This window comes from Streptomyces sp. NPDC002536 (assembly GCF_053594995.1).
The window spans coordinates 56924-113653 of record NZ_JBSFWU010000005.1 but is presented as its reverse complement, the minus strand read 5'-3'; the positions used below and the strand labels follow the sequence as shown (position 1 = coordinate 113653).

Below are 56730 nucleotides of genomic sequence, written 5' to 3'. Positions count from 1 at the left end.
TGCTGGGCGTGGCCGGGCCGCTGCTCGCCGAGCGCGGTGCCGTCGACGCCGAGGTGGCCCGCCAGATGGCCTGCGGTGTACGGGCGTTGCTGGGTGCCGACTGGGGCGTGGCGACCACCGGCGTCGCCGGGCCCGAACCGCAGGACGGCAAGTCCGTCGGCACGGTCTTCGTGGCCGTCGCCGGCCCGGGGGGCTCCGGGGCCGTCCGGGAGCTCTCGCTGGACGGCGACCGTGCCTGGATCCGGGCCGGAAGCGTCCGGGAAGTCCTCGCGCTGCTGCTGCACGAACTGACGGGGAACGCGGGGGCAAAGGATACGGAACACAACGGGGGGAATTGATGTTTGCAGCCCTGAGTGAACACGACATAGCTCCCCGCACGGCCGCACCCCGAGGCGGTACGGTGGGGCGTGAAGGAACCGGATTCGCGGTCCAAGGAGGGAGCCACCGATGATTCTGCTCCGTCGCCTGCTGGGTGACGTGCTGCGTCGGCAGCGCCAACGCCAGGGCCGCACTCTGCGCGAGGTCTCCTCGTCCGCCCGGGTCTCGCTCGGATATCTCTCCGAGGTCGAGCGCGGGCAGAAAGAGGCGTCCTCCGAGCTTCTCTCCGCAATCTGCGACGCTCTGGACGTCAGGATGTCCGAGGTCATGCGCGAGGTGAGTGACGAACTGTCGCTCGCCGAGCTGGCGCAGTCGGCGGCGGCGAGCGAGCCGGTACCCGCGCCGATGCGGCCCATGTTCAATTCGGTGTCCGTGACGTCCGTGACGGGCGTTCCGGGGGAGCGCGTGACCATCAAGGCCCCTGCGGAGGCAGTGGACGTGGTCGCAGCCTGACGGCAGAGCCGTTTCGTGTTCCGGATCCCGGTCGGTACTCCGACCGGGATCCCGGCGTTTCCGGCCGGTTTCCCGCCGTTGTGCCATGGTGGAGAAACGGGGAGTGAACGGAAAAGACGGTTTCAACCGCCCTAAAGGGAGGATGCGAATGTCCGTCGTCAAGAGCCCGCTGTCCGAGCAGGACCGCAAAATCGTGGGGGACGCGCTCCAGGGCGCGCTCGTCGACCTGGTGGACCTCTCCCTGGTGGCCAAGCAGGCCCACTGGACCGTGGTGGGCCCGCGCTTCCGCTCCGTCCATCTCCAGCTCGACGAGGTCGTCGCGAGCGCCCGCACGCACGCCGACACCGTGGCCGAGCGGGCCTCGGCGCTCGGCATCGCGCCGGACGGGCGCGCCGAGACCGTCGCCAGGACCAGCGGCATCGAGGCGGTCGGCGGCGGCTGGCACCAGGACACCGACGCGGTGCGCCTCCTCGTCGCCGGGCTCGGTGCCGTGATCACGCGGATGCGCGAGCGCATCCGGGCGACGGCCGATCCGGACCCCGTCACCCAGGACATCCTCATCGGCCTCACGGGAGACCTGGAGAAGCACCACTGGATGTTCCAGGCGGAGAACGCCTGAGGTTCCCGCCGCCGTCCGCCGGGGCGCCCGGGTGGCGGCCGCGGCCCGGCCACGGTCTCCTGAGGGCATGGACGAGCATCCGGTCATCCGCTTCACGCGCGAGCTGATGGTGGTCTCGGACCTCGATCAGGCGACGGCCGGTGCGTTCGTCCGGACCGTCTACCAGGAGGGCATGCACGACGGGGAGCAGCGGGTGATCGTCGAACTGCACCGGCGGGACCGGACGATCGAGGAACTGGAGCGGGAACTCGCACGGCTGCGCGCGGAGGAGCCCGGAGGGGGCTGACAAGGACCCGCGCGGTGCACCGCGGCCGAAGGGGGAAGGGGCCGAAGGAGGCAGCCATGATCCGGCGGCAGCACGCCCGGCGTCGCAGCCGGCCCCGTGGGGCGGCCGGGCGGGCGGTCCTGTTCGTGCTGGGATGCGTGTGGTGGTGGGCCGCGGTGCGGCTGGCCGTCCAGCCCGGGCGGCTCGGAGCCGTGGACGGACTGGTGGGCGCCGGGGGGTGGGGGCTGAGCCTGCTGCCGGTGCACTGTGTGCCGCGGAACGGCCGGGAGAGCCGGATCGCCGTGGCGTGGCGCCGGCGCCGGTCCGCCGTGCGGCGACGCCCGTGATCCTTCCTTCTGCCGGGCCCGCCTGCCCCCGCCTGCACGTTCACCTGTTCGGCCCATCCGGGGCGGGGCCTTCCTGGCAGCGGGGGCACCAGTACGTGGGCCGCTCCTGCCCCGCTCTTCCCTGCACCGCGCTGCGGACCGGGGTGCCGCAGCGGCGGCAGGGGTGCCCCACGCGCCCGTACACCCAGAGCCGGTGGTCCGGACGGGGATCGGCGGTGGTGATGCGGGTGGTGCGGGGCTTGTTGACCTCCAGGAGCTTCTTGGCGAGGCCTGTCAGACGCTCGGGGGACGGCAGTTGCGCGACGGGCAGCCATGGGGAGATGCGTAGCAGGAAGCAGAGCTCGGACTTGTAGACATTGCCGATCCCGGCGAGGTTGCGCTGGTCGAGCACGGCGTCGCCGACGGCCCGGGCGGGGTCGGCGAGCAGGCGGCGGACGGCCTCCGCCGCATCCCAGCCGGGGCCGAGCAGATCGGGGCCCAGGTGGCCGACGACCGTGGCCTCGTCGGCGGTGCGCAGCAGGTCCAGGGCGGGCAGGCGGTAGCCGACGGCGACAGCGGACGCGGTGCCGAGGACCGCGCGGACCTGGTGCTCCGGTCCGCCGCGCCGGCGCTCCCCGGGGGCGTGGATCCGCCAGGAACCGTCCATGCCGAGATGCGAGTGCAGCGTGAGGCCGTCCTCGGTGCGAGCGAGCAGGTGCTTGCCGCGCGGCACCACCTCGGTGATGCGACGGCCGGTCAGGTCGGCCGTCGCCAGGGCGGGGACGCGCAGGTCGCACCGGGTCAACAGCTGTCCCGCCAGGGCGCGGTGGAGGTCCCGGGCGGTGCGCCAGACGGTGTCTCCTTCGGGCATGCGGCTTCTCCTCCGCGGTCAGGGCGCGCGCAGGCGCAGGCCCTTGGGGGTGGCGTGGAAGCCCGCGGACTCCAGCAGGGCGCCCAGCGGGGACGTCAGCGCCGGGGCGCCGTTGATGCGCTCCACCGTCACCGTGCCCAGCGCGCCCGCCCGGGCCGCCTCGGCCAGGGCGGCGGCCGCTTCGCGCAGACCGGGGTCCTCGCCGTGCGCCTCCTCGGCGCCCTCCTCCTGGGGCCAGGCGAGCACGGTCCTGCCGCCGCGCTCGACGTAGAGGGCGAGGGCTCCGTCGAGGAGGACGACCAGGGAACCCGCCTTGCGGCCCGGCTTGTGGGAGGCGCCGGCGGGCGGATCGGGCCACGGCAGCGCCGCGCCATAGGCGTTGGCCGGGTCGGCCGCGGCGAGCACGACGGCCCGGCGACGGGCCGGCCGCGCAGGATCCGGGCCGCTCTCCGGGTACGCGGCGCCGCCGCGCTCGCGGGCCGTGCCGACGGCGCGCAGCCGGTCCACCGCGCCGTCCATCGCGAACTGGGCCGCCCCCAGGCCCTCGACGACGTATCCGCGGCGGGCCTGGCCGCTCTCCTCGAACGCGGCCAGCACCCGGTACGCGGCGGAGAACCCGCCCTCGACGCCCTCGGCGGCGACCGCGCCGCGCGTCACCACGCCGTGCCGGTCGAGGAGCGTGCGGGCCAGGGCGTGGGCCCGGTGGGTGGGGTCGGGCTCGCGCTCGGGGAGCAGTGACCAGCGGCCCGCGACCGTCGGCGGTCCGCCGCGGGAGGCGGTGGGCCGGGGGACCGCGCCTGTACGGCCGAGGAAGGCGCCGTACCGGCCCCGGGGGACGGAGCGCCGCGCGCGGTGCGCCGTGGCACCGGCCGTGCGGCCCGAGCCGAGGAGGGCGCGGAGCGGGGCCAGCGTGTCGTTGGTGAGCCGGCCGGACCAGGCGAGATCCCAGACGGCCTCGGCGATCCGGGCGTCGCTGCCGGAGGCGTCCCCGCTGTCGGCGCCCGCGGCGCGGACCCGCTCGGCGATCTGCCGGAAGAACAGGCCGTAGCCGCCGGAGAGGGCGTCGAGGACGGCCTCGTGCAGCGGCGAGAGCTCCAGCGGGTGCGGTGGGGGGAGCAGCAGGGGCGCGGTGTCGGCCGGCAGCAGTGCGACCCAGCCGTCCTTGCCGGGGAGGGCGCCGGCCCCGGCCCAGACGACCTCGCCCGCCGCAGTGAGCTCGTCGAGCAGTGCCGGGGCGTAGTCCGCGACCCGGGCGGGCAGGACGAGCTTCTCCAGTGCCGAGGCGGGGACCGGAGCGCCCTGCAACTGCTCGACGGCGCGCAGCAGTCCGTCGATGCCGCGCAGGCTGCTGCTCCCGACGTGCTGCCACTGGGGGAGGAAGGCGGCGAGCGCGGCGGGCGGCACCGGCTCCATCTCCTGCCGGAGCGCCGCCAGGGAGCGGCGGCGCAGCCGGCGCAGCACGGCGGCGTCGCACCACTCCTGGCCGATGCCCGCGGGGTGGAACTCCCCTTGGACGACCCGGCCGTTCGCCGCCAGGCGGTGCAGCGCGCCGTCGGTCACGGCCGTGCCGAGGCCGAACCGGGCGGCGGCCCCGGCCGAGGTGAACGGGCCGTGGGTGCGGGCGAAGCGGGCCAGGAGGTCCCCGAGCGGATCCTTGACCGGCTCCGTGAAGGCCTCGGGGACGCCGACGGGCAGGGCGGTGCCGAGGGCGTCGCGCAGCCGTCCCGCGTCCTCGACGGCCGACCAGTGCTCCTGCCCGGCGATGCGGACGCGCAGGGCGCGGCGGGCGTCGGACAGCTCCTGCACCCAGGCCGGCTCGGCGCCCCGCGCGGCCAGTTCGGCGTCGGTGAGGGGGCCGAGGAGGCGCAGCAGATCGGCGACGCCCTCGGCGTCCTTGGCCCTGCGGTCCTCGGTGAGCCACTGCAGCTCGCGCTCCAGCTCGGCGAGGACCTCGGGGTCGAGCAGCTCGCGGAGCTCGGCCTGGCCCAGGAGTTCGGCCAGCAGGCGCGAGTCGAGGGACAGGGCGGCGGCGCGCCGCTCGGCCAGGGGGGAGTCGCCCTCGTAGAGGTACTGGGCGACGTAGCCGAAGAGCAGTGAGCGGGCGAAGGGGGAGGGCTCGGGGGTGGTGACCTCGACCAGCCGGACGCGGCGGGCCTCGACATCCCCCATGAGCTCGGCCAGTCCGGGGACGTCGAAGACGTCCTGGAGGCATTCGCGGACGGCTTCCAGGACGATGGGGAACGAGCCGAACTCGCTCGCGACCTGCAGCAGTTGGGCGGCGCGCTGGCGCTGCTGCCACAGCGGCGTGCGCCGCCCGGGGCTGCGGCGCGGCAGCAGCAGGGCGCGGGCGGCGCACTCGCGGAAGCGGGAGGCGAACAGGGCCGAGCCGCCCACCTGTTCGGTGACGATCCGGTCGACCTCGGCCTTGTCGAAAGTGACGTCGGCGGCGCCGACGGGGGACTGCTCCGCGTCGTACTCCGTGCCCTGGCGGGCCGGGTCCGCGTCCAGCAGGTCCAGGCCCATCAGGTCGGCGTCGGGCAGGCGCAGCACGATGCCGTCGTCGGCGTGCATCACCTGGGTGTCCATGCCGAAGCGCTCGGCGAGCCGGGCCCCCAGGGCCAGGGCCCAGGGGGCGTGCACCTGGGCGCCGAAGGGGGAGTGGACGACGACGCGCCAGTCGCCCAGCTCGTCGCGGAACCGCTCGACGACGATGGTCCGGTCGTCCGGCACGTGGCCGCAGGCGCGGCGCTGCTCGTCGAGGTACGACAGGACGTTGTCCGCCGCCCAGGTGTCGAGCCCGGCGGCGGTGAGGCGCTCGCGGGCCGCCCCGGGCGCGTGGCCGCCGATCTCGCGCAGGAACGCGCCGAGCGCGCGGCCGAGTTCGAGCGGGCGGCCCAGCTGGTCGCCCTTCCAGAACGGCAGCCGGCCCGGGGTGCCGGGGGCGGGGGTGACCAGGACCCGGTCGCGGGTGATGTCCTCGATGCGCCAGGAGGTGGTGCCCAGGGTGAAGACATCGCCGACGCGGGACTCGTAGACCATCTCCTCGTCCAGCTCGCCGACGCGCCCGCCGCCCTTCTTGGGGTCGGCGCCCGCCAGGAAGACCCCGAAGAGGCCGCGGTCGGGGATGGTGCCGCCGGAGGTGACGGCGAGCCGCTGGGCCCCGGGCCTGCCGGTGACCGTGTTCGCCACCCGGTCCCACACCAGGCGCGGGCGCAGCTCCGCGAAGGCGTCGGACGGATAGCGCCCCGCGAGCATGTCGAGCACGCCGGTGAACGCGGACTCGGGCAGTGCGGCGAAGGGGGCTGCGCGGCGCACCACGGCCAGCAGCTCCTCCACGTCCCACACGTCCATGGCGGACATGGCCACGATCTGCTGGGCGAGCACGTCCAGCGGATTGGCCGGGACGCGCAGGGCTTCGATGGACCCCTGGCGCATCCGCTCGGTCACCACGGCGGCCTGCACCAGGTCGCCGCGGTACTTGGGGAAGACGACGCCGGTGGAGACCGCGCCGACCTGGTGGCCCGCGCGGCCGACGCGCTGCAGCCCGGAGGCGACGGAGGGGGGCGATTCGACCTGGACGACCAGATCCACCGCGCCCATGTCGATGCCCAGTTCCAGGCTGGAGGTGGCCACCACGGCGGGCAGCCGGCCGGCCTTCAGATCCTCCTCGACCAGCGCCCGCTGCTCCTTGGACACCGAGCCGTGGTGCGCGCGGGCGAGCAGCGCGGGCGCTCCCTTGGCGGCGCCGGACTCGGCCATCAGCTCGGCGGGGGAGTGGTGCTCGGGAAGGGGCTCGCCCGTCGTCCGCTCGTAGGCGATCTCGTTGAGCCGGTTGCACAGGCGCTCGGCGAGGCGGCGGGAGTTGGCGAAGACGATCGTGGAGCGGTGGGCCTGGACGAGGTCGGCGATGCGCTCCTCGACGTGGGGCCACACCGACGGCTTCTCCTTGCCGTCACCGCCGTCCTGCACCGGCGAGCCGCCGAGCTCGCCGAGATCCTCGACCGGCACCACGACGGAGAGGTCGAACTCCTTGCCGGACGGCGGCTGGACGACCTCCACCCGGCGCTGCGGGGACAGGAAGCGGGCCACCTCGTCCACCGGGCGCACCGTCGCGGACAGGCCGATCCGGCGGGCGGGCCGGGGCAGCAGGAGGTCCAGGCGCTCCAGGGACAGGGCGAGATGGGCGCCGCGCTTGGTCCCGGCGACGGCGTGCACCTCGTCGAGGATCACGGTCTCCACGCCCTTGAGCGCCTCCCGGGCCGCGGAGGTGAGCATCAGGAACAGCGACTCGGGCGTGGTGATCAGGATGTCCGGCGGCCGGGTGACCAGCGCGCGGCGTTCGGCGGCCGGGGTGTCGCCGGAGCGGATGCCGACGCGGATCTCCGGCTCCGGCAGATCCAGGCGCACCGACTCCTGGCGGATGCCGGTGAGGGGGCTGCGCAGATTGCGCTCGACGTCCACCGCGAGCGCCTTGAGCGGGGAGACGTACAGCACGCGGCAGCGCTTGCCGCGCTCGGCGGGCGGCGGCGTGCTCGCCAGCCGGTCCAGGGAGGCGAGGAAGGCGGCCAGCGTCTTGCCGGAGCCCGTGGGCGCGACGACCAGGACGTCCGAGCCCTCCCCGATCGCGCGCCAGGCGCCGGCCTGGGCGGCCGTGGGCGCGGTGAAGGCTCCCGTGAACCATGCGCGGGTCGCGGGGGAGAAGCCTGAAAGCGCCGAGGACGGGTCCCCCGCAGTCGCCGACGCCGTGTCGTTCGCCATGCACCCCATCGTGCACCGGGCCACTGACAATGCCCCGTCCGCGCAGGCCGGAGGCGGTTTCCGGGGTGGCGCCCGGGGCCGGGAGGCCGCGTCGTGTCACACGGGGCGGCCGTGGGCGCGCAGGGTGAGGAGGGCGTCGATGGTCGCCCTCGGGCGGCACTCCAGGGCCGTGCCGGGCGCCCACGCGCGCCAGTTGACGGGCCAGCCGCCGTCGGTCTCCTGCGCGGCGGCCAGGAAGTCGAGAGAACGTTCCATCTCGGCGTCGGTGAACCAGGACCGGGCCACCGAGCCGGGGGTCCGTGCGAAGTCGTGCGGGTAGTGGTGCTCGCCCGGCGCATAGCCCTCGGGGAGGGGGTACTCGGCCGCCCGGTCCGGTTCCAGGACGGCCAGTCGCCGCTCCCGGACGGTGCGGCCCAGCCGCTCGGCGGCGGCCCGGGCGCGGTCCCGGTCGGGGACCCCGTCGAGGAAGGCCACGGCCGCCTCGACCTCGTACGGATGGGTCCTGGCGCCGCGCGTGATGGCCTCGACCGCGGCCCAGCAGAAGTCCGTGGCCCGGAACAGCCAGGCGTGCCACACCTCGTTGCGGTGCAGGAGGCCGACCACCGGACCGGTGGCCAGCAGGTCGCTGGGAGGGTCGTCGATCACGGGGATCCAGGGGGCCGCGGGGTAGCCGCGCAGCGACGGGTGGAGTGCGGGCAGCGCACCGTCCTGCGTGGAGACCGCCGTCAGATAGCGGCACACGCGCTCGACCCGCCGGTCGCCGCAGCGGCCGATCTCGTCCAGCACGCGCAGCGCGTGCGCGGTGTGCAGCGGCTGGCTCACCGGGCCGCGCAGGTCGGGTTCCAGGGCGTGCCCGTAGCCGCCGTCGTCGCCGAGGTAGGCCGACAGGGCCGCTTCGACCGCGTCCGCACCGCCGTCGAGGAAGTGGAACGCGAATCTGCGCTGTTCCAGGACGCGGGCGGTGAGCCAGACGAACTGCTCGGCACGGGCTGCGGCGGATGCTCCGGAGGGGGCCATGGACAAGACCGTAGGGGGCGCGGCGGCGCCCGGCAGCGGCTCGTGCCCGGCTGCACTCTCAGGGGCGGGATACTGGGTCCATGCGGTTGACGGTCTTCTGGCAGCGGATGGCGGATCATTTCGGCGCGGTGTACGCCGACTCCTTCGCGCGCGATCACGTGATGTCCGAGCTCGGCGGGAGGACCGTGCACCAGGCGCTGGACGCCGGCTGGAACGCCAAGGACGTGTGGCGCGCGGTGTGCAGGACGATGGAGATCCCCGAGCACTGACACCGGCCGGAGGGGCGGCGGCTCGGGGTGTTCGGGGGTATTTCGCCCTGTAGGTCAGACTTGCTCCGTGGCAGCCACCGACGACACCTCCCCGGACGACTCCCGACCGACCCGGCCCGGCGACGGCGCGCGCATGCCGCGCTGGCTGCCCCGGGCGGTCGTGGTGACGCTCGCCCTGTTCGCCTGCTTCCAGCTGGGCGTCTGGGCCTTCCACCAGCTCCTCGGGCTGCTGGTCGACATCCTGATCGCGTTCTTCCTGGCGCTCGCCGTCGAGCCCGCAGTGGACCGGATGGCCGCGCGCGGCATGCGGCGCGGTGCGGCGACCGGACTGGTCTTCCTCGGGATCGCCCTGGTGTTCACCGCGTTCTTCGCCATGCTGGGCTCGATGCTCGCCGGGCAGATCCAGAACATCGTGGAGAACTTCCCCGCCTATCTGGACGCGGTGATCGGCTGGCTCAACCGGACGTTCCACACCAGGCTCTCCCGCGTCGAGATCCAGTCGAGCCTGCTGCACTCCGACTGGCTGCAGAAGTACCTGCGCAACAGCGCCGGCGGGGTGCTCGACGTCTCGGCCACCGTCCTCGGCGGACTCTTCCAGCTGCTGTCCGTGGCGCTGTTCTCGTTCTACTTCGCGGCCGACGGCCCCCGGCTGCGCCGTGCTCTGTGCTCCGTCCTCCCGCCGCACCGGCAGACCGAGGTGCTGCGCGCCTGGGAGCTCGCGGTGGCCAAGACGGGCGGCTACATCTACTCGCGCGCCCTGATGGCGCTCGTCTCCGGCATCGCGCACTACGTCCTGTTCGTGGTCCTGGGCGTGCCCTACGCCCCGGCGCTCGCGATCTGGGTCGGACTGGTGTCGCAGTTCATCCCGACCATCGGCACCTATCTCGCGGGAGCACTGCCGATGCTGCTCGCCTTCACCGTCGACCCCTGGTACGCGGTGTGGGTGCTCGCCTTCGTCGTGGTCTACCAGCAGTTCGAGAACTACGTGCTGCAGCCGCGCATCACCGCCAGGACCGTGGACATCCACCCGGCCGTCGCCTTCGGCTCGGTGATCGCGGGTACGGCGCTGCTCGGTGCGGTGGGCGCGCTCGTCGCGATCCCCGCGACGGCGACGCTGCAGGCGTTCCTCGGGGCGTACGTGAAGCGGTACGAACTCGTCGACGGAGCGGCCGCGGCGGCCGGGGACGGGCCGCGGCGGCCCGGCGGACCGGGGGACGAGGGCCGTCCGCCGGCCCTCGTACGGATGTTCAGGGCGCTCCGGAGGCGGTGATTCCGGGCCCGGCGAGGCGCGCTTGACAGCAAAATCGAACATCCATTCTCATGGACTTCCCTGAGCCGCGGAACCGAGTTTTCCACAGGCCGGGGCGACGCCCGGGCCCGTTGTCAGTGGCAGGCGCTAGCGTCGTGGACGTGAAGCGATCGACTCAAGCAAACCGGGTGGAACCCATGGCAGGCACGGACCGCGAGAAGGCGCTGGACGCCGCGCTCGCACAGATTGAACGGCAATTCGGCAAGGGCGCGGTCATGCGCCTGGGCGAGCGGCCGAACGAGCCGATCGAGGTCATCCCCACGGGCTCGACGGCCCTCGACGTCGCCCTCGGCGTCGGCGGACTGCCGCGCGGCCGCGTGGTGGAGGTCTACGGGCCGGAGTCCTCCGGCAAGACCACCCTCACCCTGCACGCGGTGGCCAACGCCCAGCGCGCAGGCGGCACGGTGGCCTTCGTGGACGCCGAGCACGCTCTCGACCCCGAGTACGCCAAGAAGCTCGGGGTGGACATCGACAACCTGATCCTGTCCCAGCCGGACAACGGCGAGCAGGCTCTGGAGATCGTCGACATGCTGGTCCGCTCCGGCGCGCTCGATCTGATCGTCATCGACTCCGTGGCGGCCCTGGTGCCGCGCGCGGAGATCGAGGGCGAGATGGGCGACTCGCACGTGGGTCTCCAGGCCCGGCTGATGAGCCAGGCGCTCCGGAAGATCACCAGCGCGCTGAACCAGTCCAAGACCACCGCCATCTTCATCAACCAGCTCCGCGAGAAGATCGGCGTGATGTTCGGCTCCCCGGAGACCACGACCGGTGGCCGCGCGCTCAAGTTCTACGCCTCGGTGCGTATCGACATCCGCCGCATTGAGACCCTGAAGGACGGCACGGAGGCGGTCGGCAACCGCACCCGCTGCAAGGTCGTCAAGAACAAGGTCGCGCCCCCCTTCAAGCAGGCCGAGTTCGACATCCTCTACGGCCAGGGCATCAGCCGCGAGGGCGGCCTGATCGACATGGGCGTGGAGCACGGCTTCATCCGCAAGGCCGGTGCCTGGTACACCTACGAGGGCGACCAGCTCGGCCAGGGCAAGGAGAACGCCCGCAACTTCCTCAAGGACAACCCCGACCTCGCCAACGAGATCGAGAAGAAGATCAAGGAGAAGCTCGGCGTGGGCATCCGGCCCGAGGCGCCGGAGGCCGAGCCCGGCGCGGACGCCGCCGCGAGCGAGCCCGCCAAGTCCGTCCCGGCCCCGGCCAAGGCCACGGGCAAGGCCGCCAAGGCCACGGCCAAGAGCTAGCCCGCCATGTCCGGAACGAGGACGTGGCGAGCCGGCCGGCCGGAGCCGCATGCGGGCGACCGTACGGACGGCGGCGCCCCCGACCCGTCGAGGGCCGGGGACGGGGCGCCCCCGTCACCGGAGGAGCAGGCGCGGGCGATCTGCCTGCGCCTGCTCACCGGATCCCCCCGCACCCGCAGACAGCTCGCTGACGCCCTGGCCAAGCGCGGCATACCGGCCGAGGCGGCCGAGGAGGTGCTCTCCCGGTTCGAGGACGTCGGGCTGATCGACGACGCGGCCTTCGCCGGGGCCTGGGTGGAGTCCCGGCACCGCGGCCGCGGGCTGGCCCGCCGTGCCCTGGCGCGCGAACTGCGCACCAAGGGCGTGGACTCCGCGCTGATCGACGAGGCGGTGGGGCAGCTCGACCCCGAGCAGGAGGAGCACACGGCCCGCGAGCTGGTCGAGCGCAAGCTGCGCGGCACCCGCGGCATGGACCGCGAGAAGCGGCTCCGTCGTCTCGTCGGAATGCTGGCCCGCAAGGGGTACTCCGAGGGCCTCGCCCTGCGCGTGGTGCGCCGGGCCCTCGAAGAGGAGGGCGAGGACCCCGAGCTGCTCGAGCACTACCTGCCCGGCGACTGACCCCTGCCCGGAATCCGGCCACCCTCCGGCGGCGTCCCGTCCCCGGAGGGCCGGGGCGGCTGCACCGGCAGTCCCGCCGCACGCCACGCCCGGAAGCCTCCGGTCACGTCCGTGGCGTGCCGCAGCCCGAGCCGGTGCAGGGAGACCGCCGCCAGGCTGGAGGCGTACCCCTCGTCGCAGATGACGACCACGCGCAGATCATGGCCGGTGGCCTCGGCCGCACGGTGGGCGCAGGCCGGGTCCAGCCGCCACTCCAGCTCGTTGCGCTCCACCACCAGCGCCCCCGGGATCGTGCCGTCCCGTTCCCGCAGTGCCGCATAGCGGATGTCGACCAGCAGCCCGCCCCCGGCCTGGACGGCAGCCGCTTCCGCCGGTTCGAGCCGGTCGAGCCCCGCCCGGGCCTCGGCCAGCAGTTCCTCCACCCTCATGCCCACTCCTGTGCCCACTCGACCTGCTCCAGCCTGAGCACCTGCCCACTGCGGTGATAACGCCGCATCATCGGCAGCGGCGGGTAATAGGCGTGCACGGACACCGCGTGCTCCGCCGAGGCGTTGAACACCTGGTGCACGTGGTGCGGCCCGAAGGCCCGCCCGCTGCCGCCCTCCAACTGCTGCTCACGGTCGATGCCGTCGGCGAGTTCCAGCAGCTTCCAGCCCTCGGTGGGCAGCCGGGCGGCGAGCGACTGCTCGGTCAGCCGGCCCGCCGCCGTGGCGAAGGCGCCGTACGAACCGCCGTGGTCGTGCCAGCCGGTGCCCGCACCGGGCGGCCAGCCGATGAGCCACGCCTCGCTGCCGCCCGGCCCCTCCAGGCGGATCCAGGTGCGCCCCTGAAGATCGAGCGGCAGCGAGGCGACGAGCTCCGCGTCGGCTGCGACGCGGCGCGCGAAGGTGAGAAGTTCCTTGGCCCGAGGCCGACTTGTCGGTGCTTCGGGTGCGGCGGGCACGGTGGAAGAAGGGAAGGGAGAAGACACAGGGACCGTCCTGGGTGATCGCGAGGGAAACGCGCAGCACCCGGCACCCGCAGGGGCGGACGTGCCGGCAGGGCGCGCAGGGAAGCGGATCAGCAGGACGGACGACAGACGCAGCCCGCATAGCGGACGAGGTCCAGATGGACCCTCCGCCAGAAGAGCATGCTGCCGCTGTCGGTCACACTCCGGACTCAACCATGACGGAACGGGCGGGTCAACGGTTGGCCGTAGCCTCACTGGCCGCCCCGCCGGCCGCCTCCTCGTGCTCCTCGGGCACGGAAGTCGCCGGACCGCCCGCTGCTCCGCCCCTGGCGGCGTCCGCGCACGCGTACAGCTCCGCGGGCCGCACCCCGGCCAGCGCCGCCACCAGATGCCCGTCCGGGCGCACCACCAGCACGGTGTGCGCGGCAGCTCCCGGATAGCCTTCGGCGACCAGCAGTTCGGCCCGCATGGGCAGCGCGGAGACCGCCGCCGCGAGCCGCGGCATCAGCCCCGCCCCGAGCCAGTGCCGCCGCTCCCACACCCCCGTCCCCGGGGCCACCAGAACCACCAGCAGATCGCCGCCGAGCCGCTCGTGCAGCAGGACTTCCGCCCCTTCCGGATCCGTCACCGGCACGTCGGCGACCCGCGCGCCCACCTCCGTCCCGACCGGCACGGCCCCCGCGGGCGGTGCGGCCGGCGTCAGGGGCGTACGGGCGTACACCGGCAGCGCGCCGAGCGCCCCGCGCCCCAAGTGGCCCTCGGTGAGAAGGAGATCGTGGGTGCGTGCGGCGCCCGGCACCATCGCGCGCCGCACGGTGCGCCATCCGCCCTCGGCGCGCACCGACGGCAGTGCGCGGTCGGCGGCGCGCAGCCGGGCCACGATCGTCGCCCGCCGCTCCGCCTGGTAGCTGTCGAGCAGCGCGTCCGAGGCGCCGTGGTGCCAGGCGAGTGCCAGCTTCCAGGCGAGGTTGCCGGCGTCCTGCAGCCCCTCGTCCAGGCCCTGGGTGCCCAGGGCTCCCAACAGGTGCGCGGCGTCCCCGGCGAGGAAGGTACGCCCGCTGCGCCAGCGGCGCGCGAGGCGGTGGTGCACGGCGTGCACCCCGGTGTCCAGCAGTTCGTATCCCGGCGTCTCGCCGCACCACAGCGCCAGCGAGTCGTCGATGTGGGCCAACAGGGCGTCGGGGGTGACCAGTCCGCCGTCCGGCGGCAACAGCCAGTCGAGCCGCCACACCCCGCCCGGCAGCGGGCGGGCGGTCACTTCGCAACCGCGCGGAGGCGCACGGTGCAGCACCGCCTCGCCCGGCCAGGGCAGTTCGGTACGCAGGGCCGCGACCGCGAACCGCTCCACGGCCGTGCGCCCGGGGAAGCGGGCACCGGTGAGCTTGCGGACCACCGAGCGGGCGCCGTCGCAGCCGATCAGGTAACTCGCCCGCCATGCCGTGCTGTTGTCGCTCCGGGTGCGTGCGGTGATGCCGGAGGCGTCCTGCGTCAGAATGGTCAGACGATGACCGCGGGCGATCGTCACGCCGTCGGCTCCGGCGAGCGCGGCCCGCAGCTCCCGCATGAGCGCGTGCTGGGGCAGGTGCAGCGGAGACGGTTCTTCCGGGGCCGGGCCGGCCGCCTCGTCCTCCTGCTCGGCATCTCCGGAGGCTCCGAACGGCATCTGCAGTGCCACGGTCCTGCGGTGCAGGGTCCGCCAGCCCGTCCACCGGGCGCCCTCCGTCGTGGCGCAGCCGAGCCGTTCCAGCAGGGAGGCGGTCTCCGGCCGCAGCACGACCGTACGGGCCGGGCGCCGCTCCTCGCGGTCCTCCTCCGCGGTCTCGTCCAGGACGACCACGGGGACCTCGTACCGGGCGAGAGCCAGGGCCAGGGTGAGACCGACCGGCCCGGCGCCGACGACGATCACCGGGTCCACGGCGCAGCCCCCTGACGTGCGCGGCGGCGGCCGACGGTCCCTGCACCGGCGTGGTGCGTACGGGACGTACAGGGACTGCCAGGGGGAAAACGGTGCGCGATCACAGAACGTATGCAACCCATTGCTGCTGCTTGCGTCAAGTGATCAACGGCTTTGCCGCGGCGCGCCGTACGCGTGCGCCCCGCCGGTCCGGATGAACCGACGGGGCGTCAGTGGCGGCCGGGTCAGTCGGCCTTGGGGACGTCCGCGCCGGAGGCGCCCGGGCCGCCTCCGGCGGCGCTGTGCCCGGGATCGGCCATGACGGTCGCACCGGTGGCGGCCAGGGGAGGCGGAGTTCCCTTGCGCGAGCGCTTCGTGCGCCGTTCGACCCATGTGGCGACGGACGACAGTGCCAGGCACAGCAGTACGTAGATCGAGCCGAAGACGATGACCATGGGGATGAAGGCGTAGACGCCGTTCACCGGGGGTGTCTGCTGGGCGAAGGACTTGCCGACGAACAGCAGTTCCTCGTAGAGGATGATGAAGCCGAGCGAGGTGTCCTTGAGGGTGACCACGAGCTGGCTGATGATCGAGGGCAGCATGGTGCGCACGGCCTGCGGGACGAGCACGTTCGTCATCACCTGGGTCTTGCGCAGCCCGAGCGCGGAGGCCGCCTCGCTCTGGCCCCTGGGCACGGCGTTGATGCCGGACCGGAAGATCTCCGCCTGCACCGAGCCGTTGTAGAGCGTGAGGCCGATGACCAGGGCCCACATCGGGTCGGAGGTGAAGACCGCTGCATACAGCAGGAAGATCATGATGAGCAGCGGCATGGCCCGGAAGAATTCCACGAGCACGGTGGCCGCCCAGCGCACCGGTTTGTGGTCCGACAGCCGGGCGGTGGCCAGCACAGCACCCAGCACGAGCGACAGGACGGCGGCGATGGCGAACGTCTTGAGCGTGGTCAGCAGGCCGTCGACGATCCGCTGCTGGGTGTCGGTGTACTCGTAGGCGCTCCACAGCCCGCTCTGGAACTGCCCCGTGGCGTCCAGCCGGTAGACGACGAAGGCGATGAGGCCGAGCAGCACGGCAGTGGCCAGGACACCGTAGATCCGGTTGCGCGCCCGCGCCCTGGGGCCGGGGACGTCGTAGAGGACGCTGGTGCTCATCGGGCCACCGCCAGCCGGTTCTCCAGCAGCCGGAAGAGGCCGCTGATGGTGAATGTGATGATGATGTAGCAGAGCGCGATCCACAGGAAGATCACGTAAATGTTGTAGCCCGCCGCGGCGTTGAGGGTCTTCTGCACGGAGCCGAGTTCGCTGACGTTGAAGCCGGAGGCGATGGCGGTGTTCTTGGCGAGGGCGATCAGCAGGCTGCCGATGGGAGGTATCGCGGTGCGGGTGGCCTGGGGGAGCACGATCTGCGTCAGCGTCTGGCCGAAGGTCATCCCGATCGAGCGGGCGGCCTCCGCCTGGCCCACCGGCACGGCGTTGATACCGGAGCGGACGGCCTCGCAGATGAACGCCGAGGTGTAACACCCCAGAGCCAGCACGGCCAGCCAGAAGGAATCCCACCCCTTCAGGCCGAGCGCCGGCAGCCCCAGGGTGACGGCGAGGAAGAGCAGCACCAGCGGGGTGTTGCGCAGGAGCGTCACCCACGCCGTGCCGAACGCGCGCAGTGCCGGCACCGGAGAGACGCGGAACGCCGCGACGAGGGTGCCCAGCACCAGGGCGAGCAGCGCGCTGAGCGCCGTCAGTTCGACGGTGCCGAGAAACCCTTCGCGGAACATCGCGAAGTTGTCCGACAGAACGTTCACATCAACTCTCCGGGAATCGCGTGCTGCCGGTCAGTACCGCTCGATCGCGGGCGGCGTGGGCGCCGGAGTGCCGGAGAGCCCCAGCGTGGCGTCGTACGCCTTCTTCCAGTCGCCGTTCTTCTCGTGCGCCTCGATGGCCTTGTCCACCGCCTCGCGCAGCGCCGTGTCGCTCTTCTTCAGGCCGACGCCGTAGGGCTCCTTGGAGAAGGGCTCGCCGACGACCTTCAGTGCGCCCTTGTTCTCGGCGGCGTAGCCCTTGAGGATCGCGTCGTCCGTCGTGACCGCGTCCACCGTGCCGTTGACGAGGTCCTGGACGCACAGCTGGTAGCCCTGCTGCGCCTTGGCCTCGGCCACGCCGTACTTGGGCTCCTTGATGCGCTGGAGCGGCGTCGAACCGGTCGCCGAGCAGACCTTCTTGCCCTTCAGGTCCTCCGGTCCCTTGACGGAGCTGTCGGCCTTCACCAGCAGGGCCTGGCCGGCGATGTAGTACGGACCGGCGAAGCCGACCTGCTTCTTGCGCTCGTCGTTGATGGTGTACGTGCCGACGTACAGATCGACGCCGCCGCTCGCGATCTGCGTCTCACGGGCCTCCGAGGGCACCGTCTTGAACGTGATGTGCTTCTCGTCGAACCCCAGATCGGCCGCGATCATCCGGGCGATCTCCACGTCGAAGCCGGTGCGCTTCTTGGTGCCCGGGTTCTCGTAACCCAGGCCGGGCTGGTCGGCCTTGGTGCCGATCGTGATGGTCTTGCCCTTGATCTTCTCGAAGACCGACGACCCCTTGACATCGGCCGAGGTGTTCACCGGATACGTCGGCACCGCCGGGGCCGACGCGCCGCCGGACGCCTTGTCGGTCTTGTCGTCGTTCGGGCTGCCCGACTTGCCGCACGCGGTCGCGGACGCGGCGAGCGCCAGCACCACGACGGCCGCTGCGGCGGTATTGCGGAGCTTCATGAAGAACTTCCTTTGCGTCTGCGGGCGTTGCCCGGCCTTCGGTGCGGCGGGGAGTGGCACAGCGAGGAGAAGCACAAGGGAGGTTTGGAACGGACCGTCCGCAGAAGGGCGGAGGGCTCGGACGGAGCGGTCAGTGGTGCAGGATCTTCGACAGGAAGTCCTTGGCGCGGTCGCTGCGGGGGTTGCTGAAGAACCGGTCCGGGCGTGCTTCCTCGACGATCCGGCCGTCCGCCATGAACACCACCCGGTGTGCGGCGGAGCGTGCGAAGCCCATCTCGTGGGTGACGACGACCATCGTCATGCCGTCCCGGGCGAGCTGCTGCATGACCTCCAGGACCTCGTTGATCATCTCCGGGTCCAGCGCCGAGGTCGGCTCGTCGAAGAGCATCACCTTGGGGTCCATGGCCAGCGCCCGGGCGATCGCGACCCGTTGCTGCTGTCCGCCGGAGAGCTGCGCGGGGTACTTGTCCGCCTGGCCGCCCACGCCGACCCGCTCCAGCAGGGTGCGGGCGGTGGCCTCGGCCTCCTTGCGGTCTTTCCTGCGGACCTTGGTCTGCCCCAGCGTCACGTTCTCCAGAACGGTCTTGTGGGCGAAGAGGTTGAACGACTGGAAGACCATCCCCACGTCCGCCCGCAGCCGCGCCAGTTCCTTCCCCTCCTGGGGCAGCGGCCGGCCGTCGACCGTGATGGAGCCGGAGTCCGTGGTCTCCAGCCGGTTGATCGTCCGGCACAGCGTCGACTTGCCGGACCCCGAGGGGCCGATGACCACCACGACCTCACCGCGCGCGATGGTCAGATCGATGTCCTGGAGCACATGCAGCGCGCCGAAGTGTTTGTTGACCTTGCTCAGGACGACCAGTGCATCCGCGGCAGGAGCCGCGTCCTTGGTCACCGATACCTCGCTCATCGGCGTTCCTCGCTCCGTCCTCCTCGGTTGGGGAGGACCCTAATGAGCCGCAACGACCAGCGTCATTACATCTGAGCTGAAATTGAGCATAACGATCCGGCTTCGAGCGGACGTCATGTGGACACAGGGTCTCCTGTCGTACAGGGGTACCGGCTGCATAACGGAAGGCCCCCGGCGGGCAGAACCCTCTTGACGCACCGGGCATCCATCGGCGTGGATGCGGTGTTGCCGCACCAGCCGCGCGGAGGGCCGATGAGACTGCTGCTCGTGGAGGACGACGATCATGTCGCCGCTGCCCTGTCGGCCGTCCTCGCCCGGCACGGCTTCGACGTCACCCATGCCCGCAGCGGCGAGGAGGCGCTCCAGGCCCTGCTGCCCGCGACGGGCGTGCCGTTCGGGGTCGTCCTGCTCGACCTCGGGCTGCCCGGACAGGACGGCTTCGAGGTCTGCGACAGGATCCGCAAGCGCACGGCCACGCCCGTCATCATGGTCACGGCCCGGGCGGACACCCGCTCGAAGATCCACGGCCTGAACCTCGGAGCCGACGACTACGTGGTCAAGCCCTACGACACCGGGGAGTTGCTCGCGCGCATCCACGCCGTCGCCCGGCGCACACCGCCTGCCGAGAGCCCCCCGGCCGGGCAGCACGACTCCGGCGGGCCGAATGCGCTGCGACTGGGGCCCGTCACCATCGAGGTGCCCACCCGCCGTGTCGCCGTGAACGGCACCGCCGTCCCGCTCACCCGCAAGGAGTTCGATCTGCTGGCGCTGCTCGCCCAGCGCCCCGGAGTGGTCTTCCGGCGCGAGCAGATCATCAGCGAGGTGTGGCGCACCAGTTGGGAGGGGACCGGACGCACGCTCGAGGTGCACGTGGCTTCGCTCCGCTCCAAGCTGCAGATGCCCGCGCTCATCGAGACGGTCCGGGGCGTCGGCTACCGGCTCGTCGTCCCGGCGTGAGGGCCGTACCCACCCGTGCGCACCCGACTGCTGCCGCTGCTCATCGTCCTCATGGCAGGCGTGCTGCTCGCCCTCGGCCTGCCGCTCGGCGCCGGCATGGCCGCCGTGCAGCAGCAGCGCGTGGTCGTCGACCGGATCGACGACACCGCCCGCTTCGCCGCGCTCGCACAGTTCGTCACCACCAGTGCCGTCGAACCCGCTGCGGCGGCGGACGAACGGCTGCGCACCCTGCAGGCCGAACTCGCCCGCTACCAAGACCTCTACGGCATACGGGCCGGTGTCTTCTACCGCAACAGCAAGGCCATGGCCGTCGCCCCCGCCGACTGGTCCGTACCGCCCACCGGGGAGGGCGGCCAGGCCTTCCAGGAGGCCCTCGCGGGCCGTCGCAGCCACGACCCCCAGCAGGTCTGGCCCTGGCGGCCCAGTCGGCTCACCGTCGCGTCGCCCGTCATCCGGGACGGCGACGTCGTCGCGGTCGTCGTCACCGACTCGCCCACCGGGAGGCTGCGTTCACGGATCCTGCATCGCTGGCTGGTGCTCGCAGCCGGCGAGACCGCGGCCATGCTGGTGGCGGTCGGGGCCGCCTTCCGGCTCACCGGATGGGTGCTGCGCCCGGTCCGTACCCTCGACGCGGCCGCCCACGGCATAGCCACGGGCCGGATGAACTCCCGGGTGGCCGCCGACTCCGGACCGCCCGAACTGCGCCGCCTGGCCCGGTCGTTCAACGAGATGGCCGACAACGTCGAGAACGTCCTGGAACAGCAACGGGCGTTCGTCGCCGATGCCTCGCACCAGCTCCGCAACCCGCTCGCCGCACTGCTGCTGCGCATCGACCTGCTGGCGCTGGACCTCCCCGAGAGCCACGACGAGGTGGTCTCCGTGCGGACGGAGGGGCAGCGGTTGGCACACGTCCTGGACGGCCTGCTGGACCTTGCGCTGGCCGAGCACGCCGACGCGGATCTGCAGGTGACCGACATCGCCGAGCTCGTCCACGACCGGCTGGACGCCTGGACCCCCGTCGCCGTCCGGGAGGGCGTCGCGCTCGCCTATCGCGGGCCCGCCGCCGTGACCGGCTGGGCCGATCCGATCGCCCTCTCCAGTGCGCTCGACGCGGTCGTCGACAACGCCCTCAAGTTCACGCCTGCGGAGGCCCGCGTCGAAGTCGTCGTCGAGGCCGCGACCGACCGCATCACCGTCACCGTCGCCGACGAGGGGCCCGGCCTGGCCGACGACGAACTCGCCCGCATCGGCGACCGCTTCTGGCGCAGCAGCCGGCACCAGAACGTCTCCGGATCCGGTCTCGGCCTGTCCATCTCGCGCGCCCTTCTGGCCGCAGGCGGTGCCACCCTCTCGTACACCCGGAACGATCCCCGCGGACTGCGGGCGACCATCACGGTGCCGCGCACGGCGGGGGAGGACGTCAGGGCTTGACCGACACGTAATAGCGCCGCGCACCCGCGTGCAGCTGCACCGGGTCGGTGAAGACGGCCGTCCGGAGGTCCACTTTCTGTGCTGCGTGGACGTACATGCCGATGCGGTCGCGGCTTCGGATGACGGTCCGGGTGATGCCCTCGGTGAGCTCCGGGTCGGCGCTGTCCAGGGTCAGCAGGAGGTTCGCCACCGCGATGGTGTTCACCGCCCCGGCGGCGTGCAGCTCCGGATAGGCGTCCACCGGCATCACAGCGGCCCGGTAGAAACGCATCTGAGGGCCCTGAGCGTGCAGCGGGCCGATCAGGTCGCCGAGCTGGACCAGCCGGACGGGCGTTCTCTTGCCGAGCGATCCGATGGTGGTGGTGGGCAGCCCGCCGGACCAGAAGAACGCATCCAGCTCGCCGCTCTCCAGCAGCGCGGATGCCTTGTCGAGGCCGACCCGTACAGGCCTGATGTCCTTGTCGAAGTCGAGCCGCGCAGCGGCCAGCAGTCGTCGGCTGATCAGCTGGACGCCCGACTCGTCGGCGCCCACTCCGATGCGCAGCCCCTTCAGGTCCCGCGCGGACTGCACCGGCGAGTCCTTGCGGACCACGAGGTGTATGTAGTCGTCGTACAGCCGCGCACATGCGCGCAGCCGGCCGGCACCTGGCTGCTGCTCGTCCTGGTAGGCGGCCACCGCGTCGGAGGCGGCCAGGACGAAGTCGGCCCTGCCCGACGTGAGCAGCCGGATGTTGTCGGGCGAGCCCCGGCTGTAGCGGATGGTGACGTCCAGATCGGGCAGGTCCCGGGCCAGGTCCTCCTTCAGGAGCGCGCCGTACTTCGCGTACACGCCGCTCGGGGCGCCCGTCGCAACGGAGATCCGCCCGCCCGGCACCGGCCGCCGGTCCGACGGCAGCAGCCACCACACCAGCAGCACGAGCACCGCAGCGGCCACCGCGCCCGTCCTCAGGGGGCAGCGCCTGGCCGGATGCGGCGGTCGGGGAGCCATGGGCGGATCCTGCCAGTCCGCCCGGCGACCGGGAAGAGCGGCGAAGAAGCGGGGAGAGGCGGGGAGGGGCCGGGCAGACGGAAGAGGCGAGCTGTCCGGACGACCACGTACCCTGGTCGATTGAGATGAGTGCGAAGACATACGAGGTGCGCACCTACGGGTGCCAGATGAACGTCCATGACTCCGAGCGGCTGTCCGGCCTGCTGGAGGATGCGGGCTACGTCCGCGCGCCCGAGGGCACCGCCGAGGGTGACGCCGACGTCGTCGTCTTCAACACCTGCGCGGTGCGGGAGAACGCCGACAACAAGCTGTACGGCAATCTCGGCCGACTGGCCCCGATGAAGACGAAGCGGCCCGGCATGCAGATCGCCGTCGGCGGCTGCCTCGCCCAGAAGGACCGCGACACCATCGTCAAGCGGGCCCCCTGGGTCGACGTGGTCTTCGGCACGCACAACATCGGCAAGCTGCCCGTCCTGCTGGAGCGTGCCCGCGTCCAGGAAGAGGCGCAGGTCGAGATCGCCGAGTCGCTGGAGGCGTTCCCCTCGACGCTGCCGACGCGGCGCGAGAGCGCGTACGCGGCCTGGGTGTCCATCTCCGTCGGCTGCAACAACACCTGCACGTTCTGCATCGTCCCGGCGCTGCGCGGCAAGGAGAAGGACCGCCGCCCCGGCGACATCCTCGCCGAGGTCGAGGCGCTCGTCGCCGAGGGCGTCAGCGAGATCACCCTGCTCGGCCAGAACGTCAACGCCTACGGCTCCGACATCGGCGACCGCGAGGCGTTCTCCAAGCTGCTGCGCGCCTGCGGGAGGATCGAGGGCCTGGAGCGCGTCCGCTTCACCTCGCCGCACCCGCGCGACTTCACCGACGACGTGATCGCCGCCATGGCCGAGACGCCGAACGTGATGCCGCAGCTGCACATGCCGCTGCAGTCCGGCTCGGACACCGTGCTCAAGGCGATGCGCCGCTCGTACCGCCAGGACCGCTTCCTCGGCATCATCGAGAAGGTGCGCGCCGCCATGCCGGACGCCGCCATCTCCACCGACATCATCGTGGGCTTCCCCGGCGAGACCGAGGAGGACTTCGAGCAGACCATGCACGTCGTGCGCGAGGCACGCTTCGCGCAGGCCTTCACCTTCCAGTACTCCAAGCGCCCCGGCACGCCGGCCGCCGAGATGGACGGGCAGATCCCCAAGGAGGTCGTGCAGGCGCGCTACGAGCGTCTGGTGGCCCTCCAGGAGGAGATCTCCTGGGAGGAGAACAAGAAGCAGGTCGGCCGCACGCTGGAGGTCATGGTCGCCGAGGGCGAGGGCCGCAAGGACGATGCCACGCAGCGGCTGTCCGGCCGGGCCGCCGACAACCGCCTGGTGCACTTCGCCAAGCCCGACGAGCCGGTCCGCCCCGGTGACGTCGTCACCGTCGAGATCACCTACGCCGCACCGCACCACCTGCTCGCCGAAGGCCCCACCAAGGCCGTACGCCGCACGCGCGCGGGCGACGCGTGGGAGAAGCGCAACGCCGCGGAGGCGGCCAAGCCGCAGGGCGTGATGCTGGGCATCCCGACCATCGGCGCCCCCGCTCCCTCCCCGGCCCCGGCCTCCGCCGGCTGCGGCTGCGACTGATCCGCTCAGGCCGATTCCGCCCCGTCACCCGGCCCGCCACGGCGGAGCCCGGGCGGCGGGGCGTATCGTTCGCGGCATGCTCGTCGCCGCTGCCGTATGCCCCTGTCCGCCGCTGCTCGTCCCGGAGGTGGCCGCCGGTGCCGCGGCCGAGCTGGACGGGCTGCGGGCCGCCTGTCTCGACGCCGTGGCCGTGCTCGCCGCTGCCCGTCCCGACCGGCTGATCGTCGTCGGGCCCGCCGGACCGGAGGGCCGCAGCACGCACCCGCAGGGCTCAGTCGGTTCGTTCCGCGGCTTCGGCGTGGACATGCAGGTGCAGCTCGGGACCGGCGGACCCGCCGGCGAGCGCGAGCTGCCGACGTCCCTGGCCGTGGCCGCCTGGCTGCTGGGGCGCACGGGCTGGTCGGCCGCGCCCGTGGAGGGCCTGGCGGTCGAGGAGCCGCTGGAGCCCGGGCGCTGTCTGGAGCTGGGCCGGGAGCTGGCCGACGGCGCGGCGCGCACGGCACTGCTGGTGATGGGCGACGGCAGCGCCTGCCGGAGCCTGAAGGCCCCCGGCTATCTCGACGAGCGCGCCCAGCCCTTCGACGCGGAGGCGGCACGCGCCCTGGGAGCCGCCGACACCGCCGCACTGGCCGCGCTGGACGCACGGCTGGCCGCCGAGCTCCAGGCCGCCGGACGCGCCCCCTGGCAGGTGCTCGCGGGCGCGGCCGAGGGCACCGGGCTGAGCGGCGCGCTGCTCCACGACGAGGCGCCGTACGGCGTGGGCTACCTGGTGGCCGCCTGGTCCTGAGGGCGGACATGGCGACGGCCGCGGAGCACCTGCTCCACGGCCGTCCGCCTACGAGGTCTCAGGAGGTTCCGGAGCCCGTACCGCTGCCCTTCTCGCCGCTCTCGGCGAGCTTGCCGAGAGCGTCCTTGGCCTTGCCCGTGCCGGTCTCGATCTGGCTGCTGTACTTGCCCTTGGTCTTCTCGTCGACCGCCTTGGCAGCCTTCTCCAGCCCCTGCTCGATCTTGCCCCCGTGCTGCTGCGCGAGGTCTGCCGCCTTGTCCTTGAGCGGGTCGAGCTTCGCCTTGAGGTTGTCCAACAGACCCATGGGAACCGCCTTCGTCTTTCCTCGTTCAAGCCGTCATTTGCGGGCGCTCTCCCCGGCTTCGCTGTCGGCCGCCTGGTCCGCGGACTGCTGCTTGGGGATGTCCACTCCCTCGGCAGCCTCGTCCTCGGCGCCACCCTCGGCTTCGGCCGCCTGCTCCGGGGCTGCCTCCTCCGGCTTCGCTTCGGCCGTCTCGGCGGCGTCGGCGGATTCCGCCGTCAGAGTGGCAGCCGCGGCCTCTTCCGTTGACGCCGAGGACGACTTGCGGCGAAACCTTGAAAACACGCCCATATCTACTCCATAACCTTACTGGTGTGAGCGAAATCCCGCGCCGTCCGGAGCGCCTCATTGCGCCGCTCCTGGACACCGGTCCGTGAACCGGCTCTCGAAACCTCGCAACAGGCAACGAGGCCGTCGGCGTCGCGTCACGTCGCTCGTTCGTGGGGCACTCCCGATGTTTGGGACACTGAACCGGTGAAAAACGCAGTTCGCGCACCCCGGGTCATCGCCGTCGTCGGTCCCACGGCGGCCGGCAAGTCCGATCTGGGCGTGGCCCTGGCCCAGCACCTCGGCGGCGAGGTCGTCAACGCCGACTCCATGCAGCTCTACCGCGGCATGGACATCGGCACCGCCAAACTCACCGAGGCCGAGCGGCAGGGGGTGCCGCACCGCCTGCTCGACATCTGGGACGTCACGGAAACGGCCAGCGTCGCCGAGTACCAGCGCCTGGCCCGCGCGGAGATCGACCGGCTGCTCGCCGAAGGACGCACCCCCGTGCTCGTCGGCGGCTCGGGTCTCTACATCAAGGGCACCATCGACGCCCTCGAGTTCCCCGGCACCGACCCGGCCGTCCGGGCCAGACTGGAGGGCGAGCTGGCGGAGCTCGGCCCCGGCGCCCTGCACACCCGGCTGGCCGCCGCCGACCCGGACGCCGCCCGCGCGATCCTGCCCGGCAACGGCCGGCGCATCGTGCGCGCCCTGGAGGTCATCGAGATCACCGGCCGGCCCTTCACCGCGAACCTGCCGGGCGAGCGCCCCGTGTACGACGCCGTGCAGATCGGTGTCGACGTCGAGCGGCCCGAGCTGGACGAGCGGATCACCCTGCGGGTGGACCGCATGTGGGAGGCCGGGCTCGTGGACGAGGTGCGGGCGCTGGAGCGCGAGGGGCTCCGCGAGGGGCTCACGGCCTCCCGCGCGCTCGGCTACCAGCAGGTGCTCGCGTTCCTCGCGGGGGAGTGCACCGAGGACGAGGCGCGCGCCGAGACCGTACGCGCCACCAAGAGGTTCGCGCGCCGCCAGGACTCGTGGTTCCGCAGGGACAGCCGGGTCCAGTGGCTGAGCGGTGCCGCGGACCGGCGTGCGGAACTCCCGCGGGAAGCGCTGGCGTTGGTCGAACGGGCGATTACAGCCTGATCACGTGATGGCATCGGGACGCTCCGGGCGACATGACGGACCGTCCGGGCGTGCCATCATCAAGCTTCGATCGAGCCGTGAAGTCCGAGTCTGGGAGGGCGCGTGGCGATGGAGGCCGGCCCTCGCGACAGACCGCAGCAACCGCAGCGCGGGGGGCACCCCCCGGTGGCCGGGGGAGAGCCGGAAGCGCTGACACCGGACGGCCCCGAGGACGTGCCCGGGAGCGTGCCGGAGAGCACGGTGCCCGCGTCGTTCCGCGAGTTGCGCCCGCAGCGCAGGCTGCGTCTGTGGCAGCTCGCACCGATCGTCGTGCTCGCCGCCGTCGGCTCGCTGATGTTCGCCTTCCCGCTGGCCTTCGAGTTCGGCGACGGCGGCCCCGTCGTCGCCATGCTGGGCCTGCTCCTCAGCTGCTGCGCCGCGGGCTGGGGCGTGATGGCCGCGCGCCGCGTGGGCTACACCTGGCCGGGCCTGCCGCCGCGCGGCTCCGGCCGTCGGCCGGACTGGCGGTACGTGGCCATGTACACCGTCATGGTGGCCGTCATGGTCGTGCTCGCCGTCTGGCGGGTGGCCCGCCTGCGCTGACCGCCCGGCTGCGGGAGCTGTCACAGGCGCCTCGTACCATCTAAGGGTGAGCACTGCGCAGATCGCCTTCCTCAAGGGCCACGGCACCGAGAACGACTTCGTGATCGTCCCCGACCACGAAGGCCGCATCGAGCTGTCCCCGGCCGACGTCGCCCGGCTGTGCGACCGCCGTGCCGGCATCGGCGCCGACGGCGTCCTGCGGGTCGTCCGGTCCGCCGCGCACCCCGAGGCGCACGCGATGGCCGGCGAGGCCGAGTGGTTCATGGACTACCGCAACAGCGACGGCAGCATCGCCGAGATGTGCGGCAACGGCGTCCGCGTCTTCGCCCGCTACCTCGAGCAGGCCGGCCTCGCGGAGGCCGGCGACCTCGCGATCGCGACCCGTGCCGGCATCCGGCAGGCCCACATAGCCAAGCCGGGCCCCTCCGGCGAGCCGGGCGGGATCACCGTCACCATGGGCCGCGCCCTGCTGCCCGAGGGCGAGGTCACGGTCACCGTCGGCGAGCGCAGCTGGCCCGCGCGCAACGTCAACATGGGCAATCCGCACGCCGTCGCCTTCGTCGGCGATCTCGCGGACGCGGGAAACCTGTTCACTGCCCCCCTCGTCGCTCCGGCCGCCGCCTACCCGGACGGCACCAACGTGGAGTTCGTCGTCGACCGCGGCCCGCGCCACGTCGCCCTGCGCGTCCACGAGCGCGGCTCCGGCGAGACGCGCTCCTGCGGCACCGGCGCCTGCGCGGTGATGGTCGCGGCCGCCCGCAGGGACGGTGCCGATCCGGCGGTCACCGGCACCCCGGTGACGTACACCGTGGACGTGCCCGGCGGACGCCTGGTCATCAGCGAGAGCCCGGACGGGACGGTCGAGATGACGGGTCCCGCAGTGATCGTCGCGGAGGGCGTGTTCGACGCCTCCTGGCTGTCGGCCGCCGGCTGACGCCCCTGCACGAACGGCGCCCAGGCACCGGGTTCCGGTGCCGAGCTCCCTCGAATGGGTGATCCGTTTCACTCTGGGCGAGAGCGGGTCAGCGGTGCGTGATGGGCTCGGTAGCATCAAGCACCGGTCCGGAGGCGCGAGCCGACCGCCGGTCGACGCTGCCGGAGGTGCCCATGAGCGCAGAGGCCACGAACGCAGGTGCTCCCGGCCGCAGGCGCGGCCGTCGCATCGACCTGAGACGGCTCGGGCGCGCCGCGCTGAGCGGCTCCGGGGCCCGCGGCCGCCTCCCGGACGCCATCGACCACGTCGCCAAGGTCCACCGCAGCCACCACCCCGGCGCCGACCTCGACATCCTGCGGCGCGCGTACGTCCTGGCAGAGTCCTCCCACCGCGGCCAGACCCGCAAGAGCGGCGAGCCGTACATCACCCACCCCCTCGCGGTCACCCTGATCCTGGCCGAACTGGGTGCCGAGACGACGACGTTGACGGCCTCCCTCCTGCACGACACCGTCGAGGACACCGAGGTGACGCTCGATCAGGTGCGTGAGCACTTCGGCGAGGAGGTCCGCTTCCTGGTCGACGGCGTCACCAAGCTGGAGAAGGTCGACTACGGCGCCGCCGCCGAGCCCGAGACCTTCCGCAAGATGCTCGTCGCCACCGGCAACGACGTCCGCGTGATGTCCATCAAGCTCGCCGACCGGCTGCACAACATGCGCACCCTCGGCGTGATGCGCCCCGAGAAGCAGGCCCGTATCGCCAAGGTCACCCGCGACGTACTGATCCCGCTGGCCGAGCGACTGGGCGTGCAGGCGCTCAAGACGGAACTGGAGGACCTGGTCTTCGCGATCCTGCACCCCGAGGAGTACGCCCGCACCCGCGAGCTCGTCCTCGCCCATGCGGGCCGCCCGGACCCCCTGGAGGCGACCGCCGGGAGCGTACGGGCCGTCCTGCGCGAGGCGGGCATCAGCGCCGAAGTCGTCGTCCGGCGCCGCCATTTCGTCTCCGTGCACCGGGTGCGTCTGAAGCGGGGCGGGCTGAACGGTTCCGATCTGGGGCGGCTGCTCGTCCTCGTCGCCGAGGACGCCGACTGCTATGCCGTCCTCGGCGAACTGCACACCTGCTTCACGCCGTTCATCTCGGAGTTCAAGGACTTCATCGCCGCGCCCAAGTTCAACCTCTACCAGTCGCTGCACACGGCGGTGGCGGGCGACGGCGGCCAGGCGGCCGAAGTGCTCATCCGCACGCACCAGATGCACCGCGTCGCCGAGGCCGGCGTCGTCGCCCTGGGCAATCCCTACGCGGCCCCGGAGGCACCCGACGCGGCCGACGGCGAGCGCGCCGACCCGACCCGTCCGGGCTGGCTGTCCCGCCTGCTGGAGTGGCAGCGTGCCACCCCCGACCCCGACACCTTCTGGTCCTCCCTGCGCGACGAGCTGGCCCAGGACCGCGAGATCACCGTCTTCCGCGCCGACGGCGGCACGATCGGCCTCCCGGCCGGCGCGAGCTGCATCGACGCGGCCTATGCGCAGCACGGCGCCGATGCGCACGGCTGCATCGGCGCCCGCGTCAACGGCCGCCTGGCGACGCTGAGCACGGTCCTGCACGACGGCGACACCCTGCACCTGCTGATGTCCCGGGACACTTCCTCCGGCCCCGCTCCCGACTGGCTCGACCACGCCCGCACCCCGGCGGCCCGCATCGCCATCGGATGCTGGCTCGCCACCCACCCGCTGCCGGACCCTGCAGCCCCCCCGGCCCCGCCCGTGCCCCCGAAGCCTGCTCCGCGCGCCGCCGCACCCGCGGCCCGCAGGCCGGTCGCCGTCGTCGCCGAGGGCGCGGCGCTGGCGGCCGCGAGTGTGCGCCTCGCGGGCTGCTGTACGCCTGTGCCGCCGGACGAGGTGACCGGCTTCGCCGTGCGCGGCGGGGCGGTGACCGTGCACCGTGCGGAGTGCCCTGCAGTGGCCCGGATGGTCACCGCGGGGCGTGAACGGGTGACCGTGCAGTGGCGCACTCCGGACGGTGAGGGAGGCGGCGACTACCGGGTCACTCTGCGGGCCGAATCGTTCAGCAGGCCGCATCTGCTCGCCGATCTGACCGAGGTGATTGCGGCTGAGGGTGCAGCCGTCATCTCGGCCGCCGTCGAGCCGCCGCACGAGCAGCGCGTGCGGCACACCTACACCCTCCAGCTGCCGGACGCAGCACAACTGCCCGAGCTGATGCGTGCCATGAAGCGGGTGCCGGGGGTCTACGACGTGGAACGGGCCGGACGGACGGTGGCCACGGCGCAGTTGTGACCCGGAACGGAGCCCGGAGCCCGGGGTCGGCGGCCCTCCGGGCGTCTTCTCGCGAGTCAACAAATCGTCATACGACCATTTGAGACGCTCATATGGGTGTGGCGGCGTCGTGGCGCCACGGTGCGGTGTCCGCCCGCTGGTAGCCGTGGATGCATGCCGCACTCACCCGGGACGCCCTCCCGGCGGCGCCGGTGGTTGCGCCGCCGTTCCGCCGCCCTTGTCGTCGCTGCCGCCTTCCTGATCGGGGCGACCGACCCGCCGTCCGTGGCAGCGGTGGGAGTGGACGACCGGCTGTTCCCGAACCTCGGCAACCCCGGCTACGACGTCACCTCGTACGACCTCTCCTTCGACTACCGGGCCAAGGACCAGCCGCTCGACGCCGTCACGACGATCGTCGCCAAGGCCACCGCACCGCTGGGCCGCTTCAACCTCGACTTCACCCACGGCACGGTCCGTTCGATCCAGGTCGACGGCGCGCCCGCGACCTTCGCCCCCGTCCAGGAGGACGTGGTCGTCGCCCCGGCCCAAGCGGTCCCGCAGGGTGCGACGTTCACCGTCACCGTGCATCACACCAGTGATCCGCGCGGCAACACCGAGGCGGGGTGGGTGCCCACGACCGACGGGCTGGTCATGGCGAATCAGCCCGACGGCGCCCACCGGGTCTTCCCCGGCAACGACCACCCGTCCGACAAGGCACTGTTCACCTTTCACGTCACCGCCCCGAAGGACCTGACCGTGGTGGCCAACGGGCTGGCCGCCGGCCGCACCACACAGGGCGACCGCACGACATGGACGTACCGCACCGTCCACCCCATGGCCACCGAGCTCGCGCAGATCTCCATCGGGCACTACGCCGTCCCCCAGCGCACCGGCCCGCACGGGCTGCCCGTCCGGGACGTCGTGCCGGCCGAGGGCGCCGGGACGCTGGAGCCCTGGCTGGCCAAGACGCCGGACCAGATCGTCTGGATGGAGCGCAAGACGGGCCCGTACCCCTTCGAGAACTACGGGCTGCTCGTCGCCGACGCCTCCACCGGATTCGAGCTGGAGACGCAGACCCTCTCCCTCTTCGAGAGCGGCATGTTCAGCAGGGCCGGCGTCCCGCCCTGGTACATCGAATCGATCATGGTGCACGAGCTGGCCCACCACTGGTTCGGCGACAGCGTCAGCCCGCGCACCTGGTCCGACCTCTGGCTGAACGAGGGCCACGCCACCTGGTACGAGGCGCTGTACGCCGAGGAGCGGGGCGGCACGAAGCTGGACGACCGGATGCGGGTCGCCTACCAGCTCTCCGATCAGTGGCGGGTCGAAGGCGGGCCGGTTGCCGTTCCCAGGCCGCCCGTCCCGGGCAACAAGGAGGGCATCTTCCGGCCCAACGTCTACGACGGCGGTGCGCTGGTGCTCTACGCCCTCCGCCAGCGCATCGGCGCCCCCGCCTTCGACCGGCTGGAGCGCGAGTGGGTCACCCGGCACGCCGACGGCACGGCCTCGACCGCCGACTTCGCCGCCCTCGCCACCGAGGTCTCCGGGCACGACCAGGCGGCCTTCCTGAACACCTGGCTGTACGGCGAGCGGACTCCGCCCATGCCCGGCCACCCAGACTGGAAGGCGGCCACGCCGAAACTCGCGTGACGGTCCGGCGGCGACCGTGGGACCATCGACGGGTCGGCGAGGCCGCCGGCCCCGGGAATCTCCGGGGGTCACCGGGCGTTGTCGACGCTGAGAGCTCCCGTCCGGGGGCAGTCACCGATCATCACGTAAGGATCAAATGACCTCCTCTTCTTCCCTTCCCCAGGACCGGCAGGACCGGCAGAGCCTCCCGGAGAGCCTTCGGGCCGACGCCCTGATGGAAGAGGACGTCGCCTGGAGCCACGAGATCGACGGGGAGCGCGACGGCGACCAGTACGACCGCTCCGAGCGTGCGGCGCTGCGCCGCGTCGCGGGGCTCTCCACCGAGCTGGAGGACGTCACAGAGGTCGAGTACCGGCAGCTGCGCCTGGAGCGCGTGGTGCTGGTCGGCGTCTGGACGTCGGGCACGGTCCAGGACGCCGAGAACTCCCTCGCCGAGCTCGCCGCCCTCGCCGAGACCGCGGGCGCTCTCGTCCTGGACGGTGTCGTCCAGCGCCGCGACAAGCCGGACCCGGCCACGTACATCGGCTCCGGCAAGGCGCAGGAGCTGCGGGACATCGTCCTCGAGTCGGGCGCCGACACCGTCGTCTGCGACGGTGAGCTCAGTCCCGGCCAGCTCATCCACCTCGAGGACGTCGTCAAGGTCAAGGTCGTCGACCGCACCGCCCTGATCCTCGACATCTTCGCCCAGCACGCCAAGTCCCGTGAGGGCAAGGCGCAGGTCTCCCTGGCGCAGATGCAGTACATGCTGCCGCGGCTGCGCGGCTGGGGTCAGTCGCTCTCCCGGCAGATGGGTGGTGGCGGTTCCGGTTCGTCCGGGGGCGGCATGGCCACCCGTGGTCCCGGTGAGACCAAGATCGAGACGGACCGGCGGCGGATCCGCGAGAAGATGGCGAAGATGCGCCGGGAGATCGCGGAGATGAAGACCGGCCGCGACATCAAGCGCCAGGAGCGCCGGCGGAACAAGATCCCGTCCGTCGCCATCGCCGGTTACACCAACGCCGGCAAGTCCTCGCTGCTCAACCGGCTCACCGGTGCGGGCGTGCTGGTGGAGAACGCCCTGTTCGCCACCCTGGACCCGACCGTGCGCCGGGCCGAGACGCCCAGTGGGCGGCTGTACACCCTCGCGGACACCGTCGGGTTCGTCCGGCACCTGCCGCACCACCTCGTCGAGGCGTTCCGTTCCACCATGGAGGAGGTCGGCGACTCCGACCTGATCCTGCACGTGGTGGACGGCTCGCACCCTGCGCCGGAGGAGCAGCTGGCCGCCGTGCGCGAGGTCATCCGCGACGTCGGCGCGGTCGACGTGCCCGAGATCGTCGTGATCAACAAGGCGGATGCGGCCGACCCGCTCGTCCTGCAGCGGCTGCTGCGCATCGAGAAGCACTCGATCGCGGTGTCGGCGCGGACGGGCGAGGGCATGCAGGAGCTGCTCGCGCTGATCGACTCCGAGCTGCCCCGACCCGCCGTCGAGATCGAGGCGCTCGTGCCGTACACCCACGGCGCCCTGGTCGCGCGTGCCCATGCCGACGGCGAGGTGCTCTCCGAGGAGCACACTCCGGAGGGCACCCTGCTCAGGGCACGGGTGCACGAGGAGCTCGCGGCCGAGCTCCAGCGGTACGTCCCGGCGGCCCGTTCCTGAGCGGACCGACGGAAAAGGAGGGGCTCCCCGACGCGGTCGGGGAGCCCCTCCTTCATGTCACCTGCAGGTGACTACTGGTTGACGAACTTCTGGCTGATGGCGTCGTAGACGCCCTTCGCCTCGGGGCCCAGGTGCGGACCCGCCAGCCAGGTGCTGTTGGCCGGGCCGATCGAGGTGTTGGAGACCAGCACCGCCTTGCCGTCCGGGCCCTGGGTGAACCAGCCGCCGCCGGACGAACCGCCGGTCATCGTGCAGCCGATGCGGTACATCGTCGGCTGCGCCGAGTCGAGGCTCAGCCGGCCCGGGCGGTCGACGCAGTCGTACATCTTCTGACCGTCGAAGGGCGGGGCGGCCGGGTAGCCCCAGGCGCCCATGCTCTGGACCGACTTCACCTGCGGGACGTCGAAGTCGACGGTCAGGGCGTTGCCGACCGTCTCCTCAAGGGACTTGCCGGATCCGGCCTCGGGCTTCACGTGCAGCACGGAGAAGTCGTACGGGGCGCCCGCGCCGCCGGTCTCGGCGCCCTGGCTGATCCACTGCGAGGAGGTCTGGGCCCAGTCCGCCCAGTACACGCCGTACGGGGCGACGTCCTGCACCGGGGCGCTGTTGACCTGTGCGCCCGGGAGGCCCTTGTCGTTGTAGGACGGCACGAAGGCGATGTTGCGGTACCAGCCGCCCTTCTGGCCGGCGTGCACGCAGTGGCCCGCGGTCCACACCAGGTTGGACTTGCCGGGGTGTGCCGGGTCCTTGACGACCGTGCCCGAGCAGACCATGTGGCCCTCGGGGCTGTCGAAGAAGACCTTGCCGACCGGTGCCGCGTTGTTGTGGTACGGCAGGTCGACGGACTTGGCCTGGACCGGGGGCGGCTCGGGGTCGGTGACGCCCTGGTCGCCGGAGGACCCGGGGACGGTGCCCGGAGCGCTCTGCTTGGCCAGCGTCTTGTCGCTGGAACGGGCGTCCTTCATCGTGTCGGGCTTCCAGTGGCCCTTGATGACGGGGTTGATGAAGTCCCGGGCCTCACGCAGCCACTGGTCCTTGTCCCAGTTCTTCCAGGCCCCGTCCTGCCACTTCTTCTTCCACTTCTGGATGTCTGCGGCGGAGGTGGGGAGACCCTTGGGCAACTGGACGCTGTCGTCACCCTTCTGACTCGCTGCCGCACTGGAGCTGTCGCTGCCCGCGGCCTTGTCGTCGGACGGGCCGCATGCGGTGGCGGTCAGCGCCAGCGCTGCGGTGAGCGCGGCCGCGGCCAAGGCCGACCTGCGGTTCGATGGCATGGAGTGGGTCCCCCTGAGTCATCTGTACGTGTTGTTGCGAATGACCGCCGAATGCGGGCATTTGATGTGAACTTGTCATGCAAAACCCGGTGAAGGGCAGGGCCCTACTATGCCGGTGCCGTGGGAGACGGGTGCTGCCGGGTCCTCGGTTCCGGTTCGAAGGATCTTGTGCCCGAGCCGTGATCCGCAGCGCGCGGCGTCGTTGGTACGCACGGGGGACAGTCGGCCGGAGACCAGCGGCGGAAGAGAGGACCCGGAGCCGTGGCCTTGACCCAGCTACCGTCTGCGGTGCCTTCCGAGGCGTCGTCGTCCGCGCCGTCCGCCGCTCGTACGTATGCCCGCTCGCTGCCCGTCGTCCCGGTGCGGGCCCGTGGACTGACGATCGAAGGGGCGGACGGACGCCGATACCTCGACTGCCTCTCGGGAGCGGGCGCCCTCGCGCTCGGCCACAACCATCCCGTCGTGCTCGAGGCCATCCGCTCCGTGCTCGACTCGGGCGCCCCGCTCCACGCTCCCGGACTCGCCACTCCCGTCCAGGACGCCTTCACCGGCGAGCTGTTCGCCACCCTGCCGCGCGGTCTGGCGGAGTCGGGCAGGATCCTGTTCTGCGCGCCGGGCGGCAGCGACGCCCTCGACACCGCGGCCCGGCTCGTGCGGTCCGCGACCGGGCGGGACGGGCCCCTCCTGGCCCGCCGGCCGGAGAGCCCGTGCGACGCACCCGGCGCAGCGGAACCCTCGGGGATCCTCGTCGAGGCCGTCCAGGGCCGGGACGGCGTACAGCCCGCACCGGACGCCTGGCTGCGCCGGGTACGGGCGGACGCCACAGCCTGCGCCCTCCCGCTCGTCGCCGACGAGACCGAGACCGGAGTGGGCCGCACCGGAGCCTTCTGGGCAGTCGGGCACAGCGGGATCGTCCCCGACGTGATGGTGCTGTCCAAGGCCATCGGCGGCAGCCTCCCGCTCGCCGTCGTCGTCCACCACGACAGTCTCGGCTCCGGACAACCCGCCGATGCCGCGGGCCTCTTCCGAGGCAACCAGCTGGCCATGGCCGCGGGCGCGGCCACCTTGCGGTACGTCAGGGAGCACGGTCTGGCGGAGCGGGCGGCGGTGCTCGGCGAGCGCCTGCTGAACGGACTGCGCCCGCTGGCCCACGCGTACGGATGCGTGCAGGGCGTCCGCGGGCGAGGACTCATGATCGGCGTCGTCTGTGCGGACCCGGACGCGCCGGACGATGCAACCGGCCGCTCAGCCGCACTCGCACAGGCCGCCACCGTGCAACAGGAGTGCCTGCGCCGCGGGTTGATCGTCGAACTGACCGGCCGGTGCCCCTCCGAGATCCGCCTCATGCCGCCCCTCACCATCACCGACGAACAGGCGGACGCCGTGCTCGACCGGCTGTCCGACGCCATCGCCACGGTCTCCCGCACAAGCCGCCGCATCCCCACCCCCCGAACGCCGAAGGAGGCAGGCGCCGCATCCCCGGCCCGCAGGCCGTGACCCATGCACGCCGCACACCCATGAGCGCATCTCCGTACGCCGATGCGGCCACCGTCGGCCGGGACCTCGCACCGGACGCACAGCCGCCGGCCCCGGTGACGACCGTGCCCCGCCCCGCAGCCCCCCACGATCCTCCGCCGCACGGTGCGCCCGACCCTCTGGACCACCCCGACCCGGCCACCGCGGCGGACGCCGCCGCCACCGAGAACCTGCTGCGCTGCTGGGTGCGCGAGAACGGGGTCGCCCAGCCGCACGGCGACACCCTGTACGTACCGCTCACCGCCGGCGGAACCGTGCTCCAGGTGCCGGTGCACTACTGGTCCGTCACCGGATGGCACCGCTTCGGCGCACCCGTGCTCGGCGGGTGCCCCGACGACGCCCCGCCCCTCGACGCCGTCACACTGGCCGCCCTGCTCGGCCGGGAGGCCGCGCACCACGCGGCACGGAAGGACGAGCCCCCCGTGCAGGACGGCGCCGGACTCGTCGGCCGCGTCGTCGACTCGATGCACCGCACCGCCGGATTCCTCGCCTCCCGGCGCGCCCGGCCGGCCGACCCGGACACCGGCCACCTCTTCCTGCACGGCGAGCAGGCCCTGATCCTCGGTCACCCGCTGCACCCCGCACCCAAGAGCCGCGAAGGGCTCGCCGAGTCCGAGGCGGACGACTTCTCACCGGAGTCGAGAGGGTCGTTCCCACTGCACTGGTTCGCCGTCCACCGCTCCGCGCTGGCCGCCGAGTCGGCCTGGACCGAACGGGGCCGCGGCGTCGATGCCCCCACCCTGACGGCCCGTCTCGCCGGACCGGCCCTGGAGGCCGAACTCCCGCCCGACACGGCCGCCCTGCCGCTCCACCCCTGGCAGGCCCGCACCCTGCGCCGCCGCCACGACGTGGCCCGGCTCTTCGCCGAGGGCCTGCTCCACGACCTCGGGGCGAGCGGCGAGCCGTGGTTCCCCACCTCCTCCGTGCGCACCGTGCACCGGCCCGGCGCCCCCGCGATGCTGAAGCTCTCCCTCGGCCTGCGCATCACCAACTCGCGCCGGGAGCACCTCCGCAAGGAGCTGCGGCGCGGCGTCGAGGTGCACCGGCTGCTGCGCAGCGGACTCGCCGAGCGGTGGCGCACGGCCTGCACGGGCGGGCTCGGCTTCGACATCGTGCGGGACCCCGCCTGGCTCGCGGTGGACACTCCCGACGGGACGCCGGTGCGCGGGCTGGACGTGGTCGTCCGGCACAACCCCTTCGGGCCCGGGGACGACGCCGCGTGCGTCGCAGGTCTTGTCTCGCCCCGCCCGTGGCCCGGCCGGACGACGCCCTCCGGGCAGCCTGCGGTCTGCTCGCGGCTCGCCCACATCGTCGCCGGACTGGCCCACCGGACCGGGCGGCCGGCGGGTGCCGTCTCCGCGGAGTGGTTTCTCCGCTATCTGGACGCGATCGTGCGGCCGCTCCTGTGGCTCGACGGCGAGGCGGGCATCGCCCTGGAGGCGCACCAGCAGAACACCCTGGTGCTCCTGGACCGCGACGGCTGGCCCGTCGGCGGACGCTACCGCGACAATCAGGGCTACTACTTCCGTGCCTCCCGGCGGGCGGAGCTGGAGGAACGGCTCCCCGGCATCGGCCGCGACAGCGACACGTTCGTCCCCGACGAGGTGGCCGACGAGCGCTTCGCGTACTACCTGGGCGTCAACAACATCCTCGGTGTGGTCGGGGCGTTCGGCTCCCAGCACCTCGCCGACGAACGGATCCTGCTCGCCGCCCTCCGCCGTTTCCTGCAGGACACCTGCACCGGGCCCGCCCCCACCCGGTCCTCCCTCCCCGGGCACCTGCTCGGCTCCGCCGCACTGCGCTGCAAGGCCAACATGCTCACCCAGCTGCGCGGGCTGGACGAGCTCGTCGGCCCGGTCGAGACGCAGTCGGCGTACGTGACGATCGCCAACCCCCTCGCCGTTCCCGCCGGATGAGCGCCGCGACGCCCGGCCCCGGGGCGAACGGGGCGGAAGGCACCGCAGGAACCGTCGGCGAGGGCGACACGATCGAACTGCGCACGGCCGACGCGTTCACCGACGAGCTGGTCCACGTTCTGACACAGGAATTGCAGCAGGGACCGACGCCGCAACAGGACGAGGCGCAGGGCGGTGACTTCATCGAACTCATCGCCTGCGACCGCCCGGACACCCCGGCCGCCGGCCGCGGGCCGGACCTCCTGGACGGTCTGGCCGACTGGGGCCCCGTGAGCACCCGGGAGGGGCCCTTCCAGCTCGTCCCCGTGCGCATCGAGCGCGACCTGCCTCTCGTCGCACAGTGGATGAACGATCCGGCCGTCGCCGCCTTCTGGGAGCTGGCGGGGCCCGAGAGTGCCACCGCGGACCACCTCCGGGCGCAGCTCGACGGCGACGGGCGGAGCTTCCCCTGCCTCGGCGTGCTGGGCGGCGTCCCCATGAGCTACTGGGAGGTCTACCGCGCGGACCTGGATCCCGTCGCCCGGCACTACCCGGCGCGCCCGCACGACACCGGACTGCACCTGCTGATCGGCAGGGTGGCCGACCGGGGCCGGGGCATCGGCACCGATCTGCTGCGCAGGGTCGCCGACCACGTCCTGGACCACCGGCCCTCGTGCACCCGGGTGGTCGCGGAGCCCGACCTGCGCAACACCGCCTCCGTCGCCGCCTTCCTCGGCGCGGGTTTCCGGCTCACCCGGGAGATCGAGCTGCCGGGCAAACGCGCGGGGCTGATGATCCGCGACCGTGCCCTGCGGGGTCTGCTCTGACCTCGGCGTTCTCCGTTCGGCAGCCCGATGTCACTGCGGCCCCTTAGGCTGGCTGCGCTATGACTTCCTCCTCCTCGCCCTCCCTCACCGACCTGCTGCACGCCGCCGTCTCCGCCGTCGGCGGCACCGAGCGGCCCGGCCAGGTCGCCATGGCCGAATCCGTGGCGGAAGCCATTGCGGACGGTTCCCACCTGCTCGTCCAGGCCGGCACCGGCACCGGCAAGTCGCTCGGCTATCTCGTGCCCGCCCTGGCCCACGGCGAGCGCGTCGTGGTCGCGACGGCGACGCTCGCGCTCCAGCGCCAGCTCGTCGAGCGCGACCTCCCGAGGACGGTCGACGCGCTGCACCCGCTGATGCGCCGCCGCCCGGAGTTCGCCATGCTCAAGGGCCGGTCCAACTACCTGTGCCTGCACCGGCTGCACGAGGGCGCACCCCAGGACGAGGAGGACGGCCTCTTCGACGTCTTCGAGTCCGCCGCGCCGACGAGCAAGCTCGGCAAGGACCTGCTGCGGCTGCGTGACTGGTCGGACGACACCGAGACCGGCGACCGCGACGACCTGACCCCGGGTGTCTCCGACCGCGCCTGGTCGCAGGTCTCCGTCACGTCCCGGGAGTGCCTGGGGGCCTCGAAGTGCGCCTACGGCGCCGAGTGCTTCGCCGAGGCGGCCCGCGAGCGGGCCAAGCTCGCCGACGTCGTCGTCACCAACCATGCGCTGCTGGCCATCGACGCCATCGAGGGCGCCCCGGTGCTGCCGGGCCACGAGGTGCTGATCGTCGACGAGGCCCACGAGCTGGTCTCCCGCGTCACCGGCGTCGCCACCGGCGAGCTCACCCCCGGCCAGGTCAACCGCGCCGTGCGCCGGGCGGCGAAGCTGGTCGACGAGAAGGCCGCGGACGCCCTGCAGACCGCGTCCGAGAGCTTCGAGCGGCTGATGGAACTGGCCCTGCCCGGCCGCCTGGAACAGCTCCCCGAGGATCTCGCCCACTGCCTGATGGCCCTGCGCGACGCCGCGCGCACGGTCATCACCGCCATCGGCAACACCCGGGACAAGTCCGTCCAGGACGAGGACGCCGTCCGCAAGCAGGCCCTCGGCGCCGTGGAGAACGTCCACGCGGTCGCCGAGCGCATCGTGCAGGGCTCCGAGTACGACGTCGTCTGGTACGAGCGGCACGACCGTTTCGGGGCCTCGCTGCGTGTGGCGCCGCTCTCGGTCTCCGGTCTGCTGCGCGAGAAGCTCTTCAGCGAGCGCTCGGTGGTCCTCACCTCGGCCACGCTCAAGCTCGGCGGTGACTTCAACGGGGTGGGGGCCTCGCTGGGCCTGGCCCCCGAGGGGGTCGCGGGCGAGGACCAGCCGCAGTGGAAGGGCGTGGACGTCGGCTCTCCGTTCGACTACCCCAAGCAGGGCATCCTCTACGTCGCCCGGCACCTGTCCCAGCCGGGCCGCGAGGGCAGCCGTACCGACATGCTCGACGAGCTGGCCGAACTGATCGAGGCCGCCGGCGGGCGGACGCTGGGCCTGTTCTCCTCGATGCGGGCGGCGCAGGCCGCTGCGGAGGCGCTGCGCGGGCGGCTGGACATGCCGATCCTGCTGCAGGGCGAGGAGACGCTCGGCGAGCTCATCCGCACCTTTGCCGGGGACGCCCGGACGTGCCTGTTCGGCACGCTGTCGCTCTGGCAGGGCGTCGACGTCCCCGGGGTGAACTGCCAGCTGGTGGTGATGGACCGGGTGCCTTTCCCGCGCCCCGACGATCCGCTGATGAGCGCCCGGCAGCGGGCGGTGGAGGAGGCCGGCGGCAACGGCTTCATGGCCGTGGCCGCGACGCACGCGGCGCTGCTGATGGCGCAGGGCGCGGGCCGTCTGGTGCGGGCGGCGGGGGACCGGGGGGTGGTCGCGGTGCTGGACCCGCGCCTGGCGACGGCCCGCTACGGATCCTTCCTCCGGGCCTCGATGCCCGATTTCTGGTACACCACGGACCGCAATCAGGTGCGCCGCTCGCTGGCGGCCATCGACACGGCGGCGAAGGCCGCGGAAAGCCAGGGCCCGTCCTAGGGCGTGTCCGGTGGGTCAGCACGGGCCCCGCGACGCCTGACGCGGCACCTCGCCGCGTTGTCGCATCACCCGAGTACGCCCAGTACGCGGGTGATGCTCCGCCTTGCGATGCACCACGCCAGACGCCGCGGGGCCCGCACTGACCCACCGGACACGCCCTAGGGCCTGCTCCGGGCCGCCGAGCGGCCCCGGGCGCGGCCTCCCGGGCGCACGAGCGAGCCCCGGAACCGGCGCAGTGGTTCCGGGGCCCGGTCTCTCGGGGCTTTCACACCCGGCGCAGTACGGCCACGACCTTGCCGAGGATGGTCGCCTCGTCGCCGGGGATGGGCTGGTAGGAAGCGTTGTGCGGCAGCAGCCAGACGTGCCCGTCCTCGCGCTTGAAGCGCTTGACGGTGGCTTCGCCGTCGAGCATGGCCGCCACGATGTCGCCGTTCTCCGCGACGGGCTGACGGCGCACCGTCACCCAGTCGCCGTCGCAGATCGCGGCCTCGATCATGGAGTCGCCGACGACCTTCAGGACGAACAGCTCGCCGTCGCCCACGAGTTGGCGGGGGAGGGGGAAGACGTCCTCGACGGATTCCTCGGCCAGGATGGGGCCGCCGGCGGCGATCCGGCCGACGAGAGGGACATAGGAGGCGGCGGGCTTGCCGGTGGTGTCGGTCGGCTGGGTGCTCGGCTGATCGGAGCCGCGCACTTCGTAGGCGCGGGGGCGGTGCGGATCCCTGCGCAGGAAGCCCTTGCGTTCCAGGGCCATCAGCTGGTGGGCCACGGAGGAGGTGCTGGAGAGCCCCACCGCCTGGCCGATCTCGCGCATGGAGGGCGGATACCCGCGGCGCTGGACGGAGTCCCGGATGACCTCGATGACACGGCGCTGCCGGTCCGTGAGGCCCGAGCTGTCCGCCCGGATTCCTGGTGGGCGTCCGGGGAGCGAGCGGGCCGGCTTCTGCCCCTCGGGGTTCATGGCTGCGTCATTCATCGGGTGCGTCTGGTCGAGTCGGTTCTGGGAGCGGTCCTGGGCGGTGATGGTGGCGCTGTCTGCGGTGGTGGTCACGTCGGCCCCTCTCGAAATGTTCTCCCTAGCTGGACAACGGTAGTTGCTTTCGAAAGGTTGCGCCAAACACACGTTCGAGTGAAATATCGCGGATCGGCTGACGCGATCAGGTGGCAGGGTGTACGGGCGGAGATCGATTCCACCCATTACGGTACTCTTCGGTCCGAAGTCCACCGGTTCGCGGAGGATCGCCGACCGGGTGGCTCCGACCGCGGACCGATCCGTTCCGGCCGGGTCGCGGCCGGGTCCGTCCGGGCCTCGCGGCGGTGCGCGCGGGGCGCCGCGCCGCTGGGTCCAGTGTGGCATCCGAAGCTCCCCGGGCATGCCCCGAGGGCCCCTCGCGTAGGCTCGTGTCCTGCCTCCACGGCGCGACACGCGCTGAGGGTCATTGGCCGCCCGGCACCAGATCTAGTGGTTTGATTGCGGCGGCTACCCACAAGTTGTGGTCGACGGCCCTCCCCCGGTCAATTCCGGTCGCGGCCATCGCCTATGCTGGGGGCTGCTTCGCGGGGCCTCTCACAGGGTCCGCCGAAGCGGAGATCGTGCACAGTTTTCTCGAGGTTTCTCGGGGTTACCCAGAGGGTGAAGGAGGGTGGAGAGCCATGCACTGCCCCTTCTGCAGGCACCCCGACAGCCGCGTCGTCGACAGCCGGACCACTGATGACGGCTGTTCGATCCGCAGGCGCCGCCAGTGCCCCGACTGCTCCCGCCGGTTCACCACCGTCGAGACCGCGTCGCTGATGGTGATCAAGCGGAGCGGGGTCACCGAGCCCTTCAGCCGCAACAAGGTCATCTCCGGCGTGCGCAAGGCGTGCCAGGGCCGCCCGGTCACCGAGGACGCACTGGCCCAGCTCGGCCAGCGGGTCGAGGAGGCGGTGCGGGCCACGGGCAGCGCCGAACTCTCCACGCACGACGTCGGGCTCGCCATACTCGGTCCGCTCAAGGACCTCGACCTCGTCGCGTATCTGCGGTTCGCGTCCGTCTATCAGGCCTTCGACTCGCTCGAGGACTTCGAGGCGGCCGTCGCGGAACTCCGCGCAGGCGCCCCCGGCCCCGCGTCGGCCGAAGGTGCCGAAGGGTCCGCAACCGATGCCGGCGGCCGCGGCGGGGACACCCCCGGAGTCCCCGCGCCCGCCGTCGCCGCCGACTGAGGCGGCGACACACCAGACCTGCCCGGAGCGCTCGGCGCTCCTGGACGACAGACACACATCGCGCCACGGAAGAAATGGGCGCATGAGGGCGTTTTGCCCGTAGAGGGAGGCGGCATGACCGAGACGACGAGCGGCCCGGCACGAGGTTCCCGCTCCAAGGGAAACAAGGGCGGCAAGGGTCTGCGCATCGAACGCATCCACACGACCCCCGGCGTGCACCCGTACGACGAGGTGGTCTGGGAGCGTCGTGACGTCGTCATGACCAACTGGCGCGACGGCTCGATCAACTTCGAGCAGCGCGGCGTCGAGTTCCCCGACTCCTGGTCGGTGAACGCGGTCAACATCGTCACGAGCAAGTACTTCCGCGGCGCCGTCGGTTCGCCCGACCGCGAGTCCAGCCTCCGGCAGCTCATCGACCGCGTGGTGCTCACCTACCGCAAGGCCGGTGAGGAGCACGGCTACTTCGCCTCCCCCGCGGACGCCGAGATCTTCGAGCACGAGCTCACCTACGCCCTGCTGCACCAGGTCTTCAGCTTCAACTCCCCGGTCTGGTTCAACGTCGGTACCAAGCAGCCGCAGCAGGTGTCCGCCTGCTTCATCCTCTCCGTCGACGACTCCATGGAGTCGATCCTCGACTGGTACAAGGAAGAGGGGATGATCTTCAAGGGCGGCTCCGGCGCCGGCCTGAACCTCTCCCGCATCCGCTCCTCCAAGGAGCTGCTCTCCTCCGGCGGCAACGCCTCCGGCCCGGTCTCCTTCATGCGCGGCGCCGACGCCTCCGCAGGAACGATCAAGTCGGGCGGCGCCACCCGCCGCGCGGCCAAGATGGTCGTCCTCGACGTCGACCACCCCGACGTCGAGGCCTTCATCGACACCAAGGTGAAGGAGGAGGAGAAGATCCGCGCCCTGCGCGACGCGGGCTTCGACATGGACCTGGGCGGCGACGACATCACGTCCGTCCAGTATCAGAACGCCAACAACTCGGTCCGCGTGAACGACGAGTTCATGAAGGCCGTCGAGTCCGGCTCCCGGTTCGGCCTGCGCTCCCGCATGACCGGTGAGGTCATCGAGGAGGTCGACGCCAAGGCGCTCTTCCGCAAGATGGCCGAGGCCGCCTGGCAGTGTGCCGACCCGGGCATCCAGTACGACGACACCATCAACCACTGGCACACCTCGCCGGAGACGGGCCGGATCACCGCGTCCAACCCGTGCAGCGAGTACATGCACCTGGACAACTCCTCGTGCAACCTCGCCTCGCTGAACCTGATGAAGTTCCTGCGCGATGACGACAAGGGCAACCAGTCGTTCGACGCCGAGCGCTTCGCCAAGGTCGTCGAGCTGGTCATCACGGCGATGGACATCTCCATCTGCTTCGCCGACTTCCCCACCGAGAAGATCGGTGAGACCACCCGCGCCTTCCGCCAGCTGGGCATCGGCTACGCCAACCTCGGCGCCCTGCTGATGGCCACCGGTCACGCCTACGACAGCGACGGCGGCCGTGCGCTCGCCGGTGCCATCACCTCGCTGATGACCGGTACCTCCTACCGCCGCTCCGCCGAGCTGGCCGCGGTCGTCGGCCCGTACGACGGCTACGCCCGCAACGCCGACGCCCACAAGCGCGTCATGCAGCAGCACGCGGACGCCAACACCGTCGCCGTGCGCATGGACGACCTGGACACCCCGGTGTGGGCCGCGGCGACCGAGGCGTGGCAGGACGTGGTCCGCCTCGGCGAGAAGCACGGCTTCCGCAACGCCCAGGCCTCCGTGCTGGCCCCCACCGGCACCATCGGCCTGATGATGGACTGCGACACCACGGGCGTCGAGCCGGACCTGGCCCTGGTCAAGTTCAAGAAGCTCGTCGGCGGCGGCTCCATGCAGATCGTGAACAACACGGTCCCCAAGGCGCTCAAGCGCCTGGGCTACCAGCAGGAGCAGATCGAGGCGATCGTCGCCCACATCGCCGAGCACGGCAATGTCGTCGACGCCCCCGGCCTGAAGCCCGGGCACTACGAGGTCTTCGACTGCGCGATGGGCGAGCGCGCGATCTCCGCCATGGGCCACGTGCGCATGATGGCCGCCGCGCAGCCGTTCCTCTCCGGCGCGATCTCCAAGACCGTGAACCTGCCCGAGTCGGCCACCGTCGAGGAGGTCGAGGAGGTCTACTTCGAGGGCTGGAAGATGGGCCTGAAGGCCCTCGCGATCTACCGCGACAACTGCAAGGTCGGCCAGCCGCTCTCCGCCAAGAAGAAGGAGGAGGAGAAGAAGGCCGAGGCCGCCCCCGCAGCCGCGGAGAAGGTCGTCGAGTACCGCCCGGTCCGCAAGCGTCTGCCCAAGGGCCGTCCGGGCATCACCACCTCCTTCACGGTGGGCGGTGCCGAGGGCTACATGACCGCCAACTCCTACCCGGACGACGGTCTGGGCGAGGTCTTCCTGAAGATGTCCAAGCAGGGTTCGACCCTCGCGGGCATGATGGACGCCTTCTCCATCGCCGTCTCGGTGGGCCTGCAGTACGGCGTGCCGCTGGAGACCTACGTCTCGAAGTTCACCAACATGCGCTTCGAGCCGGCCGGCATGACGGACGACCCGGACGTGCGGATGGCGCAGTCGATCGTCGACTACATCTTCCGCCGCCTGGCGCTGGACTTCCTGCCGTTCGAGACGCGTTCGGCCCTGGGCATCCACTCCGCCGAGGAGCGCCAGCGTCACCTGGACACCGGTTCGTACGAGCCGGCCGACGAGGAGGTCGACGTCGAGGGCCTGGCGCAGTCCGCGCCGCGCCAGACGGAGACCCCGAAGCCCGAGGTCCCGGCCCAGCCCGCCGCGGCGGCTCCGGCGCCCAAGCAGGCCCACAACTCCACCGAGCTGGTGGAGATGCAGCTCGGTCTGAACGCGGACGCGCCCCTGTGCTTCTCCTGCGGCACGAAGATGCGCCGTGCGGGCAGCTGCTACCTCTGCGAGGGCTGCGGTTCGACCAGCGGCTGCAGCTGATGCACTGCTGACGGTCCTCGACCGTCGCCCGTCCGATGGCGGAGCCGGCACCTGCCGGCTCCGCCATCGGCGTTCGGCGGACGTGCTGCGAGGGACCGTGGTGCGGGGAGCGAAACGGGCGCCCAGTGCGCCGGAACGCTCGCCCGGGTGCACTCCTGCGCTCCCTGATGCGGATCACTGCACGGGCCGTACGATGGCCCGGTGCTGGTCAAGTGGATTCGCTGCACCGTGGTCGACCGCCGGGGCTTCGAGCGGGGGCAGCGAAAGTGGGCGGGGCTGCTCGGCGAGCCGGGGTTCCGGGGACAGGGCGGCGGCTGGAGCCGCGGACGCCCCGATGTGGCGCACCTGTTCGGCTTCTGGGAGAGCCGTGCGTTCTACGACTCCTTCATGGCGCGGTCCCACGACAGGCTGGCAGCCGCCCAGTTCGGCACGTACAAGAACACCCAAGTGCGGCTCTTCGAGCACCGTTTCGACGTGAAGGTGGGCTTCCGGCCGCAGTTCACGGATGCGGACGTGGTGCGCATCGCCCACTGCCGGGTGCGCCCGGAGCGCATGGAGCACTTCACGCTGATGCAGGAGAAGGTGTGGAACCCGGCGATGGCCGGTTCGCCGGGGATGCTGCGCGGCGTCTTCGGCGAGGCGCCCGGCCCGGAGTTCCTCGTGCTGTCGATGTGGAACTCCGTGGCCGAGCACGGCAAGTACCGCGCGGAGCGGGTGGAACGGCTCGCGCTGCGTGCGCAGACGGAGGCCGACATCGCGGCGATCACGGGCGACGTCGTGGCGATGGAACCGTCCTGGACGGTGTGAACGCCCGGGCGGTTCAGCCCTGTCCGGCCGGGGCGGCGTACGCACCGGAGCGGACCGCCGCGAGCGCGGCATCGGCAGCCTGATCGGCGTCGGTCGCGTCGATGCCCTCCCGCGTGACGAACAGCCGGAAGACCAGCGGGGCGGAGACGGCCCGGACGACCGCGCCCGCGTCGGTGCCGGTCGGGTCTCACTGCGGGAGACCGCCTTCTCGACGACCGGGGCGCCCGCCGGGCGCACCGTGCCCGGGGCCCCACGATCGGACCCTGCGGGACTGCTTCACGGGGCGCAGGTGCGAGATGTGCCGGGGCCGGATCGCGGTCTGACGCAGGACTGCGTACGGCGCGCGGCGGCCGGGCGCTCTAGGGTGGCGGTATGGCACGGCCCCGGCGCATCGTTCTCATCCGGCACGGAGAGTCGGAGGGCAATGTCGACGACTCGGTCTACGAACGGGAGCCGGACCACGCCCTGAGCCTGACCGCGAACGGCCGCCGGCAGGTCGAAGAGGCCGGCGTACGGGTGCGGGAGCTCTTCGGCGACGAGCGCGTCTCCGCCTACGTCTCGCCCTACCGCCGCACCCATCAGACCTTCCACCTGCTGAGACTCGACCCGGCCCGGGTCCGGGTCCGGGAGGAGCCGCGCCTGCGCGAGCAGGACTGGGGCAACTGGCAGGACCGCGAGGACGTGCGTCGGCAGAAGGCCCGCCGGGACGCCTACGGCCACTTCTTCTACCGCTTCGCGCAGGGCGAGTCGGGCGCCGACGTCTACGACCGGGTGGGCGCCTTCCTGGAGAGCCTGTGGCGCAGTTTCGACGATCCTGATCACCCGCCGAACGTCCTGCTGGTCACGCACGGCCTCACCATGAGGCTGTTCTGCATGCGCTGGCTGCACTGGACCGTCGCCGAGTTCGAGTGCCTGTCCAACCCGGGCAACGCCGAGACACGGGTGCTGCTGCTCGGCGCCGACGGCCGGTACCACCTCGACCGGCCCTTCGAGCGCTGGTGCACGCCCGAACCGTACGGCTTCACCGGTTAGACACCTAATGGGATGTGGAGGGGCGGACCGGCTGACGATTCCTGCGGTGGCCGAGTGCGCCGGGGGCAACCCCACCACCATTTCTTCCATGCAGAGGTCTCTCCCGACATCGACGAGCGTCGCAGCAGCCTTCGGGAGTGCTTGCAGCGCGCCGCCACCGGCCTCGACATGGTCCTCGCAGCCTCCCGCGGCCGCACCGAGCCGCGTACCAGCACCGAGGCGTTCATGAATCTTGTCGCACCTCGGTACCCGAACAACACCGTGAGCCCCTCCGGGGCCGCCGTGGTCGTTGAAAAGGAATTAGAGTTCGCTGCGATGAGCGCTGACCGTTTCCACCGAGCCCTGGCGAGCCTGCGCGGGCTGGCCGTGGGCGACGCCCTCGGCTCCCAGTTCTTCTCTCGCGCCAACTACCCGTCGCTCAAGCGCCGCGAGCTGCCGCCCGGGCCCTGGCGGTGGACCGACGACACCGAGATGGCCTGCTCCGTGCTGGCCGTTCTCGCCGAACGCGGGCGCATCGACCAGGACGCCCTGGCGCGGTCCTTCGCCGAGCACCACGATGCGGACCGCGGGTACGGCCGGAGGGTCACCGGCCTGCTGCGCCGGGTCTCCGAGGGCGACGACTGGCGGGAGCCGGCGGCGGCCATGTTCAAGGGCCAGGGCTCCTGGGGCAGCGGGGCCGCCATGCGGATCGCCCCGCTCGGCGCCTGGTACGCGGACGACCCCGAGCAGGCCACCCACCAGGCGGAGATCTCCGCCTACACCACGCACCAGCACCGTGAAGCGGTGGCCGGGGCCATGGCCGTGGCGGCCGCAGCCGCTATCGCCGCCGGGCCGGAGGGCTCCGCCACTCCCGGGAGGCTCCTGGACGGGGTGATCGCGCTGGTGCCGAGGAGCGCGGTACAGGCAGGTCTGCGGCGTGCCCGCGACATGCTCGACTACGGCGACGCCACCACCGTCGCCGCCGTGCTCGGCTGCGGGCGCCGCACCAGCGCCCACGACACCGTGCCGTTCGCGCTGTGGGCCGCGGCCCGCAACCTCGGCTCCTTCGAAGAGGCGTTCTGGACGACCGCCCGGGCCGGCGGCGACGTCGACACCACGTGCGCCATTGCCGGGGGAGTCGTCGCGGCTGCGGAACGCGGTGCTCCGCCCACCGGCTGGCTGGAACTCGCCGAGGCCCTCCCCGGCTGGCTCCCCGCGGCCCCGCACTGATCCGTGCGGGGAGCCGGGGGCGGGGCGACGCCGGACACCCCGGGGAGCGTAACCTTGCTGACGCCATGCCCTACCAACCGCCCACCCACAGCGTCGAACGCTCGCTCCGAGCGACGACGGGAGCCAAGGTCGTCGCCGGTGTCGACGAGGTCGGCCGCGGTGCCTGGGCCGGTCCGGTCACCGTGTGCGCAGCCGTCACCGGTCTGCGCCGCCCGCCGGACGGCCTCACCGACTCCAAGCTGCTGACCCCCAGGCGCCGGCTGGCGCTCGCCGGGGAGCTCGAGACCTGGGTCACCGCCTATGCCCTCGGCGATGCCTCCCCGCTGGAGATCGACGAGCTGGGCATGACGGCCGCCCTGCGGCTGGCCGCGACCCGAGCCCTGGACGCGCTGCCCGTACGGCCCGACGCGGTGATCCTCGACGGCAAGCACGACTACCTCGGCGAGCCCTGGAAGGTCCGTACGGTCATCAAGGGTGACCAGTCCTGCGTGGCCGTCGCGGCGGCCTCCGTGATCGCCAAGGTCCGGCGGGACGCCATGATGGCCGAACTGGGCACCGGCCACGCCGACTTCGGGTTCTGCGACAACGCCGGCTATCCCTCGCCGGTGCACCGCGCGGCCCTGGAGGAGCTCGGCCCCACCCCGTACCACCGGCTGTCCTGGTCCTACCTGGACTCACTGCCCAAGTGGCAGCACCTGAAGCGGGTTCGGGCCGTTCCGGCACCCCGCGCCGGTGCTTCCCCGGAGGCGGGCGGTCAGCTCGGGTTCGACTTCTGACCGGCCCGAAGCGGCACCCGCCGACGCAGCCCGCACCGGCGTTTGATAAACATCAACTCATGCCTCTCATCCCCGAGGAGCCTCAGATTCACGAGAGCGTCCCGGGTCCTCGCGCAGTGGCGGCCGTCGGCCGCACGGCGTCGACCCCCCGTCCTGTCCCTGGCCCCCGCCCGGCCCCCGTTCGGCCCGGCACCCCCGGCGCTGCAACTGTGCCGTCCCCGCGCACCCCGCAGCGGACGGCCCCGGCGGCCACTCCGCAGATCCAGCTCATCCCCGCTTCCGCGGCGGGTGCCCTGGACGCCGCGGACGAGGCCGTCGACCTGTTGCTGGACACCGGGCGTGCCCCCGGCGAAGTCCTGGTGCTCACCACCGGCGACCTGCACCCGTGGGCCGCGCACGAACTGTCCTTCGGTGAAGCGTCGTACTGGGCGCAGTGCGACACGGCCGACGACGTCTTCTACGCGGGCGCCGACGCACAGCGTGCGGCATCCCGCCCGGTCGTCGTCGTGGCCGTCAACGGCGGCTCGGACTCCGCGGTGAGCACTGCGCTTCCCGCGGCCATGGCCCGGGCCGGCGCCCTGCTGATCGTCTGCGGAGACCCGCAGAGGGTCAATCCCCTTCTGGCCACGGGCGTCTGATCGTCCGCGCCGCCGAGGGCCGGCCGGTCCGGCCGTCGGCGGCGCAACAGGCGGCCTGCGCGGTCACCGGGCTGCCGTGTGACGGTGCGCCCCGGGCGCCCCGCCACCGGCGCTGAGCGGGGCGGGAACACGTGCCAGGGAGCACGGCTGCCGTCCGCTGCGGCCTTCGCCGAGGATGTGCCAGCCGGTTGCCGTCAGCGTGATGTACGCGCCACAGCGCAGCCCGTGCAGGCTGCAGGCGTCACGCAGGCCCCACATCCAGGCGCCGTCCTCCTGCGTCCAATGGGCCTCGCCCTCACGGCAGTAGAGCAGGACGGCGGTACGGACGGGAACGCGCCTGCGCAGGTCGTGCGGGATCACCCGGCGCAACTGGGCGAGCAGCGCGTTGCGCAGCTCCCAGCCGTCGGGCGGGCCGGCACGTCTGACGAAGGAGGCGCTCGCGGCGAGCCGTTCGTCCGGGTCGAGCACGGCGACCACCGCCGTGGCCGGTGTGGGCAGATGGCGTGCATGCAGCCCGGTGACGACCTCGCGCGGGTTGCGCAGCAGCGGGACGCCGCACGCGGCCCATGCGGCGGGCTCGAGGAGCCTGCCCAGACGGGGAACGGGATCGGCCGGGGGAGGCGGAGCCAAGCCGAAGGCCATGATTCTCCCTTCGTCTGCACGCCCGTGTCCGGGCGGGAGTTCGGGCAGGAATGCACACCGCGGCAGCCGTCCACGGAAGCCGTGGACGGGCGGGAGCGGGGAGCCGGGGCAATTCTCCCGGGACCGATGGCCGTGCGGCAACGATCGATTCCCACCCGTGACCGGTATCCGGCGGTCCGCCGACTGAATTCCCCCCTCCGCCGCGCTCATCCCCGGTGGTGTTGCCCGCCTTCGCCCCCACTCATCCCTGCACGGCCAGGACCAGCGGAAACACCTGCCCGGCCCCGGACCGCCGCAACAGCCGCGCAGCGACGGCCAATGTCCAGCCCGAGTCGGTGAAGTCGTCGACCAGGAGCACCGGACCGTCGGCGGCCGCGAGCGCCTCCGCGAGCTGCGGCGGTACGGCCAGTGCGCCCTCCAGCGCGCGCAGGCGCTGGGCGCTGTTGGAGCGCGGCACTCTTGTGTCCGTGTGGTCGTCGCGGTACTCGACCGTGCCGAGCAGGGGCATGCGGCCGACGGCGGCGATGCGTTCGCCCAGCGACCGGATCAACTGCGGGCGGGTGCGCGAGGCCAGGGTGACGACGCCCACCGGCCGGGCGGGGGCGTCCGGGGCACCGGAGGCCCAACCCCCGGGGCCCCGGGCCCAGTCGGCCAGGACGGTCACCACGGCGGCGGAGACATCGTCCGGAACGGGGCAGTCCGGTGCCTGGGGTGCGAGCATCGGCCGCAGGCGGTTGCCCCAGCCGATGTCGGAGAGCCGGCCGAGGGCACGCCCCGGAGCGGCTTGTTCGCCCGCGGGAATGCGGCCCTTGAGGTCGACACCGACGGCGGGCAGGCCCGTCGGCCACATGCGCCGCGGCTCCACTTCCACGCCGGGACGCCCCAGCTCGCCCCGCGAAGCACCCAGGGCGGCCTCGGACACCTCGGCGGTGAACCGCGGCCCTGCGCAGTTGTCGCAACGGCCGCACGGGGCAGCCTGCTCGTCGTCCAACTGCCGCCGCAGGAACTCCATCCGGCAGGCCGTTGTCGTCGCGTAGTCGCGCATCGCCTGCTGTTCGGCCGTGCGCTGCTCGGCGACCCAGGCGTAGCGCTGGGCGTCGTACTCCCAGGGGCGGCCGGTCGCCGTCCAGCCGCCGCGCACTCTGTGGACGGCGCCGTCCACGTCGAGCACCTTGAGCATGGTCTCCAGGCGCGAACGGCGTAGTTCCACCCGGGGTTCCAGCGCGGGGAGGGAGAGCGGGACGTCCGATGCGGCCAGCACGTCGAGCGTGCGGCGCACCTGCTCCTCCGGGGGGAAGGCGAGCGAGGCGAAGTAGCTCCAGATCGCCTCGTCCTCGCGGCCGGGCAGCAGCAGCACCTCCGCGTGCTTCACCCCGCGCCCTGCGCGGCCCACTTGCTGGTAGTAGGCGATGGGGGAGGAGGGGGAGCCGAGGTGGACCACGAATCCCAGGTCCGGCTTGTCGAATCCCATGCCCAGTGCGGATGTGGCCACAAGTGCCTTGACGCGGTTGGCGAGCAGATCCTCCTCGGCCTGCTGGCGGTCGGCGTTCTCGGTCTTGCCCGTGTAGGAGGCGACGGTGTGGCCGCGGTGGCGCAGGAATGCCGCGACCTCCTCGGCGGCGGCGACGGTGAGGGTGTAGATGATGCCGGACCCGGGCAGCTCGCCGAGGTGGTCGGCGAGCCAGGCCAGCCGGTGGGCGGCGTCGGGCAGCCGGAGGACGCCCAGGCTCAGGCTCTCCCGGTCCAGCGGCCCGCGCAGGACGAGCGCCTTCTCCGCCCCCTCGCCCGTGCCCAGCTGTTCCGCGACGTCCGCGGTGACGCGGGCGTTGGCGGTGGCCGTCGTCGCCAACACGGGGACGCCCGGGGGCAGCTCGGCGAGCATGGTGCGCAGCCTGCGGTAGTCGGGCCGGAAGTCGTGGCCCCAGTCGGAGATGCAGTGCGCTTCGTCGACGACGAGCAGGCCGGTGGCGGCAGCGAGCTTGGGCAGCACCTGGTCGCGGAAGTCGGGATTGTTGAGGCGCTCCGGCGAGACCAGCAGCACGTCGACCTCGCCCGCGGCGATCTCGGCCTGCACGGTGTCCCACTCCTCGGTGTTCGAGGAGTTGATCGTGCGCGCCCGGATGCCTGCGCGCGCGGCCGCCTCCACCTGGTTGCGCATGAGCGCCAGAAGCGGGGAGACGATCACCGTGGGCCCGCTGCCGCGCTCGCGCAGGAGTGCCGTGGCCACGAAGTACACCGCGGACTTGCCCCAGCCTGTGCGCTGGACGACGAGGGCACGGCGGCGGTCGGCGACCAGCGCCTCGATCGCTCGCCACTGGTCCTCGCGCAGTCGCGCCTCGCCCGTGGCGTCTCCGACGAGACGGGCGAGGACGGCGTCGGCCGAGGCACGGAGGGCTTCGTTGGTCATGCCCCCATGCAACACGACATCACTGACACCGCGCGAACGCACTGTCCACAGCCCTCAGTATTAGTAGGACCATATGGCAGGGGTTATCCACAGGGCTGGCGGGCCTCGGCGGGCTCACGGGACCCTCGGGCCATGAGCAACCGCGACGAAACTTCCCGCCCGTCCGCCGCATCCGCCGACTCCTCGTCCGCCCCCTGGGATCCCCGGCCGGAATCCCAGATCACCCTCCGCAGTCCGGCCGAACTCGCCGACGCCCTCCCCTACTTGATGGGATTTCACCCGACCGACAGCATCGTCATGGTGGCGCTGCACGGCGACCGCGGCCGCTTCGGCGGGCGGCTCAGGCTCGGCATCCCCGGCAGCCGGAACGAGTGGCCCGACGTGTGTGACCAGCTCGCCGAGACCCTGGTCGCGGGCAGCGCCAAGCGGGGCGCCCGGCCCGACGGCATCGTGCTGTTCCTCTGCCGGGACCCCGGCGAGGGGGAGACGGCCCTCGAGATCATGAAGCGGCTCCAGCCGCTCGCGCAGTGCCTGCGCATCGCGTGCGGCAGCCTCGACGTGCCGGTCTACGAGGCGCTGTGCATCTCCGGCGGCCGGTTCTGGTCCTATTGCTGTCCCGACGAACGCTGCTGCCCGCCGGAAGGCGTGCCGCTGGCCCTCCCCGGGACCTCGGTGATGGCGGCGGCCGCCGCCTACGCGGGCATCCAGGTGCGGGGCACGCTGCGTGAGATGGAGGCCCGCTACGCACCCCTCACCGGAGACCGGGCCGAGGCGCAGCTGCGGGCGCTGGACGGGGCCGCCGCCGACCTCGTGCCCCGCATCCTGAGCGGCACGAACTGCGAGACGGTCCGGCAGGAGACGCTGGACCTGGTGCGGCTGCTGCTGGACCGGTTCCACGAGGCGGAGCCCGGCGCACAGCGCACGGACTCCGACGCGCGGGACGACGCGCTGGTCGGCGTCGACGAAGCGGCGGCGGTCATCATCGGCCTGCAGGACCGGGCCGCGCGCGACCGGGCCGCCGAGTGGATGGAGGGCCCGCAGGCCCCGGCGGCGCTGCGGCTCTGGCGGGCCCTCGCCCGCCGCTGCGTGCCGCCGTACCAGGAGCACGCCACGGCGCCGTTCGCCCTGGCCGGCTGGGTGGCCTGGTCCGTCGGGGACCATCCCGAGGCGAGGGTCGCCCTGGGCGGCGCGCTGACCATCGATCCCGGATACCTCTTCGCCCAGCTGCTGCACCGCGCCTGCAACGAAGGCCTGGACCCGGAGCTCCTGCGCCGCTGCCTCCGCCAGGAACGGGCCGACCGGGCATTGGCCTCCGCCGTCGAGGCCGGGACGAACGGTGCCGGGAGCGACCGTGCGAGGGCGGGCCAGTCCGGGGGAGCGGAGGCGAAGCCGGGCACATCCGCGGCAGCGGACAAGGCACCGCCCGCCAGGCGCCGCCGCCCTGCGACGACGGACGCTTCTGGCGGCCCGGCGACGGCCAACGGCCCCGCGGGCAGGGCCCGGCCGCGACGGCGCACCGGGCAGCGGGGCACGCGGAGCCGTCAGTGACCGCGCTGTGGAGCGGCCACCGTGACCTCCGCGGGGCCTGCACCGTTCACCCATGTAGCCCGCAATGGCTGTTCGACATCCGGACCGTGATGCCCCCAGGGAGCGCAGACGAGTGCAAGGCATTGCCCCCAACGGTCAGCAGGCCCACCGCCCGCCCGCACCCCGGCGCCCCGCCGGCGGACGCCCTCCCGGACCGGCCCCTGTGCACGGGGCGCTGATCTGCGTCGCGCTGCCCGCCCTGGCCATCTCCGGCGAGCACGGGCAGCTGACCGGCCAGGGCCTCGACGGTTTCTACCGCGGAGGGCGGCGCCTGCTCGCGCGGTGCAGGGTGCGGGTCGCGGGCGCCGAGCCGGTGCCCGTGCAGGGGCGCATGATCGCCGCGGGCCGGGCCCGGTTCGTCGGCACGGTGCGGACGGCGGCCGACGCCGGGCCCGACCCGGCCGTCACCGTCGAGCGGCTGCGGGACGCCGAGGGCACCGAGCGCATCACCCTGCGCAGCGCGGCGGTCCAGGAGGTTCGGCTGGCCCTGGAGGTGTCCCTGGGCACCGACCTCGCCGAGCTGGGTGCGGTGGCGGCGGGGCTGGCCGGGCCGGAGCTCCCCGCCGGGGTGCACGCCTCGGGGCTCCGCTGGTCGGGCCCCGGCGGGCAGGCGGTGGTCACCGCCGACCCCGCGCCCGGTGACGTCCTGGCCTCGGCAGGCTTGTTGTGCTGGGAGATACGGCTGCCGCCCGGCGGCAGCCACAGCATCGAGCTCCGGGTCCGTCCGGACGTCCCCGGCCGCCCGCATGCGGGCGGGAACGGCAGCCGTGACCGTGGCGGAGCACCCCCATGGAGCGATGCGGAGGCCGAAGGGGACGACCCGCGGGCCGCTGCCCTGCTGGCGGCGAGCCTGGAGGATCTGCGGGCCCTGCTGGTGCGCGACCCCGTGCACCCGGGCGACGCCCATCTCGCCGCCGGCATTCCCTGGCGCTGCGGCCGCCTCTCCCCGGCCGAGGCCCTGTGGGCCGCCCGGATGGCCCTTCCCCTGGGCACCGGCCTCGCCGCAGGGACGCTGCGCACACTGGCACGCACCCAGCTCACGGGGCCCGGGCCCGACGCCGGCCGCATCCCCGGCCCCCTGCGGCACGTCGGTGGCCATGTGCCGCCAGGCTGCACGGGCGTCGAGGCGACGCTGCTCTTCCCGACGGTCCTGGCCGAGGCCCGGCGGTGGGGGCTGCCACCACAGGAGACGGAGCCGCTCGTGCCCGCGGCCGAGCGGTGCCTGGCCTGGCTCCGCGCAGCAGCCGGGGACAGCGGGTACCTCGCGGACCCGGTGCCCGGCGGCCCCTACCGCTGCGAGGTGCAGGCCCATGCGCACCGGGCCGCGCTGCTGGGCGCGGACCTCCTCATGGCGTTCGGCCGACCCGGGGCCGAGGAGCTGCTCGACTGGGCCGCCGGGCTCAGGCGCCGCTTCCGGGAGGACTTCTGGGCCGACGACGCGGGCGGTGGCCGACCGGTGGCGTGCCTCACCCCCGACGGCCGCCGCATACCCCACCTGGGCTGCGCCGCCGCGCACCTGCTCGACACGGGGCTGCTCGGTGAGGGCCGGGTCGCCCCGGGGCTGCTCGACAAGGTGCAGACCGAGCAACTGGCCAGGTTGTTCGGCGGGCCGGCCCTCGACTCCGGCTGGGGCCT

49 protein-coding genes and 1 pseudogene (2 of these 50 only partly in view) are annotated in these 56730 nt (G+C 72.6%); 32 read left to right on the top strand and 18 right to left on the bottom strand.

Annotated elements, in window-relative coordinates; all coding sequences use genetic code 11:
• From ACWD4B_RS03690 to ACWD4B_RS03670, 5 genes are all read left to right on the top strand, one after another.
• Positions 1-338: the 3' portion of a CinA family protein gene (locus tag ACWD4B_RS03690; protein ID WP_451419230.1), read on the top strand. The gene continues 187 nt to the left of window position 1, outside the view; only the last 338 of its 525 coding nucleotides appear in the window; its start codon lies beyond the left edge, outside the window; its stop codon occupies positions 336-338.
• A 109-nt stretch (positions 339-447) separates the two neighbouring features.
• Positions 448-831 (top strand): helix-turn-helix domain-containing protein, encoded by a 384-nt coding sequence (locus ACWD4B_RS03685; protein ID WP_086566431.1) that lies wholly within the window; start codon positions 448-450, stop codon positions 829-831.
• A gap of 148 nt (positions 832-979) precedes the next feature.
• Positions 980-1450: a Dps family protein gene (locus tag ACWD4B_RS03680; RefSeq protein WP_451419229.1), complete on the top strand. Its 471-nt coding sequence runs from the start codon at positions 980-982 to the stop codon at positions 1448-1450.
• Positions 1451-1517: 67 nt separating this feature from the next.
• Positions 1518-1736, top strand: a complete 219-nt coding sequence (locus ACWD4B_RS03675) for a hypothetical protein (RefSeq protein ID WP_451419228.1) — start codon at positions 1518-1520, stop codon at positions 1734-1736.
• 56 nt (positions 1737-1792) lie between these two features.
• Positions 1793-2062 carry a hypothetical protein gene (locus tag ACWD4B_RS03670; protein WP_451419227.1) on the top strand — a complete coding sequence of 90 codons (270 nt, stop codon included), beginning with the start codon at positions 1793-1795 and terminating at the stop codon, positions 2060-2062.
• A 40-nt stretch (positions 2063-2102) separates the two neighbouring features.
• On the opposite strand, the gene ACWD4B_RS03665 is transcribed toward ACWD4B_RS03670, so the two are convergent.
• The 3 genes from ACWD4B_RS03665 to ACWD4B_RS03655 all read right to left on the bottom strand — a co-directional run bounded on the left by ACWD4B_RS03665 (position 2103) and on the right by ACWD4B_RS03655 (position 8687).
• Positions 2103-2912 (bottom strand): DNA-formamidopyrimidine glycosylase family protein, encoded by an 810-nt coding sequence (locus tag ACWD4B_RS03665; RefSeq protein ID WP_451419226.1) that lies wholly within the window; start codon positions 2910-2912, stop codon positions 2103-2105.
• 18 nt (positions 2913-2930) lie between these two features.
• Positions 2931-7670 (bottom strand): ATP-dependent helicase, encoded by a 4740-nt coding sequence (locus ACWD4B_RS03660; protein ID WP_451419225.1) that lies wholly within the window; start codon positions 7668-7670, stop codon positions 2931-2933.
• A 96-nt stretch (positions 7671-7766) separates the two neighbouring features.
• Positions 7767-8687: a hypothetical protein gene (locus tag ACWD4B_RS03655; protein ID WP_390778433.1), complete on the bottom strand. Its 921-nt coding sequence runs from the start codon at positions 8685-8687 to the stop codon at positions 7767-7769.
• An 80-nt stretch (positions 8688-8767) separates the two neighbouring features.
• On the opposite strand from ACWD4B_RS03655, the gene ACWD4B_RS03650 reads away from it, so the two are divergent.
• From ACWD4B_RS03650 to recX, 4 genes are all read left to right on the top strand, one after another.
• On the top strand, positions 8768-8956 hold the full coding sequence (locus tag ACWD4B_RS03650) for a DUF3046 domain-containing protein (protein ID WP_336412896.1): 189 nt from the start codon (positions 8768-8770) through the stop codon (positions 8954-8956).
• Between the two features lie 133 nt (positions 8957-9089).
• Positions 9090-10226 (top strand): AI-2E family transporter, encoded by a 1137-nt coding sequence (locus ACWD4B_RS03645; RefSeq protein ID WP_451419238.1) that lies wholly within the window; start codon positions 9090-9092, stop codon positions 10224-10226.
• 176 nt (positions 10227-10402) lie between these two features.
• The gene (recA, locus tag ACWD4B_RS03640) at positions 10403-11515 is read left to right on the top strand and encodes a recombinase RecA (RefSeq protein WP_451419224.1); all 1113 of its coding nucleotides are present in this window, start codon (positions 10403-10405) and stop codon (positions 11513-11515) included.
• Positions 11516-11521: 6 nt separating this feature from the next.
• Complete coding sequence (gene recX / locus ACWD4B_RS03635; RefSeq protein ID WP_451419223.1) at positions 11522-12133, top strand: recombination regulator RecX; 612 nt, start codon at positions 11522-11524, stop codon at positions 12131-12133.
• A gap of 59 nt (positions 12134-12192) precedes the next feature.
• Here recX and ACWD4B_RS03630 read toward each other — a convergent pair.
• From ACWD4B_RS03630 to ACWD4B_RS03595, 8 genes and pseudogenes are all read right to left on the bottom strand, one after another.
• Positions 12193-12561, bottom strand: a pseudogene (locus ACWD4B_RS03630) (rhodanese-like domain-containing protein); the annotation flags it as partial.
• On the bottom strand, positions 12558-13076 hold the full coding sequence (locus ACWD4B_RS03625) for a cysteine dioxygenase (RefSeq protein ID WP_451419222.1): 519 nt from the start codon (positions 13074-13076) through the stop codon (positions 12558-12560). The gene ACWD4B_RS03625 and the pseudogene ACWD4B_RS03630, both read right to left, overlap by 4 nt.
• A 116-nt stretch (positions 13077-13192) precedes the next feature.
• A complete protein-coding gene (locus ACWD4B_RS03620) occupies positions 13193-13264 on the bottom strand; it encodes a putative leader peptide (RefSeq protein WP_358344363.1) in 72 nt (23 codons plus the stop codon).
• 50 nt (positions 13265-13314) lie between these two features.
• Positions 13315-14997, bottom strand: a complete 1683-nt coding sequence (locus ACWD4B_RS03615) for an FAD-dependent monooxygenase (protein WP_451419221.1) — start codon at positions 14995-14997, stop codon at positions 13315-13317.
• A gap of 224 nt (positions 14998-15221) precedes the next feature.
• A complete protein-coding gene (locus tag ACWD4B_RS03610) occupies positions 15222-16142 on the bottom strand; it encodes an amino acid ABC transporter permease (protein ID WP_451419220.1) in 921 nt (306 codons plus the stop codon).
• Complete coding sequence (locus tag ACWD4B_RS03605) at positions 16139-16789, bottom strand: amino acid ABC transporter permease (protein ID WP_336412890.1); 651 nt, start codon at positions 16787-16789, stop codon at positions 16139-16141. The genes ACWD4B_RS03610 and ACWD4B_RS03605 overlap by 4 nt, the downstream gene beginning before the upstream one ends.
• Before the next feature lie 30 nt (positions 16790-16819).
• Complete coding sequence (locus tag ACWD4B_RS03600; RefSeq protein WP_336412889.1) at positions 16820-17743, bottom strand: glutamate ABC transporter substrate-binding protein; 924 nt, start codon at positions 17741-17743, stop codon at positions 16820-16822.
• Positions 17744-17873: 130 nt separating this feature from the next.
• Positions 17874-18650 carry an amino acid ABC transporter ATP-binding protein gene (locus ACWD4B_RS03595; protein ID WP_451419219.1) on the bottom strand — a complete coding sequence of 259 codons (777 nt, stop codon included), beginning with the start codon at positions 18648-18650 and terminating at the stop codon, positions 17874-17876.
• A gap of 252 nt (positions 18651-18902) precedes the next feature.
• Here ACWD4B_RS03595 and ACWD4B_RS03590 point away from each other — a divergent pair, with 252 nt between their 5' ends.
• Together ACWD4B_RS03590 and ACWD4B_RS03585 are read left to right on the top strand one after the other, a co-directional pair.
• Complete coding sequence (locus ACWD4B_RS03590; protein WP_451419218.1) at positions 18903-19607, top strand: response regulator transcription factor; 705 nt, start codon at positions 18903-18905, stop codon at positions 19605-19607.
• Positions 19608-19622: 15 nt separating this feature from the next.
• Positions 19623-21038, top strand: coding sequence for an ATP-binding protein (locus tag ACWD4B_RS03585; RefSeq protein WP_451419217.1), 1416 nt, complete (start codon positions 19623-19625; stop codon positions 21036-21038).
• On the opposite strand, the gene ACWD4B_RS03580 is transcribed toward ACWD4B_RS03585, so the two are convergent.
• Positions 21028-22026: a TAXI family TRAP transporter solute-binding subunit gene (locus ACWD4B_RS03580; protein WP_451419216.1), complete on the bottom strand. Its 999-nt coding sequence runs from the start codon at positions 22024-22026 to the stop codon at positions 21028-21030. The two genes, ACWD4B_RS03585 and ACWD4B_RS03580, sit on opposite strands and share 11 nt — an antisense overlap.
• A 125-nt stretch (positions 22027-22151) precedes the next feature.
• Here ACWD4B_RS03580 and miaB point away from each other — a divergent pair, with 125 nt between their 5' ends.
• On the top strand, positions 22152-23645 hold the full coding sequence (gene miaB / locus ACWD4B_RS03575) for a tRNA (N6-isopentenyl adenosine(37)-C2)-methylthiotransferase MiaB (RefSeq protein WP_451419215.1): 1494 nt from the start codon (positions 22152-22154) through the stop codon (positions 23643-23645).
• 76 nt (positions 23646-23721) lie between these two features.
• Positions 23722-24432, top strand: a complete 711-nt coding sequence (locus ACWD4B_RS03570) for a class III extradiol dioxygenase subunit B-like domain-containing protein (protein WP_451419214.1) — start codon at positions 23722-23724, stop codon at positions 24430-24432.
• Positions 24433-24490: 58 nt separating this feature from the next.
• Here the strand turns inward: ACWD4B_RS03570 and ACWD4B_RS03565 are convergent, their stop codons facing one another.
• Positions 24491-24736 (bottom strand): antitoxin, encoded by a 246-nt coding sequence (locus ACWD4B_RS03565; protein ID WP_451419213.1) that lies wholly within the window; start codon positions 24734-24736, stop codon positions 24491-24493.
• Positions 24737-24769: 33 nt separating this feature from the next.
• Positions 24770-25024 carry a hypothetical protein gene (locus tag ACWD4B_RS03560; protein WP_336412796.1) on the bottom strand — a complete coding sequence of 85 codons (255 nt, stop codon included), beginning with the start codon at positions 25022-25024 and terminating at the stop codon, positions 24770-24772.
• 183 nt (positions 25025-25207) lie between these two features.
• On the opposite strand from ACWD4B_RS03560, the gene miaA reads away from it, so the two are divergent.
• From miaA to hflX, 6 genes are all read left to right on the top strand, one after another.
• A complete protein-coding gene (gene miaA / locus ACWD4B_RS03555; RefSeq protein ID WP_451419212.1) occupies positions 25208-26146 on the top strand; it encodes a tRNA (adenosine(37)-N6)-dimethylallyltransferase MiaA in 939 nt (312 codons plus the stop codon).
• A gap of 108 nt (positions 26147-26254) precedes the next feature.
• Positions 26255-26728: a hypothetical protein gene (locus ACWD4B_RS03550; protein ID WP_336412917.1), complete on the top strand. Its 474-nt coding sequence runs from the start codon at positions 26255-26257 to the stop codon at positions 26726-26728.
• A 46-nt stretch (positions 26729-26774) separates the two neighbouring features.
• Positions 26775-27662: a diaminopimelate epimerase gene (gene dapF, locus ACWD4B_RS03545; protein ID WP_451419211.1), complete on the top strand. Its 888-nt coding sequence runs from the start codon at positions 26775-26777 to the stop codon at positions 27660-27662.
• A gap of 173 nt (positions 27663-27835) precedes the next feature.
• Positions 27836-29956: a RelA/SpoT family protein gene (locus ACWD4B_RS03540; protein ID WP_451419210.1), complete on the top strand. Its 2121-nt coding sequence runs from the start codon at positions 27836-27838 to the stop codon at positions 29954-29956.
• Between the two features lie 153 nt (positions 29957-30109).
• Positions 30110-31585: a M1 family metallopeptidase gene (locus ACWD4B_RS03535; RefSeq protein ID WP_451419209.1), complete on the top strand. Its 1476-nt coding sequence runs from the start codon at positions 30110-30112 to the stop codon at positions 31583-31585.
• A 136-nt stretch (positions 31586-31721) separates the two neighbouring features.
• A complete protein-coding gene (gene hflX, locus ACWD4B_RS03530) occupies positions 31722-33224 on the top strand; it encodes a GTPase HflX (RefSeq protein ID WP_451419208.1) in 1503 nt (500 codons plus the stop codon).
• A 71-nt stretch (positions 33225-33295) separates the two neighbouring features.
• On the opposite strand, the gene ACWD4B_RS03525 is transcribed toward hflX, so the two are convergent.
• The gene (locus tag ACWD4B_RS03525; RefSeq protein ID WP_451419207.1) at positions 33296-34498 is read right to left on the bottom strand and encodes a trypsin-like serine peptidase; all 1203 of its coding nucleotides are present in this window, start codon (positions 34496-34498) and stop codon (positions 33296-33298) included.
• Positions 34499-34759: 261 nt separating this feature from the next.
• Here ACWD4B_RS03525 and ACWD4B_RS03520 point away from each other — a divergent pair, with 261 nt between their 5' ends.
• The 4 genes from ACWD4B_RS03520 to ACWD4B_RS03505 are packed head-to-tail and all read left to right on the top strand — an operon-like array spanning position 34760 to position 40807.
• Positions 34760-35995, top strand: coding sequence for an aminotransferase class III-fold pyridoxal phosphate-dependent enzyme (locus tag ACWD4B_RS03520; protein ID WP_451419206.1), 1236 nt, complete (start codon positions 34760-34762; stop codon positions 35993-35995).
• A 20-nt stretch (positions 35996-36015) separates the two neighbouring features.
• Positions 36016-37950: an IucA/IucC family protein gene (locus tag ACWD4B_RS03515; RefSeq protein WP_451419205.1), complete on the top strand. Its 1935-nt coding sequence runs from the start codon at positions 36016-36018 to the stop codon at positions 37948-37950.
• A complete protein-coding gene (locus ACWD4B_RS03510; protein ID WP_451419204.1) occupies positions 37947-38756 on the top strand; it encodes a GNAT family N-acetyltransferase in 810 nt (269 codons plus the stop codon). Before ACWD4B_RS03515 ends, ACWD4B_RS03510 begins: the two co-directional genes overlap by 4 nt.
• A 59-nt stretch (positions 38757-38815) precedes the next feature.
• A complete protein-coding gene (locus ACWD4B_RS03505; protein WP_451419203.1) occupies positions 38816-40807 on the top strand; it encodes an ATP-dependent DNA helicase in 1992 nt (663 codons plus the stop codon).
• A gap of 265 nt (positions 40808-41072) precedes the next feature.
• Here ACWD4B_RS03505 and lexA read toward each other — a convergent pair whose 3' ends face one another.
• Positions 41073-41858, bottom strand: coding sequence for a transcriptional repressor LexA (lexA, locus tag ACWD4B_RS03500; protein WP_336412785.1), 786 nt, complete (start codon positions 41856-41858; stop codon positions 41073-41075).
• A 602-nt stretch (positions 41859-42460) separates the two neighbouring features.
• On the opposite strand from lexA, the gene nrdR reads away from it, so the two are divergent.
• The 7 genes from nrdR to ACWD4B_RS03465 all read left to right on the top strand — a co-directional run bounded on the left by nrdR (position 42461) and on the right by ACWD4B_RS03465 (position 50459).
• Positions 42461-43009, top strand: a complete 549-nt coding sequence (gene nrdR, locus ACWD4B_RS03495) for a transcriptional regulator NrdR (RefSeq protein ID WP_390778406.1) — start codon at positions 42461-42463, stop codon at positions 43007-43009.
• 114 nt (positions 43010-43123) lie between these two features.
• The gene (locus tag ACWD4B_RS03490) at positions 43124-45997 is read left to right on the top strand and encodes a vitamin B12-dependent ribonucleotide reductase (RefSeq protein ID WP_451419202.1); all 2874 of its coding nucleotides are present in this window, start codon (positions 43124-43126) and stop codon (positions 45995-45997) included.
• A gap of 201 nt (positions 45998-46198) precedes the next feature.
• Positions 46199-46804, top strand: a complete 606-nt coding sequence (locus tag ACWD4B_RS03485) for a YdbC family protein (RefSeq protein ID WP_451419201.1) — start codon at positions 46199-46201, stop codon at positions 46802-46804.
• A gap of 372 nt (positions 46805-47176) precedes the next feature.
• Complete coding sequence (locus ACWD4B_RS03480; RefSeq protein WP_336412781.1) at positions 47177-47836, top strand: histidine phosphatase family protein; 660 nt, start codon at positions 47177-47179, stop codon at positions 47834-47836.
• 315 nt (positions 47837-48151) lie between these two features.
• Positions 48152-49045: an ADP-ribosylglycohydrolase family protein gene (locus ACWD4B_RS03475; protein WP_451419200.1), complete on the top strand. Its 894-nt coding sequence runs from the start codon at positions 48152-48154 to the stop codon at positions 49043-49045.
• 65 nt (positions 49046-49110) lie between these two features.
• Positions 49111-49821 (top strand): ribonuclease HII, encoded by a 711-nt coding sequence (locus ACWD4B_RS03470; protein ID WP_451419199.1) that lies wholly within the window; start codon positions 49111-49113, stop codon positions 49819-49821.
• Between the two features lie 59 nt (positions 49822-49880).
• Positions 49881-50459 carry a hypothetical protein gene (locus tag ACWD4B_RS03465; RefSeq protein WP_451419198.1) on the top strand — a complete coding sequence of 193 codons (579 nt, stop codon included), beginning with the start codon at positions 49881-49883 and terminating at the stop codon, positions 50457-50459.
• A 63-nt stretch (positions 50460-50522) separates the two neighbouring features.
• Here ACWD4B_RS03465 and ACWD4B_RS03460 read toward each other — a convergent pair whose 3' ends face one another.
• Both ACWD4B_RS03460 and ACWD4B_RS03455 read right to left on the bottom strand, forming a co-directional pair.
• On the bottom strand, positions 50523-51101 hold the full coding sequence (locus ACWD4B_RS03460; RefSeq protein WP_451419197.1) for a hypothetical protein: 579 nt from the start codon (positions 51099-51101) through the stop codon (positions 50523-50525).
• 241 nt (positions 51102-51342) lie between these two features.
• On the bottom strand, positions 51343-53508 hold the full coding sequence (locus ACWD4B_RS03455; RefSeq protein ID WP_451419196.1) for a RecQ family ATP-dependent DNA helicase: 2166 nt from the start codon (positions 53506-53508) through the stop codon (positions 51343-51345).
• 132 nt (positions 53509-53640) lie between these two features.
• Between ACWD4B_RS03455 and ACWD4B_RS03450 the strand changes: the two genes are divergently transcribed.
• Positions 53641-55056, top strand: coding sequence for a DUF4192 domain-containing protein (locus ACWD4B_RS03450; protein ID WP_451419195.1), 1416 nt, complete (start codon positions 53641-53643; stop codon positions 55054-55056).
• A 64-nt stretch (positions 55057-55120) separates the two neighbouring features.
• Positions 55121-56730: the 5' portion of a glycogen debranching N-terminal domain-containing protein gene (locus ACWD4B_RS03445; RefSeq protein ID WP_451419194.1), read on the top strand. It continues 478 nt past the right edge of the window; 1610 of the gene's 2088 nt are visible here — the first part of the coding sequence; it begins with the start codon at positions 55121-55123; the stop codon falls past the right edge of the window.

Bases quoted from the DNA above. Each gene is read 5' to 3' on its own strand.
- ACWD4B_RS03600 (WP_336412889.1), bottom strand. From the start codon at position 17,743: ATGAAGCTCCGCAATACCGCCGCAGCGGCCGTCGTGGTGCTGGCGCTC.
- recX (WP_451419223.1), top strand. From the start codon at position 11,522: ATGTCCGGAACGAGGACGTGGCGAGCCGGCCGGCCGGAGCCGCATGCG.
- ACWD4B_RS03645 (WP_451419238.1), top strand. From the start codon at position 9,090: ATGCCGCGCTGGCTGCCCCGGGCGGTCGTGGTGACGCTCGCCCTGTTC.
- ACWD4B_RS03655 (WP_390778433.1), bottom strand. From the start codon at position 8,687: ATGGCCCCCTCCGGAGCATCCGCCGCAGCCCGTGCCGAGCAGTTCGTC.
- hflX (WP_451419208.1), top strand. From the start codon at position 31,722: ATGACCTCCTCTTCTTCCCTTCCCCAGGACCGGCAGGACCGGCAGAGC.
- ACWD4B_RS03570 (WP_451419214.1), top strand. From the start codon at position 23,722: ATGCTCGTCGCCGCTGCCGTATGCCCCTGTCCGCCGCTGCTCGTCCCG.
- ACWD4B_RS03455 (WP_451419196.1), bottom strand. From the start codon at position 53,508: ATGACCAACGAAGCCCTCCGTGCCTCGGCCGACGCCGTCCTCGCCCGT.
- ACWD4B_RS03510 (WP_451419204.1), top strand. From the start codon at position 37,947: ATGAGCGCCGCGACGCCCGGCCCCGGGGCGAACGGGGCGGAAGGCACC.
- nrdR (WP_390778406.1), top strand. From the start codon at position 42,461: ATGCACTGCCCCTTCTGCAGGCACCCCGACAGCCGCGTCGTCGACAGC.
- ACWD4B_RS03560 (WP_336412796.1), bottom strand. From the start codon at position 25,024: ATGGGCGTGTTTTCAAGGTTTCGCCGCAAGTCGTCCTCGGCGTCAACG.
- ACWD4B_RS03590 (WP_451419218.1), top strand. From the start codon at position 18,903: ATGAGACTGCTGCTCGTGGAGGACGACGATCATGTCGCCGCTGCCCTG.
- ACWD4B_RS03680 (WP_451419229.1), top strand. From the start codon at position 980: ATGTCCGTCGTCAAGAGCCCGCTGTCCGAGCAGGACCGCAAAATCGTG.
- ACWD4B_RS03465 (WP_451419198.1), top strand. From the start codon at position 49,881: ATGCCTCTCATCCCCGAGGAGCCTCAGATTCACGAGAGCGTCCCGGGT.
- ACWD4B_RS03470 (WP_451419199.1), top strand. From the start codon at position 49,111: ATGCCCTACCAACCGCCCACCCACAGCGTCGAACGCTCGCTCCGAGCG.
- ACWD4B_RS03580 (WP_451419216.1), bottom strand. From the start codon at position 22,026: ATGGCTCCCCGACCGCCGCATCCGGCCAGGCGCTGCCCCCTGAGGACG.
- ACWD4B_RS03595 (WP_451419219.1), bottom strand. From the start codon at position 18,650: ATGAGCGAGGTATCGGTGACCAAGGACGCGGCTCCTGCCGCGGATGCA.
- ACWD4B_RS03670 (WP_451419227.1), top strand. From the start codon at position 1,793: ATGATCCGGCGGCAGCACGCCCGGCGTCGCAGCCGGCCCCGTGGGGCG.
- ACWD4B_RS03650 (WP_336412896.1), top strand. From the start codon at position 8,768: ATGCGGTTGACGGTCTTCTGGCAGCGGATGGCGGATCATTTCGGCGCG.
- ACWD4B_RS03505 (WP_451419203.1), top strand. From the start codon at position 38,816: ATGACTTCCTCCTCCTCGCCCTCCCTCACCGACCTGCTGCACGCCGCC.
- ACWD4B_RS03515 (WP_451419205.1), top strand. From the start codon at position 36,016: ATGAGCGCATCTCCGTACGCCGATGCGGCCACCGTCGGCCGGGACCTC.
- ACWD4B_RS03525 (WP_451419207.1), bottom strand. From the start codon at position 34,498: ATGCCATCGAACCGCAGGTCGGCCTTGGCCGCGGCCGCGCTCACCGCA.
- ACWD4B_RS03565 (WP_451419213.1), bottom strand. From the start codon at position 24,736: ATGGGTCTGTTGGACAACCTCAAGGCGAAGCTCGACCCGCTCAAGGAC.
- ACWD4B_RS03540 (WP_451419210.1), top strand. From the start codon at position 27,836: ATGAGCGCAGAGGCCACGAACGCAGGTGCTCCCGGCCGCAGGCGCGGC.
- ACWD4B_RS03480 (WP_336412781.1), top strand. From the start codon at position 47,177: ATGGCACGGCCCCGGCGCATCGTTCTCATCCGGCACGGAGAGTCGGAG.
- ACWD4B_RS03610 (WP_451419220.1), bottom strand. From the start codon at position 16,142: ATGAGCACCAGCGTCCTCTACGACGTCCCCGGCCCCAGGGCGCGGGCG.
- ACWD4B_RS03675 (WP_451419228.1), top strand. From the start codon at position 1,518: ATGGACGAGCATCCGGTCATCCGCTTCACGCGCGAGCTGATGGTGGTC.
- ACWD4B_RS03460 (WP_451419197.1), bottom strand. From the start codon at position 51,101: ATGGCCTTCGGCTTGGCTCCGCCTCCCCCGGCCGATCCCGTTCCCCGT.
- ACWD4B_RS03490 (WP_451419202.1), top strand. From the start codon at position 43,124: ATGACCGAGACGACGAGCGGCCCGGCACGAGGTTCCCGCTCCAAGGGA.
- ACWD4B_RS03660 (WP_451419225.1), bottom strand. From the start codon at position 7,670: ATGGCGAACGACACGGCGTCGGCGACTGCGGGGGACCCGTCCTCGGCG.
- ACWD4B_RS03535 (WP_451419209.1), top strand. From the start codon at position 30,110: ATGCCGCACTCACCCGGGACGCCCTCCCGGCGGCGCCGGTGGTTGCGC.
- recA (WP_451419224.1), top strand. From the start codon at position 10,403: ATGGCAGGCACGGACCGCGAGAAGGCGCTGGACGCCGCGCTCGCACAG.
- ACWD4B_RS03550 (WP_336412917.1), top strand. From the start codon at position 26,255: ATGGAGGCCGGCCCTCGCGACAGACCGCAGCAACCGCAGCGCGGGGGG.
- ACWD4B_RS03475 (WP_451419200.1), top strand. From the start codon at position 48,152: ATGAGCGCTGACCGTTTCCACCGAGCCCTGGCGAGCCTGCGCGGGCTG.
- ACWD4B_RS03450 (WP_451419195.1), top strand. From the start codon at position 53,641: ATGAGCAACCGCGACGAAACTTCCCGCCCGTCCGCCGCATCCGCCGAC.
- ACWD4B_RS03665 (WP_451419226.1), bottom strand. From the start codon at position 2,912: ATGCCCGAAGGAGACACCGTCTGGCGCACCGCCCGGGACCTCCACCGC.
- miaB (WP_451419215.1), top strand. From the start codon at position 22,152: ATGAGTGCGAAGACATACGAGGTGCGCACCTACGGGTGCCAGATGAAC.
- ACWD4B_RS03685 (WP_086566431.1), top strand. From the start codon at position 448: ATGATTCTGCTCCGTCGCCTGCTGGGTGACGTGCTGCGTCGGCAGCGC.